At 72.2% G+C, this 57,671-nt stretch carries 35 protein-coding genes (2 of these 35 cut by a window edge); 20 read left to right on the top strand and 15 right to left on the bottom strand.

Annotation, left to right across the window (positions count from 1 at the left end; translation table 11 throughout):
* Positions 1-113 carry the 5' portion of a ribulokinase gene (locus ACZ52R_RS06955; protein WP_465753029.1) on the bottom strand. 1,603 nt of this gene lie to the left of the window's left edge, so only the first 113 of its 1,716 coding nucleotides appear in the window; its start codon is at positions 111-113; its stop codon lies off the left edge, out of view.
* A 1,146-nt stretch (positions 114-1,259) separates the two neighbouring features.
* Here ACZ52R_RS06955 and ACZ52R_RS06950 point away from each other — a divergent pair.
* The 12 genes from ACZ52R_RS06950 to ACZ52R_RS06895 all read left to right on the top strand — a co-directional run bounded on the left by ACZ52R_RS06950 (position 1,260) and on the right by ACZ52R_RS06895 (position 17,857).
* Complete coding sequence (locus ACZ52R_RS06950) at positions 1,260-2,816, top strand: alpha-L-arabinofuranosidase B (RefSeq protein WP_465752992.1); 1,557 nt, start codon at positions 1,260-1,262, stop codon at positions 2,814-2,816.
* A gap of 148 nt (positions 2,817-2,964) precedes the next feature.
* Complete coding sequence (locus ACZ52R_RS06945; protein WP_465622817.1) at positions 2,965-4,521, top strand: alpha-L-arabinofuranosidase B; 1,557 nt, start codon at positions 2,965-2,967, stop codon at positions 4,519-4,521.
* 124 nt (positions 4,522-4,645) lie between these two features.
* The gene (locus ACZ52R_RS06940) at positions 4,646-5,239 is read left to right on the top strand and encodes a polysaccharide deacetylase family protein (protein ID WP_465752990.1); all 594 of its coding nucleotides are present in this window, start codon (positions 4,646-4,648) and stop codon (positions 5,237-5,239) included.
* A gap of 9 nt (positions 5,240-5,248) precedes the next feature.
* The gene (locus ACZ52R_RS06935) at positions 5,249-7,231 is read left to right on the top strand and encodes a glycoside hydrolase family 31 protein (protein WP_465752988.1); all 1,983 of its coding nucleotides are present in this window, start codon (positions 5,249-5,251) and stop codon (positions 7,229-7,231) included.
* 378 nt (positions 7,232-7,609) lie between these two features.
* A complete protein-coding gene (locus ACZ52R_RS06930; RefSeq protein ID WP_465660763.1) occupies positions 7,610-9,289 on the top strand; it encodes an ABC transporter substrate-binding protein in 1,680 nt (559 codons plus the stop codon).
* Entirely contained in the window at positions 9,286-10,233 is a 948-nt protein-coding gene (locus ACZ52R_RS06925) for an ABC transporter permease (RefSeq protein ID WP_465622825.1), read from the top strand. Before ACZ52R_RS06930 ends, ACZ52R_RS06925 begins: the two co-directional genes overlap by 4 nt.
* Entirely contained in the window at positions 10,230-11,201 is a 972-nt protein-coding gene (locus ACZ52R_RS06920) for a carbohydrate ABC transporter permease (protein ID WP_360501666.1), read from the top strand. The genes ACZ52R_RS06925 and ACZ52R_RS06920 overlap by 4 nt, the downstream gene beginning before the upstream one ends.
* 121 nt (positions 11,202-11,322) lie before the next feature.
* A complete protein-coding gene (locus ACZ52R_RS06915; protein ID WP_465752986.1) occupies positions 11,323-12,360 on the top strand; it encodes a LacI family DNA-binding transcriptional regulator in 1,038 nt (345 codons plus the stop codon).
* Between the two features lie 103 nt (positions 12,361-12,463).
* Positions 12,464-12,673, top strand: a complete 210-nt coding sequence (locus ACZ52R_RS06910; RefSeq protein WP_465752984.1) for a hypothetical protein — start codon at positions 12,464-12,466, stop codon at positions 12,671-12,673.
* Between the two features lie 157 nt (positions 12,674-12,830).
* Complete coding sequence (locus tag ACZ52R_RS06905; RefSeq protein ID WP_465752982.1) at positions 12,831-14,342, top strand: glycoside hydrolase family 43 protein; 1,512 nt, start codon at positions 12,831-12,833, stop codon at positions 14,340-14,342.
* 48 nt (positions 14,343-14,390) lie between these two features.
* Positions 14,391-16,136 carry a cellulase family glycosylhydrolase gene (locus ACZ52R_RS06900; RefSeq protein ID WP_465622832.1) on the top strand — a complete coding sequence of 582 codons (1,746 nt, stop codon included), beginning with the start codon at positions 14,391-14,393 and terminating at the stop codon, positions 16,134-16,136.
* A 68-nt stretch (positions 16,137-16,204) separates the two neighbouring features.
* Positions 16,205-17,857 carry a glycoside hydrolase family 27 protein gene (locus ACZ52R_RS06895; protein WP_465660771.1) on the top strand — a complete coding sequence of 551 codons (1,653 nt, stop codon included), beginning with the start codon at positions 16,205-16,207 and terminating at the stop codon, positions 17,855-17,857.
* Positions 17,858-17,936: 79 nt separating this feature from the next.
* Here ACZ52R_RS06895 and ACZ52R_RS06890 read toward each other — a convergent pair whose 3' ends face one another.
* Complete coding sequence (locus ACZ52R_RS06890) at positions 17,937-18,767, bottom strand: helix-turn-helix domain-containing protein (protein WP_360501677.1); 831 nt, start codon at positions 18,765-18,767, stop codon at positions 17,937-17,939.
* Positions 18,768-18,902: 135 nt separating this feature from the next.
* Between ACZ52R_RS06890 and ACZ52R_RS06885 the strand changes: the two genes are divergently transcribed.
* Together ACZ52R_RS06885 and ACZ52R_RS06880 are read left to right on the top strand one after the other, a co-directional pair.
* Positions 18,903-20,096, top strand: a complete 1,194-nt coding sequence (locus ACZ52R_RS06885; RefSeq protein ID WP_465752980.1) for a Gfo/Idh/MocA family protein — start codon at positions 18,903-18,905, stop codon at positions 20,094-20,096.
* 189 nt (positions 20,097-20,285) lie between these two features.
* Positions 20,286-21,173 carry an oxygenase MpaB family protein gene (locus tag ACZ52R_RS06880; RefSeq protein ID WP_465622838.1) on the top strand — a complete coding sequence of 296 codons (888 nt, stop codon included), beginning with the start codon at positions 20,286-20,288 and terminating at the stop codon, positions 21,171-21,173.
* A 154-nt stretch (positions 21,174-21,327) separates the two neighbouring features.
* Here the strand turns inward: ACZ52R_RS06880 and ACZ52R_RS06875 are convergent, their stop codons facing one another.
* The 8 genes from ACZ52R_RS06875 to rpmB all read right to left on the bottom strand — a co-directional run bounded on the left by ACZ52R_RS06875 (position 21,328) and on the right by rpmB (position 28,954).
* Positions 21,328-22,692, bottom strand: a complete 1,365-nt coding sequence (locus ACZ52R_RS06875) for a carotenoid oxygenase family protein (RefSeq protein ID WP_465752978.1) — start codon at positions 22,690-22,692, stop codon at positions 21,328-21,330.
* Positions 22,693-22,786: 94 nt separating this feature from the next.
* Positions 22,787-24,268, bottom strand: coding sequence for an MFS transporter (locus ACZ52R_RS06870; RefSeq protein WP_465622842.1), 1,482 nt, complete (start codon positions 24,266-24,268; stop codon positions 22,787-22,789).
* 122 nt (positions 24,269-24,390) lie between these two features.
* A complete protein-coding gene (locus tag ACZ52R_RS06865) occupies positions 24,391-26,394 on the bottom strand; it encodes an AAA family ATPase (RefSeq protein WP_465660773.1) in 2,004 nt (667 codons plus the stop codon).
* Positions 26,395-26,806: 412 nt separating this feature from the next.
* Positions 26,807-26,971 carry a 50S ribosomal protein L32 gene (gene rpmF / locus ACZ52R_RS06860; RefSeq protein ID WP_396530468.1) on the bottom strand — a complete coding sequence of 55 codons (165 nt, stop codon included), beginning with the start codon at positions 26,969-26,971 and terminating at the stop codon, positions 26,807-26,809.
* Between the two features lie 11 nt (positions 26,972-26,982).
* Positions 26,983-27,225, bottom strand: coding sequence for a 30S ribosomal protein S18 (gene rpsR / locus ACZ52R_RS06855; protein ID WP_465622846.1), 243 nt, complete (start codon positions 27,223-27,225; stop codon positions 26,983-26,985).
* An 18-nt stretch (positions 27,226-27,243) separates the two neighbouring features.
* Positions 27,244-28,407 carry a CobW family GTP-binding protein gene (locus ACZ52R_RS06850; protein WP_465660775.1) on the bottom strand — a complete coding sequence of 388 codons (1,164 nt, stop codon included), beginning with the start codon at positions 28,405-28,407 and terminating at the stop codon, positions 27,244-27,246.
* A gap of 5 nt (positions 28,408-28,412) precedes the next feature.
* Positions 28,413-28,718: a 30S ribosomal protein S14 gene (gene rpsN, locus ACZ52R_RS06845; protein WP_465660777.1), complete on the bottom strand. Its 306-nt coding sequence runs from the start codon at positions 28,716-28,718 to the stop codon at positions 28,413-28,415.
* Positions 28,718-28,954, bottom strand: coding sequence for a 50S ribosomal protein L28 (rpmB, locus tag ACZ52R_RS06840; RefSeq protein WP_360501693.1), 237 nt, complete (start codon positions 28,952-28,954; stop codon positions 28,718-28,720). Before rpmB ends, rpsN begins: the two co-directional genes overlap by 1 nt.
* A 155-nt stretch (positions 28,955-29,109) precedes the next feature.
* On the opposite strand from rpmB, the gene rpmG reads away from it, so the two are divergent.
* The 6 genes from rpmG to atzF all read left to right on the top strand — a co-directional run bounded on the left by rpmG (position 29,110) and on the right by atzF (position 37,779).
* Complete coding sequence (gene rpmG / locus ACZ52R_RS06835; protein ID WP_465660779.1) at positions 29,110-29,274, top strand: 50S ribosomal protein L33; 165 nt, start codon at positions 29,110-29,112, stop codon at positions 29,272-29,274.
* A 32-nt stretch (positions 29,275-29,306) separates the two neighbouring features.
* A complete protein-coding gene (locus ACZ52R_RS06830) occupies positions 29,307-29,558 on the top strand; it encodes a type B 50S ribosomal protein L31 (protein ID WP_465660781.1) in 252 nt (83 codons plus the stop codon).
* 283 nt (positions 29,559-29,841) lie between these two features.
* Positions 29,842-30,576 carry a GntR family transcriptional regulator gene (locus ACZ52R_RS06825; RefSeq protein WP_465660783.1) on the top strand — a complete coding sequence of 245 codons (735 nt, stop codon included), beginning with the start codon at positions 29,842-29,844 and terminating at the stop codon, positions 30,574-30,576.
* Positions 30,577-30,721: 145 nt separating this feature from the next.
* Positions 30,722-32,368, top strand: coding sequence for a purine-cytosine permease family protein (locus ACZ52R_RS06820; protein ID WP_465660785.1), 1,647 nt, complete (start codon positions 30,722-30,724; stop codon positions 32,366-32,368).
* Between the two features lie 75 nt (positions 32,369-32,443).
* Positions 32,444-36,034, top strand: a complete 3,591-nt coding sequence (uca, locus tag ACZ52R_RS06815) for an urea carboxylase (RefSeq protein WP_465752976.1) — start codon at positions 32,444-32,446, stop codon at positions 36,032-36,034.
* On the top strand, positions 36,031-37,779 hold the full coding sequence (gene atzF, locus ACZ52R_RS06810) for an allophanate hydrolase (RefSeq protein ID WP_465752974.1): 1,749 nt from the start codon (positions 36,031-36,033) through the stop codon (positions 37,777-37,779). The genes uca and atzF overlap by 4 nt, the downstream gene beginning before the upstream one ends.
* A 616-nt stretch (positions 37,780-38,395) precedes the next feature.
* Here atzF and ACZ52R_RS06805 read toward each other — a convergent pair.
* The 5 genes in view from ACZ52R_RS06805 to ACZ52R_RS06785 are tightly spaced (at most 33 nt apart) and all read right to left on the bottom strand, a layout consistent with a single transcriptional unit that may run on beyond the window.
* A complete protein-coding gene (locus ACZ52R_RS06805; RefSeq protein ID WP_360641295.1) occupies positions 38,396-38,590 on the bottom strand; it encodes a hypothetical protein in 195 nt (64 codons plus the stop codon).
* Between the two features lie 8 nt (positions 38,591-38,598).
* Positions 38,599-39,342 (bottom strand): SRPBCC family protein, encoded by a 744-nt coding sequence (locus ACZ52R_RS06800; RefSeq protein ID WP_465752972.1) that lies wholly within the window; start codon positions 39,340-39,342, stop codon positions 38,599-38,601.
* A gap of 33 nt (positions 39,343-39,375) precedes the next feature.
* The gene (locus ACZ52R_RS06795) at positions 39,376-40,623 is read right to left on the bottom strand and encodes a cytochrome P450 (protein ID WP_465622866.1); all 1,248 of its coding nucleotides are present in this window, start codon (positions 40,621-40,623) and stop codon (positions 39,376-39,378) included.
* A 5-nt stretch (positions 40,624-40,628) separates the two neighbouring features.
* The gene (locus ACZ52R_RS06790; RefSeq protein ID WP_360641298.1) at positions 40,629-40,844 is read right to left on the bottom strand and encodes an MbtH family protein; all 216 of its coding nucleotides are present in this window, start codon (positions 40,842-40,844) and stop codon (positions 40,629-40,631) included.
* A gap of 3 nt (positions 40,845-40,847) precedes the next feature.
* Positions 40,848-57,671, bottom strand: the 3' portion of a protein-coding gene (locus tag ACZ52R_RS06785) for a non-ribosomal peptide synthase/polyketide synthase (protein ID WP_465752970.1). The gene runs 7,149 nt beyond the window's last position; 16,824 of the gene's 23,973 nt are visible here — the last part of the coding sequence; the start codon falls outside the window, past its right edge; it ends in the stop codon at positions 40,848-40,850.

Here is a 57,671-nt window from a genome sequence, read left to right as displayed (position 1 = left end):
GCGGAGGCGAGTTCCTCACCGTCGGCGACCCGCACCACCACGGCGCGCCCGGAGAGCGTGCCGAAGTCGATTCCGACGACGTACTGCTGCGGGTCGTCAGGCGCAGGAGTCACGGTCACGTCATCAGTCCTTCGTCCGGTGCGGGGGTGTCGGTGGGTGGTGGGAGGCAGGCCGCCGAGTCGTCCACCCGGAGGATGTCGGGCTCGGCGGCCTGCGGGCCCGCGCCGCGCCCACCCTCAGAGGTGCGGAACGGGGTCCGGGAAGCACGCGCCGCCGTTGCCGTCGCCGTGTCCGGGGATGGGCGGCGTCGGGGTCGTGGTGCGGGGCGCTCCGGGAAATTGTGAGCGCTAACAATTGGCCTGTCAAGACATGCCTCGTAACCCGCTGTCAACGGGAACGAAACAAGGTCGTGGCCCGACCTGCCGGCTCCCGAGGGACGACGGCCACCGGTGGCGCGAGATGGATCCTGGCCGGCGGCGCAGCCGTCCTCCCCCTCCTGCTCCTCCTACGGGCCGGCCTCGACAACGGCGACTCGACGCCTCCTGGCGCCACCACGCCGACCGTGACCGCCAACGCCACCACACCGGCCGCCACCAGCACGACGACGCCACCGCGGCCCGACTGCCGCCCCACCCGTCACCCGAGGAGCAACGCACCCGCATCGAACGAGGAGTTCGGTGAGGGCGACGGACGTGCCGACGACCACTCGTTGCCGCACGGCCCTCTCCTTCCTGTTGCGACGGGGCGGGATCGGCTCAGGGCCTGCGCCCCACGTGCGCGGGGCCGCCGTTCGTGATCGCTTCGACCTCCGCCGGCGACGCCATGGACACGTCTGCGAGCCCGGTCATGACCAGGGCGTCGTGGGCCGTTCCGCTGGCCAGGGCCCGTTCCGGGCCACGCCGGTCAGCAGGCCGTCGATCAGCCCGGCGGCGAAACCGTCCCCGGAGCCGATGCGGTCCGGGTCGAGCCGAGGCGGCTTCCCGGGAACCGCGCTTGCCCTGGTGCGCGTGCGCGGCCATCGAGTCGGGAATGCGCAAGCCTTGACTGGGCTTCCGCGTCTACTTGATAGTGATGGCCGCACCGCACTCCTGGCGCGGCGACACCGCCGAAACTCTTGGCATTCCCTGTCGACCGCAATTGTTAGCGCTAACAGTCACCCGGAGTACGAAGCCGGATCGGACCGCCCCCAGGGGGCAGGCGCGCCGCCGATTCGGCCACGGCGAGGCTCTTGGTATCGCACCGAACAAGGGAGTCCATGCATGCTGCCCACCCTTCGCGCTGATCGCCGACCTCTGCGGGAACTGCTCGCCGCCCTCGTCACGGTCGCACTCGCCCTGACCGGCGTCCTCGCCCTTGCCGGCACGTCTCAGGCCGCCACGCAGGAACCGTGTGACATCTACGCCGCGGGCGGCACGCCGTGTGTCGCGGCGCACAGTACGACCCGCGCGCTGTTCGCCTCCTACAGCGGTCCGCTGTACCAGGTGCAGCGGACCTCGGACAGCGCGTCGCAGAACATCGGGGTACTGTCCGCCGGCGGCGTCGCCGACGCCGCGGCGCAGGACTCGTTCTGCGCGGGCACCGTCTGCACCATCACCCGCGTCTACGACCAGACCGGCAACAGCGGCAACACCCTGGTCTACCAGGGTCTCGGCGGGACCGGCGGCGCCGACACGGCCGCCCCCGCGACCACCGAAGCGGTGACCGTAGGCGGCCAGAAGGCGTACGCGCTCTACATCAACCCCGGCAACAGCTACTTCGCCAACGGCTCGGGCGTGCCGACCGGCAGCTCACCCGAGGGCGCATACATGATCACCAGCGGCACCCACGTCAACAACGGCTGCTGCTTCGACTACGGCAACACCGAGACCGACCACCACGCCGACGGCAACGGCGCCATGGACGCGATCAACTTCGGCACGGAATGCTGGTTCGGCGGCTGCAGCGGAACCGGGCCCTGGGTACAGGCGGACCTGGAGAACGGCCTGTTCACCGGCGGCAGCAGGGCGTGGAACCCGAACCAGGTCTCCGAGACCAGCCACTTCGTCACCGCGATGCTCAAGAACAACGGCACCACCCAGATGGCACTCAAGGGCGCCGACGCCCAGTCCGGGAGCCTGACCCAGTTCTACAGCGGCGCACTGCCCAGCGGATACAACCCGATGCACAAGCAGGGCGCCATCATCCTGGGCAGCGGCGGCGACTGCTGCCAGACCAACCGCAACGCGAGCGCGGGCACCTTCTACGAGGGTGCCATGGTCAAGGGCTACCCCTCCGACGCCACCGACGCCGCCGTCCAGGCCAACGTCACCGCGGCCGGCTACCGCACCAACACCACCACCCCCTTCACGCCGGGCGCGAAGGTGTCGCTCCAGGCCACCAGCTCCTGCTGCACCAGCGACTACCTGCAGCACGACACGAGCGACGACAAGGTCGTGATCGCGCCAGTGACCTCCGGTAGTTCCGCCACGGACAAGGGCAACGCCACCTGGATCGTCCGCGCAGGCCTGGCCAACAGCAGCTGCGTCTCCTTCGAGGCGGCCAACGCTTCCGGCAGTTACCTCAGGCACTACGCGTTCCAGCTCCACCTCCAGCCCAATGCCGGCACCAGCCAGTTCGCCGCCGACGCCACCTTCTGCCCCAAGCCCGGAAACAGCGGCACGGGCTACTCCCTGCAGTCCTTCAACTACCCGGCCAAGTACGTCCGCCACTACGCCCTGACCGCCTACATCGCGAGCAACGGCGGAACCAACGCCTGGGACTCCGCGTCCTCGTGGGCCCAGGACACCAGCTGGCTCGCCGCCACCCCCTGGAGCTGACCAGCAACCCGCCCCGGGTCCGGTGCCGAAGACCGCCGAATCCGCGCCGGCTCCGGGCACGTCAACCCGACCCCCGCCGCCCGCACAGCCGGGCACCGGGAGTTCGTCGAGGCTCACCTCACACCCCACCCAGTGAAAAGAGTCCTTCATGACCAAGCAACCGTGGATCCGCCGCGCCGGTCGCGCGCTCCTCTCGGCCGGCACAACCGCCGTGCTCGCCGCCGGCCTGCTCACCGCCACGGCCACCACCTCGCAGGCCGCCACCCAGCAGCCGTGCGACATCTACGCCGCGGGCGGCACCCCGTGCGTCGCCGCGCACAGCACCACCCGCGCCCTGTACGCGGGGTACGGCGGCCCGCTGTACCAGGTCAGGCGCGCCTCCGACAGCGCGACCAAGGACATCGGCGTCCTGAGCACCGGCGGATACGCCGACGCCGCCGCGCAGGATGCCTTCTGCGCGAACACCAGCTGCGTCATCACCGTCATCTACGACGAGTCCGGCAAGGGCAACCACCTCACCCAGGCACCCGCGGGCGGAGCCGCCGGCGGGCCGGACAACCTCGCCAACGCCTTCGAGGCGCCGGTCACCGTCGGCGGCCACAAGGCGTACGGCGTCTACGTGGCCCCCGGCACCGGCTACCGCAACGACCACACCAACGGCATCGCCACCGGCGACCAGCCCGAGGGCATGTACGCGATCTTCAACGGCAAGCACTTCAACGACGGCTGCTGCTTCGACTACGGCAACGCCGAGACCAACGACCACGACACCGGCAACGGCCACATGGAGGCCATCTACTTCGGCAACAACAAGGTCTGGGGCTCCGGCAGCGGCAACGGCCCCTGGGTGATGGCCGACCTGGAGAACGGCCTGTTCTCCGGCGTGAACACCCGCTTCAACGCCGGCGACCCCACCGTCACCAACCGGTTCCTGAGCGCCATGGTCAAGGGCGCCCCGAACCAGTGGGCCATCCGCGGCGGCGACGCGCAGTCGGGCAGCCTGTCCACCTTCTACAGCGGCGTGCGCCCCAACGCCTCCGGCTACAACCCGATGCACAAGGAAGGTTCGATCATCCTGGGCATCGGCGGTGACAACAGCAAGGGTGCCCAAGGCACCTTCTACGAAGGCGTGATGACCTCGGGCTACCCCTCGGACGCCACCGAGAACGCCGTACAGGCCAACATCACCGCCGCCGGCTACAGCAGCGCCTCGACCAGCACCGGCTCGCTGACGCCCGGCTCCCGGATCTCCCTCCAGGCCACCACCGCCCCCTGCTGCACCTCTGACTACCTCCGCCACGACGACGCCGACAACAAGGTCGTCATCTCCACCATCAACTCCTCCAGCTCGGCCACCGACAAGGCCGACGCCACCTGGATCGTCCGCGCCGGCCTGGCCAACACCTCCTGCCTGTCCTTCGAGTCCGTCGACAACCCCGGCCAGTTCCTGCACCACTACAACTACGAGCTCTACCTGAGCGCCGACACCGGCAGCGGCTCCTTCGCGCAGGACGCCACCTTCTGCCCCACCACGGGCAACAGCGGGGTCGGCCACTCCTTCCAGTCCGTCAACTTCCCGACGAAGTACCTCCGCCACTACAACTTCACGGCCTACATCGCCAGCAACGGCGGAACCAACGCCTGGGACTCCACGTCCTCGTGGGCCCAGGACACCAGCTGGCTCACCGCCTCTCCCTGGAGCTGACGGAAACACTGTCCGGCGCGGCCGGGTGTGATGACGGTGCCGTCGGCGTCGAGCAGCTCCTGCTGGTCGACGCCGACGGCACCGTTCCACGTCCCGGCCCCCCTTCCTGCCAGGGGAGCACCGAATGAGCACCGTGGCCCTGACCTTCGACGACGGCCCACACCCCGACAGCACGCCCGCCCTGCTCGACGCGCTGACCCGGGCCGGCGTCCGGGCCACCTTCTTCGTGTGCGGCGACCAGGTCGTCCGTCACCCGGAGTTGCTGGGCGCCCTGCACGAGGCCGGGATGTGGCTGGGCAACCACAGTCACACCCACCCGCACCTGACGGGCCTCGACGACCACGCGCTGTGGCGTGAACTCCGGTTGCCACAACGGCTGTTGCACCGAATGACCGGCAGCTACCCGACCCTCTTCCGCCCACCCTACTGCGACACCGACGCCCGGGTGCGCGGCGCCGCGGCGGCACTCGGACTCACCGAGGTGCTGTGCACCACCGACACCCGTGACTGGGCGGGCGCCGACGCCGAGGCCATCGTGCGCGCAGCCCGGGACGAACCGCCGGGCGGCGTGGTGCTGATGCACGACCACGGCCGCCAGAGCACCCGAGGCCGTACCACATCTGCTGGCGGCCTGGGCCGAGCGGGGACTGCGGCCGGGACCGGTCCCGCCTCGATGACGGCGCCACAGCCGACAGTTGACGACTCTCCGTCACAGTGAGGAGCCACCTTGCCCTACAGCATCCGCGCGGGCGGCCTGGAACGGCACACCGCCGCAGAGGTCCTGCGCGTCGAGCCCTGGGGACCGGACGCCGTCCGCGTGCGGGCCTCGGCCGGGACCATCGATCCCGCTGCCCCCGGTGCGCTGGAGAGCCCTTCGCCCTCCCCGCACGCCGAGCTGTCGGTATCGGACGACGGCTGTGCCCGCCTGGTCAACGGACGCCTCGCGGTCGAGGCCTCCACGGACGGCCGACTGACGTTCCGTCACGCCGCGTCGGGCCGCGAACTGCTCGCCGAGAAGAGCCCGCACGCGCATCCCGCCGGCCATCGCGTCCACGCGGCGGCCGGCCGGACGGAGCAGCACTTCGCGGCCTACGGCGGTGAACGGCTGCACGGCCTGGGCCAGCATCCACACGGGCACCTGGACCAGAAGGGCTGTGTGATCGACCTCGTCCAGAGCAACACCGTAGCCGCCATCCCCTTCCTGCACTCCTCGCGCGGCTACGGACTGCTGTGGAACAACCCCGCCACCGGCCGCGTCGAACTGGGTGCCGACACCACCGGGTGGACCGCCGACGCCGGTGGGCGCATCGACTACTGGATCACCGCCGGCGACACCCCGGCCCGGATCCTGGACTCCTACACCCGGGCCACCGGCCGCCCGCCGCTCCTGCCCGAATGGGCGTCCGGTTTCTGGCAGTCGAAGCTGCGCTACCGCACCCAGGACGAACTCCTGGCCGTGGCACGGCAGTACAAGGAGCGTGGACTGCCGCTGTCCGTCATCGTCTGCGACTTCTTCCACTGGCCGAGGATGGGCGACTGGCGCTTCGAGGAGAGCGAATGGCCCGACCCCGCCGCCATGGTCGAGGAACTGACGGACCTCGGGGTGAGACTCGCCGTCTCGGTGTGGCCCACCGTCGAGCCCGGCAGTGACACCCACGACGAGCTGCGTTCGGCCGGGCACCTCGTGCGCGACGCCGACGGCGGCTTGCTCACCTACCCGTGGCCGTCGCGGTACAGCGCGGATGCGCTGATCCGCCCCATGGCCTACTACGACGCCACCCACCCCGGCGCCCGCGCCGCGCTGTGGCAGCGACTGAACGACAACTACCGCTCTCTGGGCGTGGCGTGCTTCTGGCTGGACGCGTGCGAGCCCGACCTGCCCCGGGACCGGGCCGACCGCGCGGTCTACGCGGCCGGCCGGGCCGCCGAGGCCGCGAACCTCTACCCGCTGGAGCACACCCGCGCGGTGGCCGACGGCCTGCGCGCGGCGGGTGAGGACCGGCCGCTGTCGCTGGTCCGCTCCGCCTGGGCCGGCAGCCAGCGGCACGGGGCGCTGCTGTGGTCCGGCGACATCCCCACCACCTTCGACTCCCTCGCGCGCCAGATCAGGGCCGGGCTGAACGTCGCGATGAGCGGCATACCCTGGTGGAACACCGACATCGGCGGCTTCTTCGGCGGCGCCCCGGACGACCCCGCGTACCGCGAACTGCTGATCCGGTGGTTCCAGTACGGCACCTTCAGCCCCGTCATGCGGCTGCACGGGGACCGCGAGCCCAACCACCCCACGTTCTCCGCGGACATGACCGGCGGGCCGAACGAGCTCTGGTCGTACGGGGACGAGGCCTACGGCATCCTCCGTGACCACCTGTTGCTGCGCGAGCGTCTGCGCCCCTACCTGAGGCAACTGTCCGAGGACGCCCACCGCACCGGCGCCCCGCCGATGCGCCCGCTGTTCTTCGACTTCCCCGAGGACGAGCAGGCCTGGGACGTGGACGACCAGTTCCTGCTCGGCCCCGACGTGCTGGTGGCACCCGTGTACGAGGCCGGCGCCCGGGCCCGCCGGGTGTACCTGCCGTCCGGCGCCCGCTGGCTCGACCCGGTCAGCGGACAGGTGCTGGAGGGCGGAACGACGCACGACGCCGAGGCCCCGCTGGAACGCATCCCGGTCCTCGTACGGGAAGGGGCCGAGGTCGCGGCCCGGCTCGGCTGAAGCGGCCGGAACAACAGGAACGGCGGGCGAGACCGCGTCACCGTCCACCTGGGTGGCGTCGACGACCGTGATGTTCGCATGGTCGTCGACGTCGACCGTCCGGGTCCGACAGTCGACGACCACGCGGGTCACGGACAGGAAGCAGGTCGGCTGCCGACGCGGACGCGGAACTCACATGGCAAACCCCTCGGGCAGGTTGGGCTCGACGGCGAACGTCGAAGCGCATCGACGCTGACATGAACCAGATTGGCTGTCAACCACCCCTGCACAGAAGGAATTTGGATTTGTTCAGGGCCTTGCTGAACCGGTAACACGCCATTAGTCTCGCCGAAACATCCAAGCGCTTCGACATCCTCCGCGGGGAAGGGCTGGCCCACCATGACCACCGAGCTGAACCGGAGAAGGTTCCTGTCCGCCGGCGCATCGATCGCGGGAGCCGTCGCCATGGCGCCGCTGCTCTCCGCCTGCGGCGGCGGCTCGCACCAGAAGACCGGGGCGAACACCTCGTCGGGCCTCAAGGTGGCACTACCGGCCTTCGTGCCGAGCACGGCCCTCACGCCGGACATCGCGTCGGTCGCGGGCGGCGCCGACGCGGCGACGGACCCCGGCTTCCTCAGCTACCCGGCCGCCCCGGCCGCCACGGTGTCCGGCCCGCCCGGCAAGGGCGGCAGCTACACGGCGGTCACCCCGCTGTGGGGCACCGTGCCACAGCCCGGCAACTCCTTCTACCAGGCCATGAACAAGGCCCTGGGCGTGAACCTCACCATGAAGCCGGCCGACGGGAACAACTACCACACCATCGTGCCGACCATGACGGCCGCCAAGAAGCTGCCCGACTGGATCAACCTGCCGGCCTGGTGGAACCCCAACTTCAACACGGGCGAGCTGGCCCGGACCCAGTTCGCGGACCTGACACCTCACCTCTCCGGCGACAACGTCAAGAAGTACCCCAACCTGGCCGCCCTCCCCACCGGTGCCTGGCAGACAGGCGTCTGGGGCGACAAGCTCTACGGCATCCCCTGCTTCGCCACCACGTTCCCCGGCCCCGGTGGCGTCTTCCACCGCAGGGACCTCCTCGAATCGCGCGGGATCACCAATGCCCAGGTGAAGTCCCCCGCCGACCTGATGAACCTCGGCAAGGAGCTGACCGACGCCAAGCGCGGCGTGTGGGCCTTCGACGACGTGTGGACCTACCTCTACCCCTCCTTCGGCGCGCCCGTGAAGTGGAAGGTCGACAGCGGCAAGCTGGTCCACCTCTTCGAGACCCAGGAGTTCCTGGAAGCCCTCGACTGGCACTACCGCCTGGCCACCTCCGGGTACATGCACCCGGACGCGCTCGCGGGCGACGGCGCCAACCAGGGCACCCGCTTCTACGCCGGAAAGGTGCTGATCGCGGGCGGCGGGCTGGGTGCCTGGAATCTCGCCGACTACCAGTCCGGTGTCGCCGCCGACCCGAACTACCGGCGCGGTGCCTTCGACATCCTGACCGCCGACGGCAAGAGCACGCCGGTGGCCTACATGGGCGCCCCCAGCAGCATGATCAGCTACCTCAACGCCGACCTGAAGCCGGATCAGATAGCGGAACTGCTCGCGGTGGCGAACTACCTGGCCGCACCGTACGGCTCGGCCGAGTACACGATGACCAACTTCGGGGTCGAGGGCGTCCACCACAATCGGGTCAACGGCGTGCCGACCTTCACCGACGAGGGCAAGAAGAACGTCCAGGCAACCACCTTCCCCTTCCTCTCCTCCGGCTCGTCCGTGATCAGCAACCCGGGCGGCGACGTCGTCACCAAGGACTACTCCGCCTGGCAGGCCGCCAACGTCAAGGCCCTGGTCAAGCCGCCCTTCTGGGCCATGAACTACAGCATGCCGCAGGACATCGCCACAGCCGAGGCGGCGCAGGCCGTCAACGACACCATCATCGACTGCTACCACGGGAAGAAGAAGGTCTCCGACGTCCAGGCGGCGGTCTCCACCTGGAAGTCCGGCCAGGGGGCGCGGCTCAAGCGGTGGATGACCGAGAACGTCCTCGACAAGTACGGCGCCGGCCAGTGAGCACCGCGCGGTCGGAACGCCGGGCAGCGCCCACCCGGTTGAGCCGGCGGATCAGGCTGCGGCGGGACAAGTCGCTGCTACTGATGACGATACCCGCGGTCGTCCTGCTCCTGGTGTTCAACTACGCGCCGCTGTTCGGCCTGGTGACCGCGTTCCAGAGCTACGACCCACTGGTCGGTGTCTGGCACAGCGACTGGGTCGGGCTCGACCAGTTCCAGGCGCTCTTCGGCGACCCGCTGTTCTGGGAGTCGATGAAGAACACGCTGTACCTGAGCTGCGTCCAGCTGGTCCTGTTCTTCCCGATCCCGATCGCGCTCGCCCTGCTGCTCAACTCGGTGCTGAGCGAGCGGATGCGCAACTTCATCCAGTCCGTGCTCTACCTGCCGCACTTCTTCTCGTGGGTGCTGGCCCTGACGATCTTCCAGCAGATGCTGGGCGGCGCCGGCCTGCTCAACCAGTTCCTGCGTCAGCACGGGATCGGCACCTGGGACATCATGACCGACCCGCACACCTTCGCGCTGCTGGTCACCTCCCAGGCGATCTGGAAGGAGGCGGGCTGGGGAATCATCGTCTTCCTCGCCGCGCTGAGTGCGATCAACACCGAGCTGTACGAGGCGGCGGCCGCCGACGGCGCGGGACGGTGGCGGCGGATGTGGCACATCACCCTGCCCGGCCTGCGCGGTGTGGTCATGCTGATGCTGGTGCTGCGCCTGGGCAACGCTCTGTCGGTCGGCTTCGAGCAGTTCCTGATCCAGCGGACGGCGGTCGGCCACGACGCGGCCGACGTGCTGGACACCTTCTCCTTCTACTACGGCATCGCCGCCGGCAACTACAGCTACGGCGCGGCGGCCGGGCTCTTCAAGAGCCTGGTCTCGCTGCTGCTGCTCTGGGGGGCCAACCGGCTGGCGCACGCCTTCGGCGAGGACGGGCTCTACCGGAAATGACCAACACACTCAGCATCGGCCGCGGCAAGCGCACACGCAACGCGGTGACCGCTCCCCCACGCTCCGCCCGGACCGCCCGCCCGCCCTGGCAGGAGCCGCCGACCACGATCGGCCAGGCCGCCAAGGGGCTGACGCTCGGCGGGGTTCTGGCGGTCGTCCTGGTCCCGCTCTGGATCATCGTCGTCACCAGCTTCTCCACCCCCGGGGCCGTCAACCGTGCCGGCGGGATGGTGATCTGGCCGGACGGCCTGACCGTGGAGGCCTACCGCGCGATGCTGGACAACCCGACGGTGCTCACCGCGCTGCTGGTGAGCCTCGGCATCACCGGCGTCGGCACGGCAGTGTCCATGGTGGTGTCGATCCTGTGCGCCTACGGGCTCTCGCGCCCGCGCTCGCTCGGCCACCGCTTCATCCTGCTGCTGCTGGTCGTCACCATGTTCGTCGGCGGCGGCCTGATCCCGACCTTCCTGGTGGTCACCGGACTCGGCGGCTACGACCAGTGGTGGGCACTGATCCTGCCCAGCGCGGTCTCCGTCTTCAACATCCTGGTGCTGCGCGCCTTCTACTCCGAGACCTCCGCCGAACTGATCGACGCGGCCCGGATGGACGGCGCCGGCGACTGGCGGATCCTCTGGTCGGTGGTCCTGCCCACCTCGCGCGCCGTGACCGCGGTGATCGCGCTCTTCTACGGCGTGGGCTACTGGAACTCGTTCTTCAACGTCATGCTCTACATGCCGACCGACAGCCAGAAGTGGCCGCTGCAGTACGTCCTGCTCACCTACGTCAACCGGGGCAACGGAATGCCGGGTTCGGTCAACTCCGGCTTCGGCAGCACACACGCCCAGACCGCGCCGCTCTCCTTGCAGATGGCAGTGGTGGTCCTCACCCTGGTGCCGCTCGTTGTCGTCTACCCCTTCATCCAGAAGCACCTGCGAACCGGCGTGCTGACCGGGGCGATCAAGGGCTGACCCGGCCTCGCCCCCGGTGGCTCGCAGCGAACGGAGCGGTCCCGGCACACACCTCCCCGGCACGCACCTCCCCGGCACCCACCGGGACCGCTCTCCACCCCGACCCGAAGGAGCAGGACCGATGGTGACACTCGCCGACGTGGCCAGGCACGCCGGCGTCTCGGCAAGCACCGTCAGCTACGCGCTCAGCGGCAAGCGCTCGATCTCGACACAGACCCGGCAGCGAATCGAACGGACCGTCACCGACCTCGGCTACCACCCGAACGCCGGCGCCCGGGCGCTGGCCGGCAAGCGCTCGCACATCATCGCCCTGGTGGTGCCGCTGCACACCGAGGTCTACGTGCCGACCATGATGGAGATCGCCATCGCGGTCACCGTCGCGGCCCGGGACCATGGCTACGACGTGCTCCTGCTCACCAACGACGAGGGCCCCGAAGGGGTGCAGCGCGTCGCCGCCAGCGGGCTGGCCGACGGCGTGATCCTGATGGACATCCGGCTGGACGACGACCGCATCCCTGTGTTGCACGCCCAGCGCACCGCGGCCGCGCTCATCGGGCTGCCCGACGACCCGTCCGGGCTGGCCTGCGTCGACCACGACTTCGCCGCCTCGGGCGCCCTGTGCGCCGACCACCTGGCCGACCTCGGCCACCGCGACATCGCCTTCATCGGCTACGGCAGCGCCGTCTACCGGCGGCACGCCGGTTACGCCGAGCGGACCCTGACCGGCTTCCGCTCCCGGGCCGAGCAGCGCGGCCTGCGCTTCCTGCACCGACCCTGCGAGGGCACCTACGAGAGCACCGCCGGCACCCTGGCCCGGATCCTCGCGGACCGCCCGGACACCACCGGCTTCGTGGTGCAGAACGAGGGCGCGATCGGCCCGCTGCTCAGCCTGCTGCGCGCCGGCGGGCGGACCGTTCCGGAGGACGCGTCGGTGATCGCCATCTGCCCCGAGCAGCTGGCCGAGCAGCACGCGCCCAGGCTTACCTCCGTGACGGGCCCGAAGAAGGAGCTCGGCCGGGTGGCCGTGGAGCAGGTCCTGGCCCGGATCGCCGCAGTAGCAGCGGGCACCGAGCCGGCGGACGAACTGGTCCTGACGCCACCGGAGCTGGTGGTCCGTGAGAGCACCGGCCCGGCCCCGGTGCGCGGTCCACGCCAATGACGCCACCTTGACACGCCGTCAGCACGCCCTCCCCTCCCCACGCGAGGAAGACCACCATGTCCGAAGAGCGCCAGACGATCCGCTGGGCCACCAGGCCCTGAGCGTGGAGATCGCCCTCGGCGAGGACGGCACCGCCCGCCTGGTCCACATCGGCCCGCCCTGCCGGCCCATCGGCGCTCCGCGTCCCGGCGCGCCGCTGCCCCTGGTGGAGGTGACCGCGGGGGGCCAGGGCCGCCACTGGTCGGGCCGGCACCTCATCGACACCGGCATCGGGGCGCGGCTGCGCCACCGGTCCCACCGCGCCACTTCATAGCCACCTGGTCCGGCAGTGACGCCAATCCCTCCGCCTTCCGGTTCAACGGCGCCGCCTGCGCGATCGGCTGAGCCCGCATGACCGGTGGCGCCCCGGCCGCCCCGAACAGCCGGGGCGCCACTCGCGAAGAACCATCCCCACGAAAGGAATTGACCACGTGTCAGGCCAGCACCAGCCGGACAGCACTGTCACCAACCCCGTGATCCCCGGGTTCCACCCCGATCCCAGCATCTGCCGGGTCGGCGACGACTACTACCTCGTCTGCTCCAGCTTCGAGTACTTCCCCGGCATCCCCGTCTTCCACAGCCGTGACCTGGTGAACTGGACCCAGATCGGCAACGCCCTGGACCGGCCGAGCCAGCTGCGCCTGCCCCGCGACATGCCCTCCTCCGCCGGTATCTTCGCGCCCACCCTGCGCCACCACGACGGCCGCTTCCGGCTGATCGTCACCAACGTCGGCGACGGCGGCAACATGCTCTTCACCGCCACCGACCCGGCCGGCCCCTGGTCCGACCCGCTCCGGCTGCCAGATGTCCCCGGCATCGACCCGGACCTCGCCTGGGACGAGGACGGCACCTGCTGGTGCACCGTCGCCGGCGTCTCCCAGGTCCGGATCGACCCGGCGACCGGAAGGACCTCCGGCGAGCCGCGCAAGCTCTGGTCCGGCACCCCCGGTGCACTGGCCCCCGAGGCGCCGCACCTGTACCGGATCGGCGAGTACTGGTACCTGATGATCTCCGAGGGCGGCACCGAGCGCGGCCACAGCGTCGCCATCTCCCGCGCCGACTCCCCCTCAGGTCCCTTCGAGCCGTGCCCGGCCAACCCGATCCTGACCCACCGCGGCACCAGCCACCCGATCCAGAACACCGGCCACGCCGACCTGGTGCAGGCCCCCGACGGCTCCTGGTGGATGGTGCTGCTCGCCGTGCGGCCGGGCGGCGGCACACCGGGCTGGCACGTGCTCGGCCGCGAGACCTTCCTCGCACCGGTGAGCTGGGTCGACGGCTGGCCCGTGGTCGGCGCGCTCTCGTCGGAGATGCCCGCGCCCGCATGGCCGCTCCAGCCCGCGCCCAGCGTTGCGGTCCGGGACGACTTCGACCAGGCCGAGCTGCACCCGCGCTGGATCTCGGTGCGGGAGCGCCGCGCCGAGCTCTGCACCACCAAGGAACGGTCCGGCTGGCTGACCCTGCACGCCGCCGGCGCCTCCCCGGACGAGCCCGACCTGGTGTTCGTCGGCCGGCGCCAGCAGCACCTGACCTGCCGGGTCCGCACGCTGGTCGACGCGACCGCCGGCCGCGGCGGGCTGGCCGTGCGGCTGGACGAGCAGCACCACTACGAGATCGAGGCCGGCGACGGCCAGGTGCGCGTCCTCGCCCGGATCGGCCCACTGCGCACCGAGGTGGCCGCCAATCCGCTGCCCGCAGGACCGGTGGTCCTCGGCCTCGGGATCGCCCCGGCACCGCCGCAGGGCTCGCGAACCGGCCCGGATCTGCTCTCCTTCGGCGTCGAGCAACCGGACGGCAGCTTCGCCGTGCTCGCAACCCTCGACGGCCGCTACCTGTCCACCGAAGTGGCCGGCGGCTTCACCGGCCGGGTCATCGGCATGTACGCCGCGGCCGGCACCGTCCACTTCGACTGGTTCGACTACGAGCCCCTCCCCCTTCCCTGATCGTCCGTCAGGGCTCCCCCACCCCCGTTTCACACGAAAGGGACACCCGTGAACGACGCACAGCAGACCGCACGCCCGCGCAACCGCCGGCTCCACCGCACGGCCTGTCTCGTGGTGGCGCTGGTCACCGCGGGCAGCCTCGCCGGCGGCACAGCCGTCGCCGCACCGGCCGAGCCGGCCAAGGACCGGGCCCGGGCGGCCTGGGTCCCGAGCGACCCGATGGCCGCGGTCGCCGCGATGCAGCCCAGCTGGAACCTCGGCAACACCTTCGACGCCCTCCCCGACGAGACCTCCTGGGGCAACCCGCTCACCACCAAGGCGACCTTCGACGGCCTCAAGGCGCAGGGCTTCCGCAGTGTCCGCATCCCCGTCACCTGGTACCCCCACCAGTCCACCACCGCGCCGTACACCATCGACGCGACGTGGATGGCCCGGGTCAAGCAGGTGGTCGACTGGGCGCTGGCGGACGGCCTCTACGTCGAGATCAACGTCCACCACGACTCGTGGCAGTGGATCGCGAACATGTCCGCCGACCACGACAACGTCATGGCCCGGTTCGACTCGACCTGGCAGCAGATCGCCACCGTCTTCAAGGACGAGCCGCGCGCGCTGCTCATGGAGAGCATCAACGAGCCGCAGTTCTCCAACGCGACCGACGCCCAGAAGACCCAGTACCTGCGCGAGCTCAACACCTCCTTCCACCGCATCGTCCGCAACTCCGGGGGGCGGAACAAGGACCGCCTGCTGGTCCTGCCCTCGGAGGAGACCAACAACGCCCAGCACTGGCTCGACGACCTGTCGACGACGATGAACTCGCTGCACGACCGCAACCTGGTGGCGACCGTGCACTACTACAGCTGGTACCCGTTCAGCGTGAACATCGCCAACGGCACGACCTACGACGCCACGGCCCAGGCCGACCTGAACGACGGCTTCGCCCGGGTGCACGACACCTTCGTCGCCAAGGGCGTCCCCGTCTACCTCGGCGAGTACGGCCTGCTCACCTCCCCCTACTCCGGCGTGGTCGAGCGCGGGGAGATGCTGAAGTACTTCGAGCACGTCAACTACGAGGCGCGGGTCAACGGCATGACCTCCGCCGTCTGGGACGCCTCCAACGACTTCCTGAACCGCTCCACCATGCAGTGGCAGGTCCCCGAGATGAAGGCCCTGATCCAGACCTCCTGGCGGACCCGCTCGGGCACCGCCTCCACCGACAACCTCTTCCTGCCGAACTCCGGCCCCCTCACCGCCCGGACCATCACCCTGAACCCCAACGGACAGTGGTTCACCGGGGTGTGGCAGGGCAACACCCCGCTGATCCCGTACCGCGACTACACCCTCAACGGCGACCAGCTCACGCTGACGGCGACCGCCCTCACCCGGCTGGCCGGCAACCGCGCCGCCGGGGTCAACGCCACCCTCGAGGTCCGGTACTCCGACGGCGTGCCGTGGAAGCTCTTCGTGCGCTCGTACGACCAGCCCGTGCTGTCCGACGCCACCGGAACCGCCGACGGGCTTACCATCCCGACCCGGTTCAACGGTTCCCTGCTGGCCAACGTGGAGTCCACGTACGCCGACGGCACCGCCGCCGGCCCGGCCTCCTGGACCACCTACCAGTCGTTCGACAACTACCGCGCCGACTACGGCGCCGACACCACCACCGTCAAGGCCGACTTCCTCAAGTCGCTCAAGGACGACGCCCCGGTGACGCTCACCTTCCGCTACTGGACCGGCGCCACCGTCACCTACCACGTGACCAAGTCCGGCAACACGGTGACCGGCACCGCCTCCTGACCAGCCCCCCGCCCGCCCGGCTGCCGGTCCCCACCTGCGGCCGGGCGCCTTCCCGAGATGAGCCCTCCATGTTCTCCCTACGGTCCCACGGGCGGCGGCTGCGTCTTCTCGCAACCACCGCACTGATGCTCACCGCGTGCGTCACCGCATCCACCGGCGCGACCGCCCAGGCCGCACCGGGCAGCCCTGCGCTCACCCCGCCGCTGGGCTGGAACAGCTGGAACAGCTTCGGGTGCGGTGTCAACGAGTCACAGATCCGCCAGGCCGCCGACGCAATGGCGTCCTCCGGCATGAAGGCCGCCGGCTACCAGTACGTCGTCGTCGACGACTGCTGGTTCGACCCGCAGCGTGACGGCGCGGGCAACCTCCGGGCCGGCCCGACCAAGTTCCCCAGCGGCATGAAGGCGCTCGGGGACTACATCCACAGCAAGGGCCTGAAGTTCGGCCTCTACGAGGCGCCCAACGAGCGCACGTGCGCACAGGCCGTGGGTTCCTACTCCGGCTCCACCGGCAGCAAGGGCCACGAGGCCCAGGACGCCACCACGTTCGCCTCGTGGGGCGTGGACTACCTCAAGTACGACTGGTGCTCCTCCAGTGGCACGTTGGATGAGCAGGTCGCACAGTTCACGCTCATGCGCGACGCCCTCCGCGCCACCGGCCGTCCCATCGTCTACAGCATCAACCCCAACAGCCTGCACGCCATCACCGGCTCCTCGTACAACTGGGGTCAGGTCGCGGACCTGTGGCGGACGACCGAGGACCTGCTGGACATCTGGCAGAACGGCAACACCAACAACTACCCGATGGGCGTGGGCAACGTCCTTGACATCGACGCGCCGCTGGCCGCTCAGTCGGGCCCTGGCCACTGGAACGACGCCGACATGCTCGTGGTCGGCCGCCCCGGTCTGTCGCTGACCGAGTCCCGTTCCCACTTCGCCCTCTGGTCGCTGCTCTCGGCGCCCCTCATAGCGGGCAACGACATCCGGACCATGTCCGGCGACGTGAGCGCGATCCTTCGCAACCCCCGCCTGCTGGCGGTGGATCAGGACGCGCTCGGCGCGGGCGGCCGCCGGGTGCGCGACGACGGCGACCTCGAGGTCTTCGCCAAACCCCTGTCCGACGGTTCGGTCGCCGTGGGCCTGTTCAACCGGGGCACCGGCACCGCGACCGTCACCGCCACGGCCGCGCAGGTCGGCCTCACCGGAGGGCCGTTCACCCTCACCGACCTGTGGACCGGCGACACGTCGAGCACGTCCGGCCAGATCTCGGCGAGCGTCCCGGCGCACGGTGTCGCCGTGTTCAAGATGACCGGCGGCAGCCCGCTGGCCTCCACCACCGCCCGCCTGCGCGGAACCGGGTCCGGCCGCTGCCTGGACGTGGACCGCGCCGCCACGACGGCCGGGACGACGGCGCTGATCTGGGACTGCCACACCGCCGCCAACCAACTGTGGACCACGTGGGCCGGCGGCGAGATCCGCGTCTACGGCGACAAGTGCCTGGACGCCTCCAACCAGGGCACCACCGACGGCACGAAGGTCGTCATCTGGCCCTGCAACGGTCAGGACAACCAGAAGTGGACCGTGCAGACCGACGGGTCGATCCGCAACGTCCACGCCGGGCTGTGCCTGGACGCCGACCACGCCGGAACCGTCAACGGGACGCCTGTGATCCTGTGGACCTGTACCGGTCAGAACAACCAGAAGTGGACGACGCTCCCGTAGCCCGTTCCCCTGCCGGTTCGTCGAGGAACCGGCGCCCTGACGGGGCGCCCCGGCGGCGGTGGAGCCGGGTGAGGCAGTGTCAGATTCCTCGCCCGCGCCGGAACCGCGCCGGGGTGGTTCCGCACTCGTCGGTGAAGACCCGGTAGAAACGGCTGACCGAGCCGAAGCCGGCGGCTGCGGCCACCTGGCTCGCGGGGAGGTCGGTGGTCAGCAGCAACCGGCGCGCTTCGGCGAGCCGGTACAGCTTCACGTACTCGCCGATCGTGGTGCGCACGACCTTGCGGAACTGGGTCATGGCGTAGGTCGGGTGGACGTTCACCGCCGCGGCGACGTCCCCGACAGTGATCGGCTCGCGGAAGTGGCGGGCGATGTGGCGCGCCATGGACACCGCCTGGCGCAGAGCCGGATCGTCACCCGCGTAGCGGTGTACCGGGTCACCGCCCGCGGCGAGCGCCAGGCGCCGCACGCGCGCCTGGATCTCCAGCATCGCGATGCGGTGCAGTTCGTCGTCGCCCGCGGCCAGATCCGCGGCCCACTGGGTGAACTTCGCCGGGTCGCTCTCATCGGCACGGGCCGGGGGAGCGATCACCGGCACGCCCGAGAGCACCCGGGCGAGGAGCGACTGCGGCAGCCCCCAGGCCAGGAACCGGTCGAAGGGCACGTGCAGCCAGTGGACGCTGGTCGCCCGGCTCGCCACCAGCTGGTGCGGGATCGCGGCCCAGAACACGGCGAGGCCACCCGCCGCCACTTCGAGGAGTTCGCCGCCGTAGAGGTAGAGCATCGGCCCGCCGCCGGCCACGAAGTTGATCTCGAGGTCGTCGTGCCGGTGCGCTGCCGACATCAGCAGCGGGCGTCCGGACCAGCCGCGCAGGTGCGACGGTTCGTCGACCAGGGCACCCTGAGGATCCAAGAAGTTCTCACTTCGAAACGGTGCAGACATCGCAGTTGCTCGGATCCTATCGTCGTGGAGCAGCGCCGATGCTCGCACCGCCGTGCATCCGGCGACACCGCACGCCCACCCCTGCGTTCCTGATGGAGATCTCACGTGTTCTCACTCGGCATCGTCGGCGCCGGCCAGTTCGCCGGCTCGTTCGCCAAACTCTGGCGCCTGCACCCGAACGTCGGTGACATCAAGGTCACCGACCTCCTCCCGGAGCGCGCCGAGCATCTCGTCGCCGAATACGACCTCGCCGGCACGCTCCCCTCGTTCGAGGACATGCTCGACTCCGATCTCGACGCCATCGCACTCTTCACCCAGCGCTGGACACACGGCCCACTCGCGGTCCAGGCACTGCGCGCGGGCAAGGACGTCTACAGCGCGGTCCCCATGGCCGTGACCGAGGCCGAGATCGCGGACATCATCGCCGCGGTCGAGCAGTCCGGCCGGATCTACATGATGGGCGAGACGAGCTACTACCACCCGGCGACCGTCTACGCGCGCGCCCGGATCGCCTCGGGAGCGTTCGGCCGGATCTTCTACGCGGAGGGCGACTACGTCCACGACATGGACTGGGGCTTCTACGACGCCTACAAGTACAGCGGCGGTGCGAACTGGAAGGCCACCGCCAGCTACCCGCCGCTGCTCTACCCCACCCACTCGATCGGCGGCGTCCTCGGCGCCTGGCAGACCCACGCCGTCAGCGTCTCGGCGATCGGCGTTCCGGACGAGCGCGGCGACGGCGTGTTCGACCGCGAGATCAGCCAGTTCGACAACGACTTCTCCAACGCGACCGCACTGTTCGAAGCCGCGGGCGGCGGAAGCTTCCGCACGAACGAGTTCCGCAGGGTCGGATACATCGGCAAGGAGTCGCGCTTCCGCTACTTCGGCACAGAAGCGGTCTTCGAACAGCTCGGCTCGGTCAGCCTGTGGCAGGACAAGAAGGGCGAGCACGACGTCACCGCGCACCTGGACCCCGCACCCACCCTCGCACCGGACGACCCGGCACTCGCCCACCTCGCCCCGGAACTACGCGGCGCCTTCGCCTCCGGCACCGCGCCGGTGCACGATCGCTCCCGCCTCCCGCGCGAGTTCGCCCACGCACCCAACGGCCACGAGGGCAGTCACCACTTCCTCGCCGACGACTTCGCCACCGCGGTCACGACCCGAACGCCTCCACCGCTGCACGCGTGGACCGCCGCCCGCTACACCCTCCCCGGCATCATCGCCCACCAATCCGCCCTCCGAGCCGGAGCGCGCCTGCCCATTCCCGACCACGGAGACGGTCCCCGGTCCGCGTGACACCGCCCGACTGCACCGTCCGGTCACAGACCATCTGACAGTCCGACGGAAGGGAGATACTGATGCCGGGAACCGGCCGGCCGTGCTGCTCCGAGTGCGCGGTGCCGCTCACGGGGCCGCCGCCCGTGCGGCCCCGCCCGGTGCCGGACCACGAACCGGGCTGACCCGTGGACCCGGTAAGGCATCCGTATGAGCAGCGACACCTTCCCCTGCCCCGGCGATCGGCAGCGGGCCGAAGCGGGCCTGTTCGGCCCGTCCTCGGTGACCTGGCACCTGCACGCCGACCCGGCGATGTGGATCGGCGGGATCAGCGCCCTCCACCTGCAGGCGCTGCACCCGATCGCGGCTCTCGGCATAGCCCAGAACTCCTCGTTCGAGGACGATCCCTTCGGCCGCCTGGTGGGGACGGGTTCGTTCATCGTGGCGACCACCTGGGGCAGCCGGGCACAGGCCGAGCAGGCCGGCGCCCGGGTGCGCGCCGTGCACGAGCGCCTGCGCATCCACGATCCGCACAGCGGCGCGCAGTACCGGCTGGACGCCCCCGACCTGCTGCTCTGGGTGCACTGCGCACTGGTCAGATCGAACCTGCACGCCGTGCGGCACGGCGGCATGCGGCTGACGAGCCCGCAGGCGGACCGCTACGTGGACGAGCAGCGTCACGTCGCGGCCCTGGTCGGGCTGGCGGCCGGTGACGCCCCCGGCTCGGTCGGCGAACTGGAGGACTACCTGACCGGCATCCGGCCGGTCCTGGCCGCTTCCCCCGAGGCCCTGCTGATCCACCGCTTCGTCAACCGGCCGCCACTGCCCGGACGATGGCGGCCGCTGCGACCACTGTGGACGGCGGCCTCCCAACTCGGGTACACGCTGCTGCCGGCCTGGGCTCACGAGCTGTACGGACGCCGGGGCCTGCCCGCCACCGTGGCAGCCGCCACCCTTCGCACCGCCCGTTCGACGGCCTCGCTGCTTCCCGCGCGCAAGCGGCTCGACTTCCCCGCCCCCTATCTCAGCCAGGCCGTCGAGCGGCTCGGGAGGACGGCCGTGCCCTCCGCCCGACGACTGCGCGAGCAGCCGTCATGACGCCTCCCGCCGGCCCGGCCCGGCCCCGGGAACGGCGGGGCCCGAACAGCAGTGTTCGGCGTCAGGCTCAAAGAGGGCGGGGGCCGACGTGACGCCGGCCCCCGCCCTCTTTCGCTACCCGCCCCAGGCTGCCTGCCCTACGGCGCTCGCAGGGTCAGTCGACCGCACCGTCCTGCGGGCCGTCGGGGATCCAGGAGCCGTGCAGTCCGGCGCCCACTCGGTGCGGCAGGTGCACGGTGGCGATCCGGTCCAGGCTGCCCGCGTCGAGCACCAGTAGCTGCGAGGCGTCCTGCTTGAGGTCGGAGACCACGGTGAGCAGGTAGCCGTCGTCCTCCCGGGTGGCCCCGGCGGCGGGGACGTAGACCGCCTCGCTGGGCATCCGGGCGTCGCCGACCTGGTGGATGCGCCGGGCACCGGTGGTGCGGTCGTACTTGACCACGCCGTAGCTGCCGAAGCCCTTCTCGTCGGGGAAGGAGACGGCGTACTGGTAGCGGTTCTCGGCGCCCAGGAACTCCTCGTTGAGGGTCGGGAACTCCACCGGCAGGTCGTCGATGATCTGCTCGTCGACGGTGCCGGCGGCCAGGTCGACCAGCCAGCGGCGGGAGTAGGAGCGGGCGACCGGCTCGGTGCCGCGCCCGGGCCGCCCGGTCCACCAGTTCCAGGAGAGGTCGAAGCCCTCGCGGTCCACGGTCGGGCCCTCCAGCACGATCCGGCCCCGGCCGTCCTCGTAGGCGTTGGCGACGTGCAGCACGTTGCCCGGTTCGATGGAGAACCAGCGGACCTGCCGGGCCCCGTCGCCGCCGCGCGGCATCACGCCGATCCGGGCGGGCTGGGTGTCGCTCCACCCGTAGGGGATACCCGAGTGCTCGGCGGGGTCGAAGGTGACGTTGCCCTCGATGAAGACCACGTGGTGGCGGGTGATGGCGAAGTCGTGCTTGAGCGCGGCGCTCGCCCCGGGGACCTCGGCGCTGTGCACGATCTCGCCCTTGGCGTCGGCGACGTAGTGCACCAGGTACGGCGGGAACGGCGAGGACCCGAAGAAGTGCAGCTCGCCCGTCACCGGGTCCTCCTTGGGGTGCGCGGTCATCGCGGTGCGCAGCTTGCCGCCGAAGTCGAAGGCGCCGACCGTCTCCAGCTCGCGGGTGAGTTCGAAGGGCAGGTTCGCCTCGCAGAGCGCGAGCAGTCGGCCGGCGTGCTCGATCAGGTGGGTGCCGGCGGCGCTGGCGGTCAGGTCGGGGCCTCGGTCGGTCATGTAGGGCGCGCCGTCGAGGGCCGGGGTGTGCACCCAGCGGTTGCGGTACCACTCGGCCCGGCCCTCCCGCAGCTGGATGCCGTGCACCATGCCGCTGCCCTTGAACCAGTGGGTGGGGGTGACACCGGGCTTCGGGTTGTGACCGTTGCGCAGCAGCCGGCCGGTCAGCTCCGGGGGCAGGGTGCCCTCCACGGTCAGTCCGAAGGCGGTGGCCTCCTCCGCGACGGGGGTGAAGTGGCCGGTCAGGTAGGGCTTGTCGGCGGTCATGTCAGGAATGCCTTCCGGTCGGTGTGGCGGTGCGGGGATGTGACGGAGCGAGCAGGAGGGGCGGGGAGCCGGGGCTCAGTGGGTGGTCGGGGGCTCAGGTGGCCCGGACGGCCCGTCCGGTCCGCCGGTCGGCGGCCGGCCGGGTGGCGGTGTCACCGGCCCGTTGGCGGGTGCACCGGCCGAGTACTGCCGCGAGCAGGGCGGTCGCGGCCAGCACGGCGGCCGAGGCGGCGAAGGCGGCCCGGTAGCCGGCGGTCAGCGCCACCGCGTGCGGCCCGTGGGCATGGGCGGTGACCGAGCCGGCCAGGGTGGCCAGCGCGGCCAGGCCGATCGCGCCGCCGACCTGGCGGGTGGTGTTCACCAGCCCACCGGCCAGGCCCGCGTCCTGTGCCGGCAGGCCCTCCACGGCGAACGAGGTCAGCTGGACGAAGGCGACGCTCAGACCGAGGCCGACGAGCACGCTCGGGCCCAGGACGTCGGCCAGGTAGCTCCCGTCGGCCCGGATCCCGGCCAGCCACAGCAGACCGGCCGCCTCGGTGAGCAGCGCCAGCGTCACGGTCGCGGTGGCGCCGATCCGGCGGGCCAGCCGCGGGGCGAGGCCGGACCCGAGCATGTTGGCCGCGGCGAGCGGGAGTTGGCCGGCCCCGGTGGCCAGCGGGCCGGAGCCGAGCACCTGCTGCTGGTAGAGCGGCAGGAAGAAGAACAGGGCGATCCACACCGACCCCAGCAGGGCCATCAGCAGGTTCCCCGCCGCCACCCGGCCGGTGCGCAGCAGCCGCGGCGGGATCAGCGCGTTCGGCCGGCGGCGCTCGACGGCGGCGAAGGCCGCGGCCAGGACGACGGCCGCGCCGAGGGCGCCGAGCACCCGGCCGTCGGTCCAGCCGGTGCCGCGCGCGGTGGTCAGCCCCCAGACCAGGCAGGCCAGGGCGAGGGTGACGGTGGTGGTGCCCAGCAGGTCGAACCGGCCGGCCGCACGGCCGGGCTGGTGCGGGCCCAGGGCCGGTACGGCGAGCAGCACCAGCGCCGCTCCGAGCCCGACCGTGCCGAAGATCCAGGGCCAGCCCCAGAGCTGGGTCAGGGCTCCGCCCAGCAGGACGCCGCCCGCCCCGCCCGCGCCGGAGACCGCGCCCCACACCGCGAGCACCCGGCCGCGCCCGGGACCCGGTGGGTACAGGTCCACGGCCAGGGCCAGCGCGGCCGGGGCGATGGCGGCGGCGCCCAGACCCTGGGCCACCCGGGCCGCGATCAGCACCCCGGGGGCGGACGCCGCGCCGGCGGCCAGCGAGGCGGCCGCGAACAGCGCCAGGCCCACGGTCAGTACCCGGCGGCGGCCGAGCAGGTCCCCGGCCCGGCCGCCCGCCGGCAGCAGCGCCCCGAAGGCCAGCCCGTAGGCGTTGACCACCCAGGTGGTGCCGGAGTCCGACAGGCCGACTCCGGCACGGATCTGCGGCAGCGCCACGTTGACGACCGAGGTGGCGAGCATGACCGTGAACTGGGCTGCGGCGAGCACCGTGAGGACGGCGGCGGGCCGGGCGGCGGGCCGGAGTGGACCCGGCTGGGTGCGCTGGAGGTTCATGACGCACAGCCTCGGGCGGATCGCTGTCCACTCTCCAGGCCCGGACGGGGCGGGGACTGTCCACTGCTGTCCGCAGCTGTCCACTCCGCCCGGGCCCGGTGCGGGCCCGGGCGGGACGTCGGTCAGCGGGCCCCGTGCAACTCCTGCTGCCACAGGGCCTCGCACAGCAGGTCCAGGCCCTGGCGCAGGTGGCGCCGGTAGGTTCCGTACGGCAGGCCGAGGCGGCGGGCCGCCGCCTCCTGGGTCGGCGCGCCGGAGAAGTAGCCGGCCGTCAGGGCCTCGCGGGCACGCACCCCTCGCGGGTCGGCGGCAAGCTCGTCGACGGCCTGGCGCAGCAGCGCGCGCAGCTCACCGGCGGGGTCGGTGAAGTCGGCGGTGAGGCGGGTGCGGGTCAGCACGCCGACCGCGAAGGCGGCCGGGTCGCGCCAGTGCGCGAGGGCCTCGCGCACGGCCTGGTCGAACGCGGACCGCGAGAAGCCCGACGGCCCGGACGGGGCCGGCACGTCGGTGGCCGAGATCAGGTGGCGCAGCCAGGTCTCCACCGGCACCTGGCGCCAGTCCACGCAGAACAGCCCGTAGCTGTGGTCACCGACCCGGGGCCGGGCACCGGTGTCGTGCATGATGCCCCGGAACCGCTCGGCCCAGGCTTCGGCGTCCTGGTAGACGACGAAGCCGTGCGCGCGGCCACGGGCCCGGGCGGCCTCGGCGTGCGAGCGGGAGTTGCTCAGGTCGATGACCCGCGAGGGGATCTGGTACCGCTCCGGGTAGACCGAGAACCGGGTCATCCCGATGTGCTCACCGGGCCGCACCGCGTTTCCCGCCTGGGTGTACTCCCAGGCGGCCGCGACCACGGGATCGGTGGCCAGGTCCACCGGGTCCGGCGGCGCCGCCAGCACCAACCGGGCCGTGAACGCGACCGGCACACCGGAGCCGACCAGCCGGTAGACGGCGAAGGCCTGCGGCTGGCGCTCGATCCAGTACCGGACCAGCTCCGCCGAGGCCGCGCCCTCGGTCACCTCGGCCATCCGCAGCACGGCGTCGATGTCGCCGGGCTGCAGCGCGCGCTCGTGCACCTCGTCCTCGCGCGACCACGAGTGCAGCCGCGGCGAATCGGCCTTGATGCCCCGGAACATGTAGAAGAGCTCGTTGGTGACGCCGCGCACCGCCTCCTCCGGCGCCTCCCGCAGCTGGCGCAGGTACTCCTCCGCCAGGCGCTGACGGATCGCCACGAACGCGTTGGGCGCCCGCCAGCGCAGGTCGGCGGCGAGCGTCTCGCGGGCCGCGTCGTGCGGGTAGAGGCCCTGCGGCGTGGCCTCCATGAACGGCAGCTCGCGCAGCCAGCCGAACAGCAGGTGGGTGTCCTCCTCGGGCAGCACCGCCGCGAGCAGCTCCTCCGAGGTCGAGTGCGCCTGGGCCACCACTTCCAGCGCCCGGCGGTGCGCCGCCGTCGGCACGTCCCCGATCAGGCCGCTCAGCAGGGTCCGCAGCAGGTCGGCCGAGGGCTCCCAGGCCTCTGCCCGGTCCCACCCGACCGTTCCGGTGGCCGCGGCCAGCGCCAGCGCCAACGGGTTGCCGCTGGCGAACCCGATCACCCGCTCCCGCACCTCGGGCCGGACCTCCGCCGCGGCCAGCAGGCTGCGCGCCTGCTCCTCGGTGAACGGCCCCAGCTCACGGACGCTCAGCAGCCCCTGCCAGGCCGGGTCGGCGGCCCACTGCGGCTGCGGAGCGAGCCGGCCGGCCAGCACGACCAGCGCGTCGTCCGCGGCCCGGGGCAGGAACTGCTGCCACAGCCAGCTCTCCAGCCACTGGCAGTCCTCGAAGGTGTCCACGAACAGCACCGTCCCGGGGACCTCCAGGAAGGACGCGGCCGCCCGCTCGAAGTCGGCCGGATCCCGGCTGACGAAGCGTCCGTCCATCTCCAGCAATCCCCGCCCGGCGGCCCCCGCCCGGTCCGCCAGGCAGCGCAGCAGTGCCGACTTGCCGATCCCCCCGGGCCCGTGAACGTAGAACGCGAACGGCGCCTGCCCGTCCCCGGCCAACGCCTCCTCGAACCGCCGGAGTTCCTCCTCGCGGCCGATGAAGGCCCGCTTCCGCTCCCGGCTGAGCCGCTCCCGCACTGACGCCACGTCGGTTCCCCTCGCTGTCTGACTGGCTTCACGCCACCCACCCGGCGCAATCGTAGGACTTGCACTGTTGCGGCTCGTGCCGCACGGCGCCCGCCCGAGGGGGCCGGCGGCCGCGTTCGGGAAGCTCGGATCGGCGACGCCGGTGCCCTGAAGGGCGGTCAGGCAGAACTGTCCGACCGGCGGCCTCCTTGACTGCGCCCACCTGCGAGCCGCCCGCCGGCGGAGTAAGGGCTGCGAACGACACCCTGAGCGGCCCGGCGACCCGTCAGTCACGTCATGGCAGTGCCGCGACAGCAACAACCCGCTGCGGTACCGCCTCCCGAGCTCCGACACCAGCAACTTCAACACCCCGGCGTCGCCATCACCGCCTCCAGGAGGAGCCGCAGTGCTCGCACTGCGGCTCCTCCTGCTCTCACGGCTTCAGCAGCCCTCGCTCGTAAGCCTTGACCAGGTTGCGCGGCACCAGGTGTTCACGGCCCTCGATGGCGATCGGGACGAGCTGCGGGGCCGCAGCCTTCCACTGCGACCGGCGGTGGCGGGTGTTGCTGCGGGACGTCTTGCGCTTGGGTACGGCCATGGGACCTGCTCCTATCGGGTGGTGGAGGCGTAGGGCAGCAGGGCCGTCTCTCGGGCGCTCTTGATCGCCCGGGCCATCGCCCGCTGCTGCTGGACGGTCAGCCGGGTGACCCGGCGGCTGCGGATCTTGCCGCGGTCGGAGACGAACCTGCGCAGCAGGTTGGTGTCCTTGTAGTCGATGTAGGTGATGCCCGCCTCGAACAGCGGGCTGGGACGTGGACGGGCCGGACGTCCGCCGGTGGGGCGCTTGGCCATTACGAGTCTTCTCTCTGGTCAGGACACGGGTTCGAGCAGGTCCTCGAAGGCGTCGGGCAGGGCCCTCCAGCCGGTCTCCCCCGCCATCAGTTCGGCGTCGGTGAGCAGGCAGGAGTCGAGCAGTTCGGTGATCCCGTCGACGTCCAAGCCCTCGGCGATGAAGACGAGTTGCTGGACGCGGTCGCCGTGCGCGGGATGCCAGTCGAGGGCGGCGGCGGCCCTGCGGGCCGGCGGGTAGAACTCCCAGGCGGCGTCGGGAAGTCCGGCCAGCCACGGACCGCACTCCTCGACCGCGAGGTTCGCACCGGCGGCGTCCCAGGCCAGCATCGACCCAGGCCGGTTGGCCAGCCAGAACCGTCCACGGCTGCGCTGGGCGGCCGGGACGAGCAGCTCCAGCGCCTCGTACAGCCGGCCCGGGTGCAGCGGGCGGCGGCGCTCCCAGACCAGGGTTGCCACGCCCGCGTCATCGGCCTGCTGCGGCAGCAGGGCAAGCGCCGGGTTCACGCGGTCGCGGGCGGCTGCCACGTCGAAGCCGCCGAGCGCGGCACGCAGCAGTTCACCGGTGCCGAGCAGCACCCGCCGGGCGGTCGGGTGCAGCTGGCGCAGCATCGCGAGGCCGGTCTCGCCACCACGGGCGACCGCGATGGTCGTGGCGTACTCGATCTGGTGGGCGAGCGCCTCGGCCCGAGTGCGGGTGTCGTCCGGCGACGTGTGCTCGCCGTGCTCGGCCAGGTCGTCGGGGACGGAGAGTTCGCCGAGCAGCCGGTCCGGGTCGACCGCGACCACCACGCCCGCCAGTTCGATGAACTCCTCCGCCGACTGGCCGTCCACCTCGCCGCCCGCGATCACCTCGACCGCCGGGTGCGGGTCGCTGCCGCCCCACAGCTCCACGACTGCCAGCCCGTGCTGCCCGTCCTCGGCCACGCTCAGCAGCTCGGGCAGCAGGTCCTCGCGCAGCGCGCAGCAGGCGCAGTCGTTGCTCAGCGGGACGTCCGCCGTCGCGATAGTGCCGGAGGCGTCACGGAGTTCACGGTGGACCGTACGACGCGAGGCGTCGCGTAGGTCGTGGTGGAGGACGACGCCGTTGACGCTGCCGTCCAGCAACTCCTGGACGGCACGGCGGCGTTCGGCGCGGTGCAGGCCTGCCACCACCACGACGGGGAGCCTGAGGTGTTCGGGCACGGCGCTCACCAGCTCGACTTGCGCACGCCCGGCAGCTGTCCGGCGTGGGCCATGGTGCGCAGGTTGATCCGGGAGAGGCCGAAGGCGCGCTGGTAGCCGCGGGGGCGGCCGTCCACGGCGTCGCGGTTGCGGATCCGGGTGGCGCTGGCGTCGCGCGGCTGGCGGCCCAGCTCCCGCTGGGCGGCGGCGCGTTCCTCGGCGGTGGCGGCCGGGTGGGCGATGGTGCGCTTCAACTCGGCGCGGCGCTCGGCGTACCGGGCAACGACCGCACGCCGCTGCTCGTTCTTGGCGATCTTGCTCTGTTTGGCCATCAGACTTTCCCCCCTCGGGCGCGGATGCGGGCGACGGCGGCCTCGATACCGATCACGTCGACGGTCTTCAGGCCCTTGGCGCTGAGCGTGAGACGGACGTGCCGGCCCTCGCTGGGCAGCCAGTAACGCTTGCGCTGGATGTTGGGGTCGAAGCGGCGGCGGGTTCGCCGGTGCGAGTGCGAGATCGCGTTGCCGAAGGACGGCTCGCGGCCGGTCAGTTGGCAGTGAGCGGACATGGTGACGGCTCCGATGCTCATCGTGCGGGCAGGCAAAAGGTCACGCCCCGGGACCGGCGTGCAGCCCCGGGATGCCCGCCCCACACTACGCCAGATGAAAATGGATTTCATTTCGCTATAGTGGGGCCACCACCACACCGACCGAGGGGACATCCATGGCCCGCAACGAACTGCGCCCGATCATCAAGCTCCGCTCCACCGCCGGCACCGGCTACACGTACGTCACCCGCAAGAACCACCGGAACGACCCCGACCGCCTCGTCCTGCGCAAGTACGACCCCGTCGCCAAGCGGCACGTCGACTTCCGCGAAGAGCGCTGACCACGCCCACACCACCACGGAGGACTACGCCCATGAAGCCCGGAATCCACCCCGAGTACCGCCCTGTCGTCTTCCGCGACAAGGTCGGCGGTCTCTCCTTCCTCACCCGCTCCACCGCCACCAGCACCCAGACCGTCGAATGGGAGGACGGCAACACCTACCCCGTCATCGACGTCGAGATCTCCTCCGCCAGCCACCCCTTCTACACCGGCCAGACCCGCGTACTGGACACCGCCGGCCGGGTCGAACGCTTCCGACGCCGCTACGGCACGACCCAGGGCTGATCGGACGACTCGCCGAGGAAGGCAGTTGTGAAGCCCCGACGCAGACCACCACCGTCAGGGGCGAGGGGCTGACGCGGCAGCGCGTCAGCCCCTCGGCTCGTTCCTCAGGGCTGGTCGATGCCGGCATTCCGAATCGGCCGGCGGCAGCCCCACCCCACCCCGCCTCCGCGAGTTCTCGCAGCCTCGGAGCAATCCACCTGCGGCCCGCGGTGAGATCTTGGAAACGATGCGTTCACGACGTGTGGACCCTCCGGGAAACAAGCGGTTTCTAGCGTATCCACTCATGGATTCGAAGCTGTATACGCAGCCGGACACGGTGCTGGATCCGGGTCCGGTGCCCCCGCCCTCACTCCGCGAGGCGGCCTACGCGCAGTTGCGCACGGCCGTGCTGGACGGCGAGTTCGGCCCGCGCGAGCGGCTGGCCGAGACGCGGCTGGCCGTACGGTTCGGGGTGTCGCGGACCCCCGTACGCGAGGCATTGGCAAGGCTGCTGGCGGACGGTCTGATCGAGCGTGGTGACGGCGGCTTCTACGTCACGATCCCCAACCTGACCCAGCTGAAGGACTTCTACGAACTCCGGGTCACCCTGGAACTGCGCGGCATCGCCCGGGTGATCGAGGACCCCTCGGTCCGGCACGACCCGGCTGTCATCGCGGCCGAGTTGGAACGCTGGTACGCCCTGCGCGAGAACCCACCCGAGCGTGACCCGCGCTTCGTCGTCCAGGACGAGCGCTTCCATGCGGAACTCTCCCGCGCTGCGGGCAATCCCGCGCTGACCGACGCCCTCGTGACGGTCAGCGAGCGCATCCGCAGCGTCCGTATGTACGACTTCCTCACCCAGGACCGGGTGGAGACGACCATCACGGAACACATCGAGATCATGGAGTTCGTCCGGGACGGACGGCTCGACGAGGGCTACCGGGCCCTGCACGCCCACGTCGGCGACTCGATGTCCGTGGTGCTGCAACGCGCCCAGCGCGCGATGACGCAGATGGCCCTGCACGCCGACCGTCTCTGAAGCAGGCCGGCCGCTCCCGAACCCGCGGGTAACGCCGCGGGCAACGCCCGGCCCCGATTCCCCGGCTGTCGACGACGCCATCCGAGGTGCCCACCGCTCTCCTTCCCTCCCTCCCCCACCGGCCCGCACCCCCGAAGGGCATGCCATGACCGCCACCGAGTCACCGCAGCCGGTGACAACACCGCACTCCCCGACGAGCCAGGCGACCAAGGAGACGCTGGAGGACTACACCCTCCGTTTCGCGCCCCGCAGCTACCGTCGCTGGACCCCCATGGTCGTGGCCACCACGGCACTCGGCGGCATCGCCTACATGGCCGACTTCTCGATCGGCGCCGGCATCGGCCTCGCCCACGGCACCGGCAACGCGCTGGTTGCGATCGCCGTCGCGGCCGTGGTCATCTTCGTCACCGGCATCCCCCTCGCCTACTACGGCGCCCGCTACAACATCGACCTCGACCTCATCACCCGCGGCTCCGGCTTCGGCTACTACGGCTCGGTCCTCACCAGCGTCATCTTCGCCAGCTTCACCTTCATCTTCTTCGCCCTCGAAGGCTCGATCATGGCCCAGGGGCTGAAGCTGGGCCTCCAACTCCCCCTGTGGCTGGGCTACCTGGTCTCCACGCTGATCGTGTTCCCCCTGGTGATCTACGGCATGAAGGCGCTCAGCAAGCTCCAGGTGTGGACCACCCCGGTCTGGCTGCTGCTGATGGTCGCCCCGCTCGTCTACCTGATCGCCCAGGACCCCGGCACGGTCGACCGCTTCCTCGGCTACGCCGGTACGGACGGCGACGGCGGCGGCATCAACACCGCGTCGGTGCTGCTCGGCGCGGGCGTGTGCCTGTCCCTCATCGCGCAGATCGGCGAGCAGATCGACTACCTGCGCTTCATGCCGCCCAAGACCGAGGCCAACAAGCGCACGTGGTGGACCGCCGTGGTCATGGCCGGCCCGGGCTGGGTCGTGCTCGGCGCGCTGAAGCAGGCCATCGGCGTCTTCCTCGCCGTCTACATCCTCGCCAAGGTCGGACCGTCCGTCGCGACCGAGCCGATCCAGCAGTTCCGCGCCGCGTTCGACGTGATGATGCCGTCCTGGATGGTGGTCCCGCTCGCCCTCGCCCTGGTCGTCATCAGCCAGATCAAGATCAATGTGACGAACGCCTACTCCGGCTCCCTCGCCTGGACGAACTCCTTCACCCGCGTCACCAGGCACTACCCGGGCCGCATGGTCTTCGTCCTGGTCAACCTCGGCTTCGCGCTCGCCCTGATGGAAGCCGACATGTTCAGCTTCCTCAACAGCATCCTGGGCTTCTACTCGAACTGCGCCATCGCCTGGGTCGTCACCGTGGCCACCGACATCGGCATCAACAAGTACCTGCTCAAGATCTCCCCGCTCCAGCCGGAGTTCCGCCGGGGCATGCTGCACGCGGTCAACCCGGTCGGCGTGGTCGCCTTCGTCGCGGCCTCGGGCCTGTCCATCGGCATGTACTTCCACGCGCTCGGCGACACCCTCCAGCCCTACTCCCCCGTCGCCGCCGCCGTCATCGCCTTCGTCCTCACGCCCCTGATGGCCGTCGTCACCAAGGGCAAGTACTACCTGCGCCGCACCGACGACGGCATCGACGAGCCGCTTCTGGACACCGACGGCAACCCCAGCGCGGTCACCCTCGACTGCCACGTCTGCCGCCAGCCCTACGAACGACCCGATCTGGCCGCCTGCGCCACCCACGACGCGGCGATCTGCTCCCTGTGCCTGAGCACCGACAAGGTCGGCGACCACGTCCTGCCCGCCGCATGACCCCTTCGTCGCCGGTGCCGCGGGAAGCCTCGCCGAGTTCCCGCGGCACGGCCCGCCTTCTGAGGAGCTGACATCGTGTTCGACACCCTTCTGGTCGCCAACCGCGGCGAGATAGCCTGCCGCATCATCCGCTCGGCGTCCGCACTCGGCCTGCGGACCGTGGCGGTGTACTCCGACGCGGACCGCGCCGCACCGCACGTGCGGATGGCCGACACAGCGGTACGCCTGGGCCCGGCGCCGGCCGCCGAGAGCTATCTGCGAGCGGACCTGGTCCTGGCCGCCGCCCGCGAGACGGGCGCCGGGGCGATCCATCCCGGGTACGGCTTCCTCTCCGAGAACGCCGCGTTCGCCGCCGACGTGGAGGCGGCGGGCCTGGCCTTCGTCGGCCCGACGCCCCGCCAACTGGAGGTCTTCGGCGCCAAGCACACCGCCCGCGCCGCGGCCGAGGCAGCCGGGGTCCCTCTGCTGGCCGGTACCGGGCTCCTTCCGGACCTGGCCGAGGCCCTGCGAGCCGCCGAGGACATCGGGTACCCGGTGATGCTCAAAGCGACCGGCGGCGGAGGCGGCATCGGCATGCGGGCCTGCACCGGTCCGGAAGAACTGCGCTCGGCGTACGCCCAGGTCACCAGACTCGCCCGGGGCAACTTCGGCGATGGCGGGGTCTTCCTGGAGCGGTACGTCTCCCGCGCCCGACATGTCGAGGTGCAGGTCTTCGGCGACGGCACCGGCCGGGTCGTCAGCCTCGGCGACCGGGACTGCTCCCTCCAGCGCCGTCACCAGAAGGTCCTGGAGGAGGCCCCCGCCCCCGGCCTCCCACCCGCGCTGCGCGAGGAACTGCACCGCAGCGCGCGGGAGCTGTGCGAGACGGTCGGCTACCGCTCCGCCGGCACCGTGGAGTTCGTCTACGACGCCGAACGCGAGGAAGCCGCTTTCCTGGAGGTCAACACCCGCCTTCAGGTCGAGCACCCGGTCACCGAGGAGATCACCGGCGTCGACCTGGTCAGCTGGATGCTGCGCCTGGCCCGCGGCGACCAGGACGTCCTCGACGGCATCGGCCCCGACGGCCCGCCCACGCGCGGGCACGCCGTCGAGGCGCGCGTCTACGCCGAGGACCCGGGCCAGGACCACCGCCCGAGCGCCGGCCTGCTTACCCGCGTCCAACTCCCCAGCGGCGTAAGGGTGGACGGCTGGGCCGAGACCGGCCAGGAGATCTCCACCGCCTACGACCCGATGCTCGCCAAGATCATCGCCACCGGCCGCGACCGCGACGAGGCGCTCGCCAAACTGGCCGAGGCGCTGGAAGAGACCCGGATCGACGGCGTCGAGACCAACCTCGGCCTCCTGCGCGCCGCCTGCCGCACGGAAGAGGTCACGGCCGCCCGGCACACCACGAGCACCCTCACCTCCGTCACCGACCCGCGCCCCCGCATCGACGTCGTACGCGGCGGCACCCTGACCACCGTCCAGGACTGGCCCGGCCGCACCGGCTACTGGGAGGTCGGCATCCCGCCCAGCGGCCCGATGGACGACCTCTCCTTCCGCCTGGGCAACACCGCCGTCGGCAACCCCGAGGGTGCCCCCGGCCTGGAGTGCACCCTGGAGGGTCCGGCCCTGCGCTTCTCGCGTCCGGCGGTCGTCTGCGTCACCGGCGCCCCGGCCCACGTCACGGTCGACGGCACACCCGCCGCCCAGTGGAAGCCCTTCGACCTGCCCGCCGGAGCCCTGCTGGAGATCGGCACCCCCAAGGGCCCGGGCATGCGCACCTACGTCCTCGTCCGCGGTGGCCTCGACCTGCCCGCCTACCTCGGCAGCACCGCCACCTTCACCCTCGGCGGCTTCGGCGGCCACGCCGGACGCGCCCTGCGCACCGGCGACGTCCTCCGTCCCCTCGCACCCGCCCCCGGATCGCTGGCACCGACCTCCGTACCGTCCACCGACCGCCCGCACTTCACCACCCACTGGCGGATCGCGGTCAGCGAGGGCCCGCACCCCGCCCCCGACTTCCTCACCCCGCGCGGCCTGGAAACGATGTACTCGGCCGAGTGGAAGGTCTCCGCCCAGTCCGCCCGCACCGGCGTACGACTCGTGGGCCCCCGGCCCGAATGGGCCCGCCCCGACGGCGGCGAGGCCGGGCTGCACCCCTCCAACATCCACGACACCGCTTACTCCGTCGGCGCCGTCAACCTCACCGGGGACACCCCCGCGATCCTGGGCCCCGACGGCCCCAGCCTCGGCGGCTTCGCCTGCCCGGTCACCGTCGTCGCCGCCGAACGCTGGAAGTCGGGCCAGCTGCGCCCCGGTGACACCGTGCGCTTCATCCCCGTCACGGAGGCCCGCGCGGACGACCTGCGCCGCTCACCGGCCCTGCTCACCCTCCCCACCGAGGGTCCGGACCCCGACCACGGTGTTCTCGCCCGGCGGCCCGCCACCGACACCACCCCCGAGGTCGTCTACCGGCGCGGCGCGGACGACAACATCCTCGTCGAATACGGTCCGATGACCCTCGACCTGGCCCTGCGGATGCGGGTGCACGCCCTGGCCCGGCACCTCGCCGCCCACCGCCCCGCCGGCCTCGTCGACATCACCCCCGGCGTCCGCTCCCTCCACCTGCACACCGACCCCGACACGCTCCCGCTGCGCACCCTGCTCGGCGCGCTCCAGGAGGCCGAGGACCAGCTCCCCGCCGCCCAGGAGCTGGCCGTGCCCAGCCGGGAGGTCCACCTCCCCCTGTCGTGGGACGACCCGACCGTGGACGAGGCCATCTCCCGCTACCTCACCTCGGTGCGCGACGACGCCCCCTGGAACCCGTCCAACATCGAGTTCATCCGCCGTGTCAACGGTCTGGACTCGGTCGACGACGTCCGCCGGATCGTCTTCGACGCCCAGTACCTCGTCCTCGGCCTCGGCGACGTCTACCTGGGCGCCCCCGCCGCCACCCCGCTCGACCCCCGCCACCGCCTGGTCACCACCAAGTACAACCCGGCGCGCACCTGGACCGCCGAGGCAGGCGTCGGCATCGGCGGCTCCTACCTCTGCGTCTACGGCATGGAGAGCCCCGGCGGGTACCAGCTCATCGGCCGCACGGTCCCCATCTGGGGCGGCCTGCGCCCCGGCCGTTCCTTCTCGGACGGCATCCCCTGGCTGCTGCGCTTCTTCGACCGGATCGTCTGGCACCCCGTCTCCCCCGCCGAACTCCTCGACATCCGGGCCGACCTGGCTTCCGGACGGGGACAACTCGACATCAGGCCCGGCACGTTCTCCCTCAGCGACCACGAACGCTTCCTGCACCGGAACGCCGACAGCATCACCGCCTTCCGCACCCGCCAGGCCGCGGCCTTCGCCGCCGAACGGCAGGCGTGGGAAGCAGCGGGCGAACTCACCGAACGGGCCGAGGCCGCCCCCGTGGCGTCCGCCGGGCCCGTCTCCCTGCCTCCCGGCGGCAGCCTGGTCGACGCCCCGCTCAGCTCCAGCGTGTGGAAGGTGGCCGCCGCACCCGGTACCCGAGTCGAGGCCGGACAGCCGCTCGTCGTCCTGGAGGCCATGAAGATGGAGGTCGTCGTCCGCGCCCCGGCCGACGGCGTCGTCGCCGACGTCCTCGTCTCCCCCGGCCAGCAGATCGACGCCGGCACCCCGTTGGCCGTCATCCTCCGAGAGGAAGCAGCGTGAACCAGTCCCCCACCGGCCCCGTGACAGCCGAGGAGCGGCTCGCCGCCGCCTACGAGCGCATCGACAAGGCCGAACGACCCGAGATCTGGATCGCCCTGCGCCGCTACGAGGACGTCCTGGCCGAAGCCCGCGCCGTCGACGCCCGCGTCGCGGACGGAGAAGTCCTGCCACTGGCCGGTCGTCTCTTCGCCGTCAAGGACAACATCGACGTCGCCGGCCTGCCCACCACCGCCGCCTGCCCCGCCTACGCCTACCGTCCGCAGGTCTCGGCCACCGCCGTACAACGGCTGACGGACGCCGGCGCGCTCGTGCTCGGCAAGACGAACATGGACCAGTTCGCCACCGGCCTCGTCGGCACCCGCAGCCCGCACGGAGCCGTCCGCAGCGCGGGCCACCCGGAGAAGATCTCCGGCGGCTCCAGCTCGGGCTCCGCCGTCGCCGTGGCCCTGGGCATCGCGGACTTCGCACTGGGCACGGACACGGCCGGCTCGGGCCGGGTACCGGCCGCGTTCAACAACATCGTCGGCATCAAACCCACCCTCGGCCTGATCCCCAACACCGGCGTCGTCCCCGCCGCCCGTCCCTACGACTCCGTCACCGTCTTCGCCCGCACCCTCACCGAGGCCCAGCAGGCGCTGACCGTCATGATCGGTCCCGACGCCGCCGACCCGCGCAGCCGAACCTGGCCCGACGCCGTACGGCTGGCAGCACCGCAACGGCCCCGCATCGCCCTCCCCCGCGACGAGGACCTCGCGCCCCTCTCCGACGAAGCCCGAGCCGCCTTCCACACGGCTGCCGGACAGCTCCGGGAAACCGGCGCCGAAACAGTCGTCACCGACGTATCGCCGCTGCTGGAGGCCGCCCGGCTGCTCTACGACGGCGCCCTGGTCGCCGAACGCTACGCCGCCGTCGGCGAGTTCATCGCCCGCGACCCCGAAGCCGCAGACCCCATCGTCGCCGGCATCATCCTCGCCGCGGCCGCCCTGCCCGCCCACGCCCTCGCCGCCGACCAGGAACGCCTCGACCACTTCAGGGCGGCCACCGCCCGCCTGCTGGCCGGCTTCGACGCCCTGCTCCTGCCCACCACCACCGAGCACCCCACCATCGCCGCCGTCCAAGCCGACCCGGTCGGCATCAACAAGCGACTCGGCACCTACACCAACTTCGTCAACCTGCTCGACCTGGCCGCCGTCGCCGTTCCAGCCGGCGAGGCCGACGGCAGCCCCTTCGGCATCAGCATCATCACCCGAGCCTTCGACGACCAGACCGGCCTCGACCTCGCCGCCCGGCTCATCGAGGGCCGCCTCATCGAGGAGAGCGGCGAATCCGCCGGCCGGGCCCGGGGTCCCCTCCCCGGCACGGGAGTCGACCTCGCCGTCTTCGGTGCCCACCGGCACGGCCAGCCCCTCAACCACCAGCTCACCAGGCTCGGCGCACGCTACACCGGCGACGTACGAACCGCCGCCGCCTACCGGCTGACCGCCCTCGCCACCGAACCTCCCAAACCGGGCGTGATCCACGTCGGCCCCGGCAGCGGCGGCGCGATCAGCGGCGAACGCTGGACCCTCTCACCGGCCGCCCTCGGCCACTTCCTCGCCGAACTGCCCGCCCCCATGTCCCTCGGCCGCATCCGACTCGACGACGGCTCCTGGGTCCTGGGCTTCCAATGCGACCCACACACCGCGGCCTCGGGAACCGACATCACCCACCACGGGGACTGGCTCGCCTACCTGGCCACGACCTGAGACGAAACCCTGTCCAACGTCCGGGGAGGTGATGACAGGCGCGGTGCCGATCGGGCGACCGGGAGCTGCGGTCAGGCGGGCGCCCGGCAACGGCCGGGGCAGCACACGGCTGAGTGGTCGTCATTCCGCGAGCGGGCGCTTGAGCCCGGGTGGGTTGGAGCCGGGAGGTGGTCCGATGGGCGGAGTGGTCGCGCCCGTGGCGAGCAGAACAGTAGCGGCCACCGTGGCGGCGGCCCGGGCGGTGCGACGACGGAACGGTCAGCAGCGGCGCCGAGGTGGCCGGCAGCAGGGCTGCCAGCAGGGCGCGGGTACGGCGGGGGGGTCAGGCGTTCCATGGTGCCCCAGCAGCTTGAGGTCGGTGCGTCGGCAGGGCCGTCGGTGACCAGCCGCAGGTCCGCCACCCGCTCCGATCCCCGCTCGTGCATCCAGTCCTCGCGGGCTCGGTGATGTCCTCCATCGGCCGCCCGACCGGAAAGATCCGACTCGCACTTCGCCGAAGCCGGCTGTGCAGCGGTGCTCGGGGTTTTCGACGGGCAGGCCCCCGGGACGGCGAGGCCGGCACCGCCCCGGGCGCGATGGCTTCCGGACGACACCGGCCTCGTGGGGGCGAGAGGGTCTACCAGAGGCGGCGCGACGGTGTGAGCTTGGCGCTCAGTGCCGCGAGGAAGGTCGGGAGCTTGTCCACCATGGCCTTGGGGACCGGGGTGGTCTGGACGGTGTCCCGCCTCACGTCCTGGACGACGAGGGTGTAGGTGCCGTTCTCCTCGACGAGTTCGGCGGCGTAGAGCAGTGTTTCCGTGGAGGTTTGCATCGGGGGTCCTAGGCTTGGGTGTCGTTGAGCCAGGTGTTCCACGCCTGGGTGGCTTTCTGCTCGTCGGCGTCCTCGGCGAACACGTGGTGGGCCAGCCAGATCGGCGTGTTCCAGGTGCTGCCGTTGAAGAAGCGGTAGAGCGCGTCCGGGCCGCGCAGGCCGACGAAGTCGGGGCTGAGCCAGTCCACGACCACCTCCTCCGGACCGCCGTCCGGGCCGGGTACCTGGAGCGACAGCCGGTCGCCGACGGCCGCGTCGTCGGCGAGGCCGAGGCGTCGCCGCAGGGCAGCGAAGTCGGCGGGGTCGGCGGTGGGTTCGGGGCGCCCGGCCTTGACGTAGACGGCGGGGCGGCCGGCGAAGTGCCGCAGGTACTCGGCGAGGCTGTGCTGGTAGAGGTGGACGTGCTTCTCGGCCGCGTCCGCCTTCCTGTCCCAGACCTCGTCCCAGACCCCCTCGTGCACCCAGTGGATTCCCATGTGCAGGTGGCTTGTCCCGCCGTCGGCCGGCTCGATCCGGTAGCTGAGGGTGTTGGAGAACTCGTCGCCGAGGGTCGCCCGGGCGGCGAAGTGGGTCGGCGGCTCCCATGCCACGACGGTGCTCTCGGCCCGGGTGACCTTTCCGCCGACGCGCGGCTCGATCTCCATCGGGTACAGCCAGCCCAGGTTGCCGGCACCGGTGGCGACGGCGGCCCAGACCTGTTCGGGTGTCGCGGGCAGGTCCTGTTCCTTGCGGACCTCGAACTCTCGGGCCATGGTCGGTTCTCCTTCGTCGTCGTTCATCAGGTGTCAGTAGGTGACCGGGAGGGCGCACACCCGCCGCTGCAGCGGGTTGGGCCGCCATTCCAGCGGTTTCCCCTCGGCCAGGCGCAGTTCAGGCAGCCGGCGGACCAGCGTCCCGACGGCCACCTCCGCCTGGAGCTTGGCCAGCGGGCCGCCGAGGCAGAAGTGCGGACCGTTGCCGAAGCTGAGGTGCCGGTTGGCGGGGCGGGTCAGGTCGAGCCGGTCGGGGTCCTCGAAGCGCTCGGGGTCGCGGTTGGTCGCGGCGAGGAACAGGTAGACCAGCTCGCCCTCGCGCAGCGTGCGCCCGCCGATCTCCAGGTCCTCCGCGACGACTCGGACGATCGCCTGGGTCACCGTGTCGTAACGGGCCAGTTCCTCGACGGCGCTGCGGATCAGCCCCGGTTCCGCGCGCAGCCGGGCCAGTTGGTCGGGGTGGCGCAGCAGGGCGAGCATGCCGTTGCCGATCAGGTGGGTGGTGGTCTCGTCGCCGGCGGTGATCAGGACGAAGCAGGTGGAGAGCAGTTCGGAGTCGGTGAGCCGGTCGTCCTGCGCCTGGGTGGCGACCAGGGCGCTGATCAGGTCGTCGCCCGGGTCGGCCCGGCGGCGCCGGACGAGGCGGGCGAGGTACTCCTCGTACTGCCCGATCGCCTCCTCGGACTTGTCGAGGTCCTCGCTCAGCCGGCCGAAGCGGCTGAACCAGGTCTTGACCTGCGGGAGGTCGTCGTCCGGGATGCCGAAGAGCTCGCAGACGACGGACATCGGCAGCGGGGCGGCGACGGCCTCGATCAGGTCCGTGGTCGGCCCGGCCGCGACGGCTTCGTCGATGAGGCGGTCGACGATCCGCTGGATGCCGTCGCGCAGGGCTTCGACGCGCCGGGCGGTGAAGGCGCGGTTGGTCAGTTTGCGCAGCCTGGCGTGGTCCGGCGGGTCGGTGTTGGACATCACCCGCCCGAGCCGGTCGGTGAGCCGGCTGAAGGCCTTCAGGTCGCCGCCTAGCGCGACGTAGGCGCGGGTCATCCGGTCCCGGTCGTTGGACAGCCGCAGGTCGGCCAGCGCCGCCTCGACGTCGGCGTACCGGGTGAGGTACCAGATGCCTTCGGCACTGCGATGGACCGGGCTCTCGCGCCGCATACGGGCGTAGAGCGGGTACGGGTCCCGTCGGGCCTCGGGGGTGAGCAGGTCCGCGGCGAGGTCGCGGGGCCGGGCGGGGCCCGCGGTGGCGCGGGCCCCGTCCCTGGTGTCGGTGGTGGTCACGTCGGCTACCGCTGGGCGTCCATGGCGTCGGCCAGGCTCTTGGGCCGCATGTCGGTCCAGGCCTGCTCGACGTACTCCAGGCAGGCGGCCTGGGTGTCGGGTCCGTGGGTGACGGTCCAGCCGGCGGGGACGTCCGCGAACTGCGGCCACAGCGAGTGCTGGTTCTCGTCGTTGACGAGCACGAGGAAGGTGCCGTCCTGGTCGTCGAAGGGGTTGGTCATGGGTCAGTCCTCCTGGTGGTGGGAAACGGGGGTGTCGCGGGCGGCCTCGGCGAGCCTGGCGGCCAGGACCGGTCCGATCTGGGCCAGCGAGCCGGGTTGGGTCATCCGGTTGTGCCGGGTGGTGATTTCGTGCGATTCGATCCGGCCGGTGATGTAGGGCTGCCAGATCTCGGGCCCGGCGTTGTCCTCGGTCCGGTCGATCGTGGAGTTGAAGAGCAGCAGGTCGCCGTCGAACCGCGCGGGGACGAAGTCGACCGCCAGCTGCGCGTTGTTGATCATGATCCGGACGATCACCTCGACCTGTCGCTCGTTCAGGCCGGCCAGCGCGCTGCCCCGCCGGTTCAGTACCTCGGCGACCTCGGCGTAGGTGATGTCCCGGTCGCCCAGCTCGTCCGGGTCGACGTCGAGCACCCCGACGAGCACGTCCCGCTCGGTGGGCACCGGCACCTCCTCGAACGTCACGTCCTTCACCGGATAGGCGTCGAGGATCGCCAGCAGTGCGGTGCGCTCGCCGCGTGACTGCAGCTCGCAGGCGAGCGCGTGGGCGATCAGCCCGCCGGCGGACCAGCCGAGCAGCAGGTACGGGCCCTGCGGCTGGATCTTCTGGACGTGGTCGGCGTAGTCGGCCGCCATCTCCTCGTAGGACGTCGGCAGCGGTTCGGGCCGGCCGAGGCCGCGCGCCTGGATCGCGTAGACGGGGTGCTGGGGGCCGACGTGGTTCAGCAGCCCGCTGTACGACCAGCTGATGCCGCCGCCGGGGTGAACGCAGAACAGCGGGGTGGCGGTCCCGGTCGAACGCAGCGGCAGCACCACGTCCAACGCGTCATCGGGGTCGTCCATGACCAGGCGTTCGGTGAGCCCGGCCACGGTCGGCGCCTCGAACAGCATGCGCAGTCCCAGCTCCAGGCCGAGGGTCTCGCGGACCCGGGAGGCCAGCCGGGCGGCGAGCAGCGAGTGCCCGCCCAGGTCGAAGAAGTTGTCGTCGATGCTCACCTGTTCCCGGCCGAGGACCTCGGCGAACAGGCCGCAGAGCAGTTGCTCCTGCGGCGTCCGGGGGCCGCGGCCGACGTCCGACACCCCGTACTCGGGGGTCGGCAGGGCGGCACGGTCGAGCTTGCCGTTGGCAGTCAGCGGCAGCGCTTCCACGGTGACGAACGCGGCCGGCACCATGTAGTCGGGCAGTTCGCGGCGCAGCCGGCCGGACAGCTCGCCCGCCTCGGGCGCGCCCTCGGGGGCGGGCACCAGGTAGGCGACCAGCCGCTTGTCGCCCGGCCGGTCCTCGCGGGCTACCACGGCCGCCTGGGCGACGCCCGGGCAGCCCGCGAGCACGGCCTCGATCTCGCCGGGCTCGATCCGCAGGCCGCGCAGCTTGACCTGGTGGTCGGCGCGTCCGGCGAACTCCAGCGTGCCTTCAGGCCGCCACCAGGCCAGGTCGCCGGTGCGGTACATCCGGCTCCCGGGCTGCCCGTAGGGGTCCGCGGTGAAGCGCTCCGCCGTCAGGGCGGCCCGGCCGTGGTAGCCGCGGGCCACCCCCACCCCGGCGAGGTACAGCTCGCCGACCATGCCCACCGGCAGCGGCCGCAGGCGGTCGTCGAGCACGTAGGCGCGCATGTTCGCCATCGGCCCGCCGATCGGCACGGACGCGGCATGCTCGGGGAGGGTGCGCACCGGGTGGCAGGTGGCCAGGGTGGTGGCCTCGGTGGGCCCGTAGCCGTTGACCACCTCGATGCCTGGGCAGGCGGCGAGCACCCGGGCGGCGGCGGCCGGGGAGACCACGTCGCCGCCGGTCCACACCTCCCGCACCCCCGCGAGCAGGCCGGGGCGCTCCTCGGCGACCAGCCGGAAGAGTCCGGCGGTGAGCCACAGTCCGGTGACACCGTGCGTGCTGATCGTGTGCTGGAGCAGGTCGAGGTCGAGTTGCCCGGGCGGTGCGACCACGATCCGGCCGCCGTTGAGCAGCGGCACCCACAGTTCGTAGGTCGAGAGGTCGAAGGCCGTCGGGGAGTGCATCAGCACCCGCTCGTGTCCGCCGCTGCGCCATTCGGGGGTCAGCGCGTGGCCCACCACGTCGCGGTGGGTGACGGCCACGCCCTTCGGCCTCCCGGTGGAGCCGGAGGTGTACATGATGTACGCCAACTGGCCGGGTTCGCAGCGGACGTCGATGGCGGACGGATCGGGCTCGGCCTGCTCCAGGGCGTCCAGCACCTCCCGGGTGAGCACCAGCGCGGCCCCGCTCTCCCGCAGGATCAGGTCGATCCTGGAGGAGGGGAAGCGCGAGTCCAGCGGCACGTAGGCGCCGCCCGCCTTGATGATCGCCAGGATCGCCGTGACCAGTTCCGCCGAGCGCTCCAGCAGTACCGCGACCGGCGTCTCCGGGCGGACGCCCTGGCCGACCAGTGCCCGCGCGAGCCGGTCGGACCGCTGGTCGAGCTCCCGGTAGGTCAGCTCGGTGCCACCCGCCACGACGGCCACCGCGTCCGGGGTGGCCCGCACCTGGCGGGCGAACAGCTCGGGCACCGCGGCCCGGGGCAGTTCGGCCGCCGTGTCGTTGAACCCGTACAGCAGTCGGTGGCGTTCCGCCTCGGACATGAGGTCGATCCGGCTGATCGGCCGGTCCGGGTCGGCGACCGCCGTGCGGAGCAACCGGGCCCAGCGGTCGAACAGCAGCTCCACGGTGGCCGCGTCGAACAGGTCGGTGGCGTACTCCACCGCGCCGACCAGGCCGTCGGGGTGGCCGTCCGGGCGGAACTGCTCGGCCAGGCTGAAGGTCAGGTCGACCCGGGAGGTGCCGGTCGGCGCCTCCAGGTGGCAGGTCTCCAGCCCCGGCAGCGCGAACTCGCCCAGCGGCGCGTTCTGCAGGGCCAGCATGATCTGGAACAGCGGGTGGCGGGCCAGCGACCGCGCCGGGTTGACCACCTCGACGAGGTACTCGAACGGCACGTCCTGGTGGTCGTACGCGGTGAGCGCCTTCTGCCTCACCCGGCCGAGCAGTTCGGCGAAGCCTGGGTCGCCGGCGGTGTCGGTGCGCAGCACCAGGGTGTTGACGAAGAAGCCGACGAGCTCGTCCAGCGCCTGGTCGGTACGGCCGGCGATCGGGCTGCCGATCGGGATGTCGGTACCGGCGCCGAGCCGGGTGAGCAGCGCGGCGAGGCCGGCCTGGAGCACCATGAACATGCTGGCGCCGCGTTCGGCGGCCAGGTCCCGTAGGGCCTGGTGCAGGTCGGCGTCCAGCCTGACCACGATCCGGTCGCCCAGCTGGGAGGCCACCGGCGGCCGCGGCCGGTCGGCGGGCAGCTGCAGCTGCTCCGGCATGCCGGTCAATTCATCCTTCCAGTAGGCCAGTTGACGGGCGAAGAGGCTGTCCGGGTCGGCGGCGTCGCCGAGCAGGTCGCGCTGCCAGCCGGTGTAGTCGGCGTACTGCACCGGCAGCGGGGTCCACTGCGGCTCCTCGCCCCGGCAGCGTGTCGCGTAGGCCGCCGCCAGGTCGCCGGAGAGCGGTCCCATCGACCAGCCGTCGGCGGCGATGTGGTGCACCACGACCAGCAGCGCGTGCCGGTCGGGGGCGATCGCGTACAGCTCCGCCCGGACGGGCGGCTCCGCGGCCAGGTCGAAGCCGCGCCGGGCCGTCTGCGCCAGCCGTTCGGCCAGCCGGCCCTCGTCGAGCTCGACCACCGGGAGCGCCGGGTACGCCTGCGCGGCGTCCAGCACGACCTGGTGGGGCATGCCGTCGGTCTCGCGGAAGACCGTCCGCAGGCTCTCGTGCCGGGCGACCACGTCCGCCAGCGCGGCGTGCAGGGCCGGCCGGTCGAGTTCGCCGGTCAGGCTCAGCGCGAGCGGCATGTTGTAGGTGGCGCTCGGCCCGTCCATCCGGTGCAGGAACCACAGGCGGCGCTGGGCGAAGGACAGCGGCACCCGGTCCGGGCGGGGCTGGGCGGTCAGCGCCGGCCGCACCGTGCCGGAGCCGTCCAGGCGGGCCGCCAGGGCGGCCACGGTCGGGGTCTCGAACAGTGTCCGGACCTCCAGTTCCGCGCCGAGGGTCGCCCGGACCCGGGAGGCCAGGCGGGTCGCCAGCAGGGAGTGCCCGCCGAGGTCGAAGAAGCTGTCCTCGACCCCGACCTGGGCCAGCCCGAGCACCTCGGCGAACAGTTCGGCGAGGAGCTGCTCCTGCGGGGTGCGCGGCGCCCGCCCGGCCACGGCCGGGCCGAGGTCGGGTACGGGCAGGGCACGGCGGTCGAGCTTTCCGCTGGCGGTCAGCGGCAGTGCGTCCAGCGCCACGAACGCCGACGGGACCAGGTAGTCGGGCAGCCGGTCCCGCAGCCAGTCGCGGAGTTCGCCGAGGAGGGCGCCGGTGCCCCGGCTGCCGGCCGGGCGGTTGGTCAGCGACGACAGCGCGGTGCCGGCCCGCCGCACCGGCCGGTAGGCCTCGACGGGTGCGTCCGCCGGTCCATCGGTGAAGAGCACGTCGAGGGCTTCGGGCGCGTCGGCGGACCAGGTGAGGTCCACCCGGCGGCCGAGCTCTCCGCCGAGGGCGTGCAAGTCCTCCGGGTCGGGCAGGTCGCCGTCGTCCGGGCCGTGCAGCCGCTCCAGTAGCCCGGCGAGCGTGCCGTCCCCGTTCCGCACCGCCCGGGCCAGCTCGGCCTCGCGTGCGACGCGGCGGTTCGGGACGCCGGTGAGGCGCACCGGGCCGGTGCCCGGTCGCCCGAGCAGTTCGCGCAGCTCGGCGAGGTCGGCGATGTCCCGGCCCCATGCCAGGTCCAGCGGCTGGGCCGGTAGGCCGGGCCGCTTGTGCAGCGTCACGTCGTAGCGGTAGCGGCTCAGTTCGTTGTGGTGCCGACCGCGCTTGACCTCCACAGCCACCGTGCCGATGTCCGTGCCGTGTTCCCTCAGGACCGTGAAGAAGTCCGGGTCGACCAGGAGCTCCTTCTCGACCCGGAGGGCCTGCTCCACGGCGCGGCGCACTGCGGCGAGGTCGGCGCCGTCCCCGGTCCGGTGCAACTGGACGGCCGTGGCCAGTGGGCGCAGCAGCCGTAGGTTGCGCACGTCGCCGATGAAGAGCGCGCCGCCCGGGGCGAGCAGCCGCATCAGCTTCCCGATCACGTCCGCGAGGTAGTCGGCCGACGGGAAGTACTGCACCACCGAGTTGATCACGATGGTGTCGAACTCCCGGGTCGGCAACCCGTCGGTGTCGTGCGCCGGGCGGGTCTGCAGCACCACCCGCTCGGCCAGGTCCTCCTCCCGGGCCACCTGGGCGGCCAGTGCGTCGATCGCGGTGGCGGAGAAGTCGGTCGCCCAGTAGGTCTCGCAGTGCGGCGCGACCTGCGAGAGCAGCAGACCGGTGCCGACGCCGACCTCCAGCACCCGGCGGGGGCGCAGGGCCAGGATGCGGGCGACGGTCGCGTCCCGCCACTCCCGCATCTGCTCGACCGGGATCGGGCCGGCGTCGTAGCTGCTGTTCCAGCCGACGAAGTTCTGGCCGAAGGCGGCTTCGTCGGGAGTGATGGGCAGGGCGTCGTAGATGCCCCGCCACTCGTCCACGTGGTCCGCTTCGACTCCGCTGTCCCGGAACGCCTCCTGGTGCGGGACGACGTAGCCGATCAGCCGGTCGTCCTGGGCGAGGACGGCGGCCCGGGCGACGGCGGGGTGCTCGGCCAGGGCCGACTCGACCTCGCCGGGCTCGACGCGGAAGCCGCGCACCTTCACCTGGTCGTCGGCCCGCCCGACGTACTCCAGCTGGCCGTCCGTGCGGAAGCGCGCCAGGTCGCCGGTACGGTACATGCGTTCGCCGTCCGCGCCGAACGGGCAGGCGACGAAGCGTCCAGCCGTCAGAGCCGGCCGGTTCAGGTAGCCGCGCGCCGGCCCCGCGCCGGCCACGTACAGCTCTCCGGGCACACCCGGCGGCACCGGCCGCAGTCGCTCGTCCAGCACGTACACCCGGGCGTTGGCGATCGGACGGCCGATCGGCGGCACACCCGCGGCCGGGGACAACGGATCGCTCATCGTCGCGCACACCGTCGTCTCCGTCGGACCGTACGCGTTGATCATCCGCCGGTCCGATGCCCAGCGTTCCACCAGCTCCGGCGGGCAGGCCTCACCGGCCACGACCAGGGTGGACACGGTCATCGAACCCTCGGGCAGGGCGGCCAGGACGGACGGCGGCACGGTCACGTGGGTGACGGCGAGCCCCGGGTCGGTCAGCGCGGCGACCGGGTCCGCCGCGGGCGGCAGCACCAACGCCGCGCCGCACAGCAGGGCGGTGTAGATCTCCGACACCGAGGCGTCGAAGCTGGGCGAGGCGAACTGGAGCACCCGGCTGCCGGGTTCGATCGCGAACCGCTCGATCTGGCCGGCGACCAGGCTCGCGACACCGCCATGGGCGACCACGACGCCCTTGGGGCGACCGGTCGAGCCCGAGGTGTAGATCACGTAGGCCGGGTGCCGGACGTCGAGGGCGACCTCCGGATCGGTGTCGGGCCACTCCGAGACGTCGGCTACCATCGCCGGATCGTCGACCACGACTGCCGGACGGGCATCGTCCAGCATGAACGCGATCCGCGCCTGCGGGTAGGCCGGATCCACCGGCAGGTACGCCGCCCCGGCCTTCAGCACGCCGAGGACGGCTACCACCGCTTCCACCGACCGCGGCAAGGCCACGGCCACCAGCTGCTCCGGACCGACCCCCCGGGCGATCAGCGCGTGCGCGAACCGGTTCGCCCGCGCGTTCAGCTCCCGGTACGTCAGCTCGACGTCGCCACGGACCAGCGCGACCGCATTCGGCGTCGCCGTCACCTGGGCGGCGAAGGCCTGCGGTACCGGGACGGCGCCCACGTCGCGGGCGGTCGCGTTGCCCCGTTCCAGCAGCCGGTGCCGCTCGTCGGCGTCGAGGAGGTCGATCCCCCCGATCGGCTGCTCCGGGTCGGCGGTGACGGCCTCCAGCAGGAGGGTCCAGCGCTGGGCCAGGGCTGCGACCGTCGAGCGGTCGAACAGATCGGTGGCGTACTCGACCGCGCCGACGATCCCGGCCGGGCTCCCGTCCGGACCGAACTCCTCGACCAGGCTCACCCCGAGGTCGAACTTGGCGGTTCCGGTGGCCACCGCGTAGGTGGTCACTTCCATCCCGGGCAGCGAGAACCGGCCCACCGGCGCGTTCTGCACGGCCAGGATCGTCTGGAACAACGGGTGGTGGGACAGCGAGCGGGCGGGGTTCAGCACCTCCACCAGGTGCTCGAACGGCACGTCCTGGTGCGCGTACGCCGACAGCGCCGTCTCCCGCACCCGCTCCAACAGCTCGGCGAAACTCGGATCACCACTCGTGTCGGTACGCAGCACCAGCGTGTTGACGAAGAACCCGACCAGCTCGTCCAGCGCCTCGTCCGTACGCCCCGCGATGGGACTCCCGATCGGGACGTCTGTTCCCGCGCCCAGCCGGGTGTACAGCGCCGCCAGTGCCGCCTGCAGCACCATGAACAGACTCGTCCCGGTGCGCCGCGCCAACTCCGTGAGGGCGACGTGCAGTTCGGGGTCGAGCTCCAGGCCGACGTGGTCCCCCTGCCAGCCGGCGACGGCCGGCCGGGGCCGGTCGGCGGGCAGCTGGAGCAGCTCCGGCAGGTCGGACAGCTGCCGCTTCCAGTAGTCGAGCTGCTCGGCGAACCGGCTCTGCGGGTCGGCGGCGTCGCCGAGCAGCTCGCGCTGCCACAGCGTGTAGTCGGCGTACTGCACCGGCAGGGCCGGCCCGCTGGGCGCGCGGCCCTCGCAGCGGGCCGCGTACGCCTCGGCCAGGTCACGGGCGAGCGGGCCGGTGGACCAGCCGTCCCCGGCGATGTGGTGCATCACCAGCAGCAGCACGTGCTCGTCCGGCGCGAGCGCGAACAGCTCCGCCCGAAGCGGCACTTCCGAGGTCAGATCGAAAGGCTGCCGGGCGAACTCGGCGAGCCGATCGAACAGTTCGGCCTCCGACACCTCCGTCAGCCGCGCCCGGGGCCGGGCCGCCGCCGGGTCCAGCACGCGCTGGCACGGCACGCCGTCGACCTCCGGGAACACCGTCCGCAGGCTCTCGTGCCGGGCCACCACGTCGGCCAGCGCCTCGTCCAGCGCCGCTCGGTCGAGCGTGCCGGTCAGTTGGAGTGCCAACGGGATGTGGTAGGTCGCGGCGCTGCCGTCCATGCGGTGCAGGAACCAGAGCCGTCGCTGGGCGAAGGACAGTGGCACCGTGTCCGGCCGCTCGTGCACGGTCAGCGCCGGGCGGGCGTGGCCCGCCCCGGCCAGTGCCTCGGCCAGGCCCGCCACGGTGGGCGCCTGGAACAGCGCGCGCAGCCCCAGCTCCACGCCGAGCACCGTACGCACCCGCGCGGCCAGCCGGGTGGCGAGCAGGGAGTGCCCGCCCAGGTCGAAGAAGTCCTCGTCGACCCCGACCCCGGACACGCCGAGCACCTCGGCGAACAGCTCGCAGAGGATCTGCTCCTGGGGGGTGCGCGGCGCCCGACCGACCTCGGCCGAGCCGAGGTCGGGAGCGGGCAGCGCTGCGCGGTCCAGCTTGCCGTTGGGGGTCAGCGGCAGCGCGTCCAGCACCGTGAACACGGCCGGCACCAGGTAGTCGGGCAGCCGGTGACGCAGGTGTGCCGCCAGCTCCGCGGGGCGGACGGCCGCGTCGGGACGGGCCGCCACGTAGCCGATGAGCCGGTCGTCCCGGGCCACGACAGCGGCCTGGGCGACGGCGGGGTGCTCGGCCAGCGCCGCCTCGACCTCGCCGAGTTCGACGCGGAAGCCGCGCACCTTCACCTGGTCGTCGGCGCGGCCGACGTACTCCAGCTCACCGTCCGCTCGTCGGCGCACCAGGTCGCCGGTGCGGTACATGCGGTCGCCGTCCTTGCCGAACGGGCAGGCGACGAACCGGCCGCCCGTCAGACCGGGCCGGTTCAGGTAGCCGCGCGCCAGCCCGGGGCCGGCGACGTACAGCTCCCCCGCCACACCCGGCGGCACGACGCGCAGCCGCTCGTCGAGCACGTACACCCGGAAGCCCGCGACCGGCCGGCCGATCGGCGGCACTCCCGGACCGGGCGACAGCGGGGCGCTCATCGTCGCGCACACCGTGGTCTCCGTCGGACCGTACGCGTTGATCATCCGGCGTCCGGGCGCCCACCGGGCCACCAGTTCCGGCGCACAGGCCTCACCCGCCACCACCAGCGTCGACGCGGTCACCGAGCCCTCCGGCAGGGCGGCCAGGGCGGAGGGCGGCAGGGTCACATGGGTGATGTCGAGCCCGCGGTCCGTCAGGGCCTCCAGCGGAGCCTCGGCCGGGGCCAGGACGAGAGTCGCGCCGGTGAGCACGGCACTGCACAGGTCCCAGAAGGACGCGTCGAAGTTGGGCGAGGCGAACTGGAGCACCCGGCTGCCCGGCGCCACGCCGAGCCGCTCGACCTGTGCCGCCACCAGGCCGGACACGCCGCTGTGGGTGACGGCCACGCCCTTGGGCCAGCCCGTCGAGCCCGAGGTGTAGATCACGTAGGCCGGGTGCCGGGCGTCCACCACGACAGCCGGATCGTCCTCCGGCCGGTCCCCCTCGACCACCATCGCGGGGTCGTCGACCACCACCGCCGGACGGGCATCGTCGAGCATGAACGCGATCCGGGCGGCAGGGTACGCCGGGTCCAGCGGCAGGTACGCGGCCCCGGCCTTCAGGGTGCCCAGGGCCGCCACCACCGACTCCACCGACCGCGGCAGCGCCACCGCCACGACCCGCTCCGGGCCGACACCGCGAGCGATCAGCGCGTGCGCGAACCGGTTCGCCCGGGAGTTCAACTGCCGGTACGTCAACTCCACATCACCGCAGACCAGAGCGACCGCATCCGGCGCCGCCGCCACCCGCGCCGCGAACAGCTCCGGCAGGCTCGCCGCGTCCGCCGCGCCGTCGACGGCGGGCAGCAGCTCGCGTCGCTCCTCGGCGGAGAGCAGGTCGATCCCGCCGATCGGCAGGTCCGGGGCGGCGGTGACCGCGGCCAGCAGCCTGGTCCAGCGGGCGGCCAGGGCCTCGACCGTCGAGCGGTCGAACAGGTCGGTGCTGTACTCGACCGCGCCGCTGAGTCCGGCCGGCGCGCCGTCGGGTCCGTGCTCCTCCGCGAAGCCGAAGGTCAGGTCGAGCCGCGCGGTCCCGGTGAGCACGGTCACCCCGGAGACCAGGAGACCCGGCAGCTCGAAGTCACCTCCCGGCGTGTTCTGCACGACCAGCCCGGTCTGGAACAGCGGGTGGTGCGACGGCGAGCGGGACGGGTTCAGCACCTCCACCAGGTGCTCGAACGGCACGTCCTGGTGGGCGTACGCCGACAGCGCCGTCTCCCGCACCCGCTCCAACAGCTCGGCGAAGCTCGGATCACCACTCGTGTCGGTGCGCAACACCAGCGTGTTGATGAAGAACCCGACCAGCTCGTCCAGTGCCTCATCGGTCCGCCCCGCGATCGGACTCCCGATCGCGATGTCCGTTCCCGCGCCCAGCCGGGTGTACAGCGCGGCGAGCGCGGCCTGCAGCACCATGAACAGGGTCGCACCCGAGCTGCGCGCCAACCCCACCAGCGCGGTGTGCAGTTCGGCATCGATCCGCAGTTCCAGCAGCTCACCGCCGTACGACATGGTGGCCGGGCGTGGCCGGTCGGCAGGCAGCTGCAGTTGCTCGGGCAGACCCGCCAGCTCCTCCGTCCAGTAGGTGACCTGGCGAGCGAACGGGCTGTCGGTGTCCTGCTCGTCGCCCAGGATCTCGTGCTGCCACAGGGTGTAGTCGCTGTACGTCACCGGCAGTGGCGGCCACACCGGCGCCACGCCACCCTGCCGGGCGGTGTAGGCGGTGGCCAGGTCGCGGGCCAGCGGGCCCATGGACCAGCCGTCCCCGACGATGTGGTGCATGACCAGCAGGAGCACGTGCTCGTCGGTCTTCTCGGCGACCGCGAACAGTTCCGCCCGCACCGGAACTTCCGAGGTCAGGTCGAAGCCGCGCACCGCCGCCTCTCGAAGCAGGACGGGCAGCTCCGCCTCGCCGGCCGCGCGCACGGTCAGCGGAACGGCGACCTTGTCGGTGTCCAGCACCCGCTGGTGCGGAATTCCGGCGATGTGTGGGAAGACCGTGCGCAGGGTCTCGTGCCGGGCCACCACGTCCGCGAGCGCGGCGCTCAGTGCAGCCCGGTCGAGGTCGCCGGTCAGCCGTAGGGCCAGCGGCATGTGGTAGGTGGCGCTCGGCGCCCCGAACTGCTGGAGGAACCACAGTCGGCGCTGGGCGAACGACAGTGGCATCGGCTCGCGGCGGGGCCGGGGTACCAGGGCCTGCCGTGCGGAGGCGGCGGCGTGCAGCCCGGCCGCCAGCCCGGCGGGTGTCGGGGTGCGGAACAGGTCGCGCAGCTCCAGTTCGACCCCGAGGGTCGCCCGGACCCGTGACACCAGCCGGGTGGCGAGCAGGGAGTGCCCGCCCAGGTCGAAGAAGTCCTCGTCGACCCCGGCCTGCGGCAGGCCCAGCACCTCGGCGAACAGCTCGCACAGGATCTGCTCCTGCGGGGTGCGCGGCGCCCGGCCGCCGGTCGGGCCCGTCGGCTCGGGCGCGGGCAGCGCGGCGCGGTCCAGCTTGCCGTTGGGCGTCAGCGGCAGCGCGTCCAGCAGGACGAACGCGGACGGCACCAGGTAGTCCGGCAGCCGCTCGCGCAGGTAGGCCGCCAGTGCCGCCGTGGTGGCCGGCTCCTGCGTCGAGGGCACCGCATACGCGACGATCCTGGTCTCGCCCCGGTCCTCGCGGGCGAGCACGGCCACCCGGGCGACGCCCGGGTGGCCCGTCAGCTCCGCCTCGATCTCCCCGGGCTCGATCCGGAACCCGCGCACCTTCACCTGGTGGTCCACCCGTCCGGCGAACTCCAGCTCGCCGTCGGCGCGCCAGCGGACCAGGTCGCCGGTGCGGTACATCAGCGAGCCCGCCGGCCCGTACGGATTGGCGACGAAGCGCCCGGCGGTCAGCCCGGGCCGGCTCAGATAGCCACGGGCCAGCCCCGTCCCGGCCAGGTACAGCTCGCCCAGCACCCCGGCTGCCACCGGCCGCAGGGCCGAGTCCAGCACGTAGGCCTGGCAGTTGGCGATCGGGCGGCCGATCGGTACCGGCAGCGGGCAGTCCGCCGGATCGGCCGGCAGCGGGTAGGCGGTGATCACATGGGTCTCGGCGGGACCGTAGTGGTTGTGCAGCACCCGGCCCGGACGGCGGGCCTGGAAGCGGCGCACCGCACCGCCGAGGCGCATCGCCTCACCGGCCTGGGCGACCAGCCGCAGGCTCGGCAGCTCCAGCCCGGCCTCCTCGGCGGCCTCGGCCAGCGCCTCGACCACCAGGTTGGGCGCGAACAGCTCGCCGACCTCGTGCCGGTCCAGCCAGTGCGCGAACAGCTCGGCGCTGCGGCGCTGCTCCTCGGTCGGCACCACCAGGGTCTTGCCGTACAGCAGCGCGGAGAGCACCTCCTGCACCGAGACGTCGAAGCTGATCGCGGTGAACTGCGCGGTGCGGGTGCCGGGTTCGCCACCGACGGCCTCGTGGTGCCACGCCAGCAGGTTCAGCAGCCCGGCTGCGGGCATCACCACGGCCTTGGGCCGGCCGGTGGAGCCGGAGGTGTAGATCACGTAGGCCGGGTGCCGCGCGTCCACGACGACGGCCGGATCGTGCTCCGGCCACTCCCCGGCCGGGGGGACCGCCGCGAGGTCGCCCAGGGCGACGGCCGGCCGCGCGTCCTCCAGCATGTACGCGATGCGGGCGGCCGGGTAGTCCGGGTCGATCGGCAGGTAGGCAGCACCCGTCTTGAGCACCGCGAGGACGGCGACCACCAGCTCCGGCGAGCGCGGCAGCCGCAGGGCGACGACCTGCTCCGGGCCAGCTCCGCGCGCGATCAGCGCGTGCGCCAGCTGGTTGGCCCGGCGGTTCAGCTCGCGGTAGGTCAGCACGGTGTCCTCGAACACCACCGCCTCGGCCTCCGGGGTCGCCCGGACCTGCGCCTCGAACCGGGCCGACAGGCCCTCCACGGGAACCGGGCGGGCGGTCTCGTTACGCGCCACCAGCAGCTCGTGCCGCTCCTCGGCGGTGAGCACGTCGATCCGGCTGAGCGGCCGGTCCGGCTCGGCGACCACCGCCGCCAGCAGCCGCAGCCACCGGGCGACCAGGGCCTCCACCGTGGCGTGGTCGAACAGGTCGGTGCTGTACTCCACCCGCCCGACGATGCCCTCGGCCGGCCCACCGGTGCCGCCGCGCTCCAGCAGGTGGAAGCCGAGGTCGAACATCGCCGTCGGCGTCCGCACCAGGACGATCTCGGCGCTCAGACCGCTCAGCGTGAACTCGGTGCGTGGCGTGTTCTGCAGCGCGAGCAGCACCTGGAACAGCGGCTGGCGGGCCGGCGACCGGGACGGGTTGAGGGCCTCGACGACGTGCTCGAACGGCAGGTCCTGGTGCGCGTACGCGCCGAGCGCGCCCTCCCGGACCCGGCCCAGCAGCTCGGCGAAGCTCGGGTCGCCGCTCGTGTCCGTACGGAGCACCAGGGTGTTGACGAAGAACCCGACGAGGTCGTCCAGCGCCTGGTCGGTCCGCCCGGCGATCAGGCTGCCGACCGGGATGTCGTCGCCCGCGCCGAGCTTGTCCAGCAGCGCCGCCAGCGCGGCTTGGAGCAGCATGTGGACGCTGGCCCCGTTCTCCCGGCCCAGGCGCAGCAGCGCACCGTGCAGCTCCGCGTCCAGATCGATCGCCAGCTGCCCGCCCTCGTACGAGGTGGTCGCCGGGCGCGGCCGGTCGGCGGGCAGCCGGATCTGCTCGGGAAGGCCGGCCAGCCGCTCCGTCCAGTAGGCAGACTCCCGGGCGAACAGGCTGGTGGGATCGTCGCGGTCCCCGAGCAGCCGGTCGTGCCAGAGGGTGTAGTCGGCGTACTGCACCGGCAGCGGCGCCCACCGCGGTTCCTCGCCCCGGCGGCGGGCCGCGTATGCGGTGGCCAGGTCGGCGGCCAACGGACCCAGCGACCAGCCGTCACCGGCGATGTGGTGCATCACCAGCAGCAGCACGTGCTCGTCGGCGGAGAGCGCGAACAGCTCGGCGCGCAGTGGCGGTTCGGCCGCGAGGTCGAAGCCGCGCCCAGCGGCCTCGGTCAGCAGCTCGGTCAGGTCCGTCTCGTCAGTGGGGATCACAGGCAGCTGCGGCGGTACGTCTCCGGCGCCCAGAATCTGCTGGTACGGCACGCCGTCCAGCGCTGGAAAGACCGTGCGCAGGGTCTCGTGCCGGTCGACGACGTCGCCCAGCGCCGCCTCCAGGGCCGTCAGGTCCAGCGGTCCCGAGAGCCGCCAGGCGAGCGGCATGTTGTAGACCGAGTCCGCGCCCTCCAACTGGCGCAGGAACCACAGCCTCCGCTGAGCGGACGACAGTGGCACCAGCGCGGGCCGCTCCGCCTGCCCCAGGGCGAGCCTGGCCCGGCCCGCGCCACCCAGGCCGGCGGCCAGCCCGGCCACCGTCGGCGTCTCGAAGAGGGCGCGAAGCTCCAGTTCCACCCCGAGGGTCGCTCGTGCCCGGGCGACCAGGCGGGTGGCGAGTAGGGAGTGTCCGCCGAGTTCGAAGAAGTCGTCGTCGGCCCCGACCTCGGACACGCCGAGCACCTCGGCGAACAGCTCTGCGAGGACCCGCTCCTGCGGGGTGCGCGGGGCCCGGCCGGTCCGCGCCGCGCTGTGGACGGGTGCGGGCAGCGCACGCCGGTCCAGCTTGCCGGTGGCCGTCAGCGGCAGGCTCTCCAGGAGCACGAAAGCGGCCGGGACCATGTAGTCCGGCAGCCGCTCGCGCAGGTGTGCCCGCAGCTCGTCCGGTCGGACTTCCGCCCCGGCGACGGACACCGGATAGGCGACCAACCGCACGTCCCCTGCCCGGTCCTCCCGGACGGTCACCGCGACCTGGGCGACCTGCGGGTGTTCCTCCAGCGCCGCCTCGATCTCGCCGAGTTCGATCCGGAAGCCGCGCACCTTGACCTGGTCGTCGGTCCGGCCGAGGAACTGCAGGTTCCGGTCCACGCCCCAGCGCACCAGGTCGCCGGTGCGGTACATCCGCGAACCGCTCGGACCGAACGGGTCCGCCAGGAACCGTCCGGCGGTGAGTCCCGGCCGGTTCAGGTAGCCGCGGGCCAGGCCCGCTCCGGCGAGGTACAGCTCACCCGCCACACCCACGGGCACCGGCTGCAGGGTGCTGTCGAGGACGTACAGCCGGATGCCCCCGAGCGGCCGGCCGATCACCGGGCGCGGACTCGATGCCAGCGCCGCGACGACCGCGTCCACCGTGCACTCGGACGGCCCGTAGTAGTTCAGGCAGGTGACTCCTTCGACCGCCCGCAGCCGCTCCCACAGCTGGTCCGGAACGGCCTCCCCGCCCATCGAGACCACCGCCGGGCGACGCCCCGGGTCGTCCAGGAGCCCCCGCGCGACAAGGACCTGGAGGTAGGACGGGGTGGCGTTGACGTAGTCCAGCCCGGCGCGTGCCACGTAGTCGACGAAGGCGTCCGGGTCGGACCAGGTCGCCTCGTCCAGGACGTGCAGTTCGTGGCCCGCGTACAGGCTGGACATCTGATCGCAGGAGGCGTCGAACGACACGGAGGTGGTCAGTCCGATGCGCAACCGCTCCCTCGTCCCCTGGGGGAAGAGCAGCGGACGCTGGCTGACGAAAAGGTTGAGCAGGCCGCCGTGGGTCGACTCCACACCCTTGGGCCTGCCGGTGGAGCCAGAGGTGTAGATCACGTAGGCCGGATGCCTCGGGTCGATGGCCACCAGGGGGTCCGTCGCCGGGCAGCCGGCCACCAGGGCAGCCGTCTCCGGGTCGTCGAGCACCAGCCATCCGGCCGGACCGGCCTCCGGCAGTCGGCCCCGGGTCCGGACGTCGGTCACCGCCAGCACCGGGCCGGCATCGTCGAGCATGTGCCCGATCCGCGCGGCCGGGTACTCGGGATCGACCGGAACATAGGCCGCCCCGGTCCGCAGCACCGCGAGGATCGCGACCACCAGCTCGGCCGACCTCGGCAGAGCAACCGCCACCAGCCGCTCCGGCCCCGCGCCCCGCGCGATCAGCGCGTGCGCCAGCCGGTTCGCCCGCGCGTCCAACTCCGCGTACGTCAGCGAGACGTCCCCGCACACCAACGCCACCAGCTCCGGCGTTGCGCGCACCTGCGCCCGGAACAGCTCCGGCACGCTCGCGGCCGGACGCTCCACCGCCGGGCCGGTGCCCAGCGCCGTCAACTCACCGCGCTCCTCGGTGGTGAGCAGACCGAACCGGCTGAGCCGCCGCCGCGGATCGGCGACCGCGGCGCGGAGCAGCCGCTCCAAGCGCCCGATCATCGTCTCGACGGTGGCCGGGTCGTACAGGTCGCTGGTGTACTCGACGAAGGCGTCGATCCCTTCGGGGGTGCCGTCCTCCGCGTGCCGCTCGACCATGGTGAAGATCAGGTCGAGCTTGGCGGTGGTCGAGGTCGACGGCACGTCCTCGACGTCCAGTCCGGGCGGCGCGAAGTCGGCGCGGGGTGCGTTCTGCAGCACCAACATGACCTGGAACAGCGGGTGGTGTGCCAGCGATCGCGCCGGGTTCAGGATCTCGACCAGGTACTCGAACGGAAGGTCCTGGTTGGCGTAGCCGGCCAGCGCGGTGTCCCGGACCCGGCCGAGCAGCTCGGCGAAGGTCGGATCGCCCGAGGTGTCGGTACGGAACACCAGGGTGTTGACGAAGTAGCCGACCAGCTCGTCCTGTGCCTGGTCGCTCCGGCCCGCGACCGGACTGCCGACCGGGATGTCGTCGCCCGCGCCGAGCTTGCTCAACAG

It is taken from the genome of Kitasatospora sp. NPDC034023, assembly GCF_055575795.1.
Note: the sequence above shows the minus strand (reverse complement) of the source record. Positions and strands in the feature narration are given on the sequence as shown.

Bases quoted from the DNA above. Each gene is read 5' to 3' on its own strand.
- ACZ52R_RS06950 (WP_465752992.1), top strand. From the start codon at position 1,260: ATGCTGCCCACCCTTCGCGCTGATCGCCGACCTCTGCGGGAACTGCTC.
- ACZ52R_RS06945 (WP_465622817.1), top strand. From the start codon at position 2,965: ATGACCAAGCAACCGTGGATCCGCCGCGCCGGTCGCGCGCTCCTCTCG.
- ACZ52R_RS06940 (WP_465752990.1), top strand. From the start codon at position 4,646: ATGAGCACCGTGGCCCTGACCTTCGACGACGGCCCACACCCCGACAGC.
- ACZ52R_RS06930 (WP_465660763.1), top strand. From the start codon at position 7,610: ATGACCACCGAGCTGAACCGGAGAAGGTTCCTGTCCGCCGGCGCATCG.
- ACZ52R_RS06920 (WP_360501666.1), top strand. From the start codon at position 10,230: ATGACCAACACACTCAGCATCGGCCGCGGCAAGCGCACACGCAACGCG.
- ACZ52R_RS06915 (WP_465752986.1), top strand. From the start codon at position 11,323: ATGGTGACACTCGCCGACGTGGCCAGGCACGCCGGCGTCTCGGCAAGC.
- ACZ52R_RS06895 (WP_465660771.1), top strand. From the start codon at position 16,205: ATGTTCTCCCTACGGTCCCACGGGCGGCGGCTGCGTCTTCTCGCAACC.
- ACZ52R_RS06880 (WP_465622838.1), top strand. From the start codon at position 20,286: ATGAGCAGCGACACCTTCCCCTGCCCCGGCGATCGGCAGCGGGCCGAA.
- ACZ52R_RS06875 (WP_465752978.1), bottom strand. From the start codon at position 22,692: ATGACCGCCGACAAGCCCTACCTGACCGGCCACTTCACCCCCGTCGCG.
- ACZ52R_RS06870 (WP_465622842.1), bottom strand. From the start codon at position 24,268: ATGAACCTCCAGCGCACCCAGCCGGGTCCACTCCGGCCCGCCGCCCGG.
- rpmF (WP_396530468.1), bottom strand. From the start codon at position 26,971: ATGGCCGTACCCAAGCGCAAGACGTCCCGCAGCAACACCCGCCACCGC.
- rpsR (WP_465622846.1), bottom strand. From the start codon at position 27,225: ATGGCCAAGCGCCCCACCGGCGGACGTCCGGCCCGTCCACGTCCCAGC.
- rpsN (WP_465660777.1), bottom strand. From the start codon at position 28,718: ATGGCCAAACAGAGCAAGATCGCCAAGAACGAGCAGCGGCGTGCGGTC.
- rpmB (WP_360501693.1), bottom strand. From the start codon at position 28,954: ATGTCCGCTCACTGCCAACTGACCGGCCGCGAGCCGTCCTTCGGCAAC.
- rpmG (WP_465660779.1), top strand. From the start codon at position 29,110: ATGGCCCGCAACGAACTGCGCCCGATCATCAAGCTCCGCTCCACCGCC.
- ACZ52R_RS06830 (WP_465660781.1), top strand. From the start codon at position 29,307: ATGAAGCCCGGAATCCACCCCGAGTACCGCCCTGTCGTCTTCCGCGAC.
- ACZ52R_RS06825 (WP_465660783.1), top strand. From the start codon at position 29,842: ATGGATTCGAAGCTGTATACGCAGCCGGACACGGTGCTGGATCCGGGT.
- ACZ52R_RS06820 (WP_465660785.1), top strand. From the start codon at position 30,722: ATGACCGCCACCGAGTCACCGCAGCCGGTGACAACACCGCACTCCCCG.
- ACZ52R_RS06805 (WP_360641295.1), bottom strand. From the start codon at position 38,590: ATGCAAACCTCCACGGAAACACTGCTCTACGCCGCCGAACTCGTCGAG.
- ACZ52R_RS06800 (WP_465752972.1), bottom strand. From the start codon at position 39,342: ATGGCCCGAGAGTTCGAGGTCCGCAAGGAACAGGACCTGCCCGCGACA.
- ACZ52R_RS06790 (WP_360641298.1), bottom strand. From the start codon at position 40,844: ATGACCAACCCCTTCGACGACCAGGACGGCACCTTCCTCGTGCTCGTC.